The 57,671-nt window shown below is 44.3% G+C and carries 54 protein-coding genes, 1 tRNA gene and 1 rRNA gene (1 of these 56 cut by a window edge); 6 read left to right on the top strand and 50 right to left on the bottom strand.

Features of this window, described 5'->3' with window-relative positions; all coding sequences use genetic code 11:
* Positions 1–38: 38 nt before the first annotated feature.
* The 6 genes from NQ536_RS11905 to NQ536_RS11930 all read right to left on the bottom strand — a co-directional run bounded on the left by NQ536_RS11905 (position 39) and on the right by NQ536_RS11930 (position 8,719).
* Complete coding sequence (locus NQ536_RS11905) at positions 39–686, bottom strand: TM2 domain-containing protein (protein ID WP_004850409.1); 648 nt, start codon at positions 684–686, stop codon at positions 39–41.
* Between the two features lie 80 nt (positions 687–766).
* Complete coding sequence (locus NQ536_RS11910) at positions 767–1,774, bottom strand: hypothetical protein (RefSeq protein ID WP_004850408.1); 1,008 nt, start codon at positions 1,772–1,774, stop codon at positions 767–769.
* 170 nt (positions 1,775–1,944) lie between these two features.
* The gene (locus NQ536_RS11915) at positions 1,945–2,574 is read right to left on the bottom strand and encodes a DNA-binding response regulator (RefSeq protein ID WP_004850407.1); all 630 of its coding nucleotides are present in this window, start codon (positions 2,572–2,574) and stop codon (positions 1,945–1,947) included.
* A 76-nt stretch (positions 2,575–2,650) separates the two neighbouring features.
* Complete coding sequence (locus tag NQ536_RS11920) at positions 2,651–3,904, bottom strand: sensor histidine kinase (protein WP_004850406.1); 1,254 nt, start codon at positions 3,902–3,904, stop codon at positions 2,651–2,653.
* The gene (locus NQ536_RS11925; protein WP_004850404.1) at positions 3,901–5,610 is read right to left on the bottom strand and encodes a histidine kinase N-terminal 7TM domain-containing protein; all 1,710 of its coding nucleotides are present in this window, start codon (positions 5,608–5,610) and stop codon (positions 3,901–3,903) included. The genes NQ536_RS11920 and NQ536_RS11925 overlap by 4 nt, the downstream gene beginning before the upstream one ends.
* Positions 5,600–8,719 (bottom strand): diguanylate cyclase domain-containing protein, encoded by a 3,120-nt coding sequence (locus tag NQ536_RS11930; protein ID WP_004850402.1) that lies wholly within the window; start codon positions 8,717–8,719, stop codon positions 5,600–5,602. The genes NQ536_RS11925 and NQ536_RS11930 overlap by 11 nt, the downstream gene beginning before the upstream one ends.
* Positions 8,720–8,911: 192 nt before the next feature.
* Between NQ536_RS11930 and NQ536_RS11935 the strand changes: the two genes are divergently transcribed.
* The 3 genes from NQ536_RS11935 (at position 8,912) to NQ536_RS11945 (ending at position 11,419) form a co-directional block, all read left to right on the top strand.
* Complete coding sequence (locus tag NQ536_RS11935) at positions 8,912–9,739, top strand: pyridoxamine kinase (protein WP_004850400.1); 828 nt, start codon at positions 8,912–8,914, stop codon at positions 9,737–9,739.
* Positions 9,740–9,842: 103 nt separating this feature from the next.
* Entirely contained in the window at positions 9,843–10,502 is a 660-nt protein-coding gene (locus NQ536_RS11940; RefSeq protein WP_022058356.1) for a TatD family nuclease-associated radical SAM protein, read from the top strand.
* A gap of 38 nt (positions 10,503–10,540) precedes the next feature.
* Positions 10,541–11,419, top strand: a complete 879-nt coding sequence (locus NQ536_RS11945; RefSeq protein WP_004850397.1) for a YitT family protein — start codon at positions 10,541–10,543, stop codon at positions 11,417–11,419.
* 92 nt (positions 11,420–11,511) lie between these two features.
* On the opposite strand, the gene NQ536_RS11950 is transcribed toward NQ536_RS11945, so the two are convergent.
* From NQ536_RS11950 to NQ536_RS12035, 18 genes are all read right to left on the bottom strand, one after another.
* Positions 11,512–12,864 (bottom strand): MATE family efflux transporter, encoded by a 1,353-nt coding sequence (locus NQ536_RS11950; protein WP_004850394.1) that lies wholly within the window; start codon positions 12,862–12,864, stop codon positions 11,512–11,514.
* Positions 12,865–12,969: 105 nt separating this feature from the next.
* Positions 12,970–13,449 carry a cyanase gene (gene cynS, locus NQ536_RS11955; RefSeq protein WP_049937706.1) on the bottom strand — a complete coding sequence of 160 codons (480 nt, stop codon included), beginning with the start codon at positions 13,447–13,449 and terminating at the stop codon, positions 12,970–12,972.
* Positions 13,450–13,659: 210 nt separating this feature from the next.
* Positions 13,660–14,814, bottom strand: a complete 1,155-nt coding sequence (locus NQ536_RS11960) for an SGNH/GDSL hydrolase family protein (RefSeq protein WP_004850389.1) — start codon at positions 14,812–14,814, stop codon at positions 13,660–13,662.
* Between the two features lie 68 nt (positions 14,815–14,882).
* On the bottom strand, positions 14,883–15,929 hold the full coding sequence (locus NQ536_RS11965; RefSeq protein ID WP_044997908.1) for an SGNH/GDSL hydrolase family protein: 1,047 nt from the start codon (positions 15,927–15,929) through the stop codon (positions 14,883–14,885).
* Positions 15,930–16,243: 314 nt separating this feature from the next.
* A complete protein-coding gene (locus tag NQ536_RS11970) occupies positions 16,244–16,390 on the bottom strand; it encodes a hypothetical protein (RefSeq protein WP_004850387.1) in 147 nt (48 codons plus the stop codon).
* Positions 16,391–16,548: 158 nt separating this feature from the next.
* Positions 16,549–16,983, bottom strand: coding sequence for a hypothetical protein (locus NQ536_RS11975; RefSeq protein WP_004850386.1), 435 nt, complete (start codon positions 16,981–16,983; stop codon positions 16,549–16,551).
* A 205-nt stretch (positions 16,984–17,188) separates the two neighbouring features.
* Complete coding sequence (locus NQ536_RS11980; protein ID WP_004850385.1) at positions 17,189–17,485, bottom strand: TIGR04076 family protein; 297 nt, start codon at positions 17,483–17,485, stop codon at positions 17,189–17,191.
* Positions 17,482–18,300, bottom strand: coding sequence for a pyridoxamine kinase (locus NQ536_RS11985; protein WP_004850384.1), 819 nt, complete (start codon positions 18,298–18,300; stop codon positions 17,482–17,484). The genes NQ536_RS11980 and NQ536_RS11985 overlap by 4 nt, the downstream gene beginning before the upstream one ends.
* Before the next feature lie 103 nt (positions 18,301–18,403).
* Entirely contained in the window at positions 18,404–20,458 is a 2,055-nt protein-coding gene (locus tag NQ536_RS11990; RefSeq protein ID WP_004850382.1) for a TaqI-like C-terminal specificity domain-containing protein, read from the bottom strand.
* Between the two features lie 90 nt (positions 20,459–20,548).
* Positions 20,549–21,052 (bottom strand): hypothetical protein, encoded by a 504-nt coding sequence (locus NQ536_RS11995; RefSeq protein WP_022057994.1) that lies wholly within the window; start codon positions 21,050–21,052, stop codon positions 20,549–20,551.
* A gap of 486 nt (positions 21,053–21,538) precedes the next feature.
* Positions 21,539–23,485 (bottom strand): ABC transporter ATP-binding protein, encoded by a 1,947-nt coding sequence (locus NQ536_RS12000; RefSeq protein WP_004850379.1) that lies wholly within the window; start codon positions 23,483–23,485, stop codon positions 21,539–21,541.
* A 29-nt stretch (positions 23,486–23,514) separates the two neighbouring features.
* Positions 23,515–25,266, bottom strand: coding sequence for an ABC transporter ATP-binding protein (locus NQ536_RS12005; protein WP_044997855.1), 1,752 nt, complete (start codon positions 25,264–25,266; stop codon positions 23,515–23,517).
* Between the two features lie 312 nt (positions 25,267–25,578).
* Positions 25,579–27,102, bottom strand: coding sequence for a hemoblobin-interacting domain-containing protein (locus NQ536_RS12010; protein WP_044997854.1), 1,524 nt, complete (start codon positions 27,100–27,102; stop codon positions 25,579–25,581).
* A gap of 117 nt (positions 27,103–27,219) precedes the next feature.
* Positions 27,220–28,221, bottom strand: coding sequence for a helix-turn-helix transcriptional regulator (locus NQ536_RS12015; RefSeq protein ID WP_022059193.1), 1,002 nt, complete (start codon positions 28,219–28,221; stop codon positions 27,220–27,222).
* Between the two features lie 74 nt (positions 28,222–28,295).
* The gene (locus NQ536_RS12020) at positions 28,296–28,850 is read right to left on the bottom strand and encodes a phosphatase PAP2 family protein (protein WP_004850372.1); all 555 of its coding nucleotides are present in this window, start codon (positions 28,848–28,850) and stop codon (positions 28,296–28,298) included.
* Positions 28,850–29,191, bottom strand: coding sequence for a phenylpyruvate tautomerase MIF-related protein (locus tag NQ536_RS12025; protein WP_004850370.1), 342 nt, complete (start codon positions 29,189–29,191; stop codon positions 28,850–28,852). Before NQ536_RS12025 ends, NQ536_RS12020 begins: the two co-directional genes overlap by 1 nt.
* Positions 29,192–29,434: 243 nt before the next feature.
* The gene (locus NQ536_RS12030) at positions 29,435–31,426 is read right to left on the bottom strand and encodes an NAD(+) synthase (protein ID WP_044997851.1); all 1,992 of its coding nucleotides are present in this window, start codon (positions 31,424–31,426) and stop codon (positions 29,435–29,437) included.
* Between the two features lie 179 nt (positions 31,427–31,605).
* The gene (locus tag NQ536_RS12035; RefSeq protein WP_004850368.1) at positions 31,606–32,481 is read right to left on the bottom strand and encodes a phosphoribosylaminoimidazolesuccinocarboxamide synthase; all 876 of its coding nucleotides are present in this window, start codon (positions 32,479–32,481) and stop codon (positions 31,606–31,608) included.
* A gap of 531 nt (positions 32,482–33,012) precedes the next feature.
* Here NQ536_RS12035 and nrdD point away from each other — a divergent pair.
* Positions 33,013–35,208: an anaerobic ribonucleoside-triphosphate reductase gene (gene nrdD / locus NQ536_RS12040; protein WP_004850365.1), complete on the top strand. Its 2,196-nt coding sequence runs from the start codon at positions 33,013–33,015 to the stop codon at positions 35,206–35,208.
* Positions 35,209–35,309: 101 nt separating this feature from the next.
* Here the strand turns inward: nrdD and NQ536_RS12045 are convergent, their stop codons facing one another.
* From NQ536_RS12045 to NQ536_RS12110, 14 genes are all read right to left on the bottom strand, one after another.
* Positions 35,310–36,755: a DUF6034 family protein gene (locus NQ536_RS12045; protein WP_155803795.1), complete on the bottom strand. Its 1,446-nt coding sequence runs from the start codon at positions 36,753–36,755 to the stop codon at positions 35,310–35,312.
* 161 nt (positions 36,756–36,916) lie between these two features.
* Positions 36,917–38,395, bottom strand: coding sequence for a DUF6034 family protein (locus tag NQ536_RS12050; RefSeq protein WP_004850361.1), 1,479 nt, complete (start codon positions 38,393–38,395; stop codon positions 36,917–36,919).
* A gap of 221 nt (positions 38,396–38,616) precedes the next feature.
* Positions 38,617–38,889: a hypothetical protein gene (locus NQ536_RS12055; RefSeq protein WP_004850360.1), complete on the bottom strand. Its 273-nt coding sequence runs from the start codon at positions 38,887–38,889 to the stop codon at positions 38,617–38,619.
* A complete protein-coding gene (locus tag NQ536_RS12060; RefSeq protein WP_044997850.1) occupies positions 38,879–39,346 on the bottom strand; it encodes a threonine/serine exporter family protein in 468 nt (155 codons plus the stop codon). The genes NQ536_RS12055 and NQ536_RS12060 overlap by 11 nt, the downstream gene beginning before the upstream one ends.
* 1 nt (position 39,347) lies before the next feature.
* Positions 39,348–40,142, bottom strand: a complete 795-nt coding sequence (locus tag NQ536_RS12065) for a threonine/serine exporter family protein (protein WP_049937686.1) — start codon at positions 40,140–40,142, stop codon at positions 39,348–39,350.
* The gene (locus NQ536_RS12070; RefSeq protein WP_004850354.1) at positions 40,099–40,746 is read right to left on the bottom strand and encodes a DUF6709 family protein; all 648 of its coding nucleotides are present in this window, start codon (positions 40,744–40,746) and stop codon (positions 40,099–40,101) included. The genes NQ536_RS12065 and NQ536_RS12070 overlap by 44 nt, the downstream gene beginning before the upstream one ends.
* 76 nt (positions 40,747–40,822) lie before the next feature.
* Positions 40,823–41,638 carry a tRNA pseudouridine(38-40) synthase TruA gene (truA, locus tag NQ536_RS12075; protein ID WP_004850352.1) on the bottom strand — a complete coding sequence of 272 codons (816 nt, stop codon included), beginning with the start codon at positions 41,636–41,638 and terminating at the stop codon, positions 40,823–40,825.
* Between the two features lie 103 nt (positions 41,639–41,741).
* Complete coding sequence (locus tag NQ536_RS12080) at positions 41,742–42,371, bottom strand: sugar O-acetyltransferase (RefSeq protein WP_004850350.1); 630 nt, start codon at positions 42,369–42,371, stop codon at positions 41,742–41,744.
* Positions 42,372–42,686: 315 nt separating this feature from the next.
* The gene (trhA, locus tag NQ536_RS12085; RefSeq protein WP_004850348.1) at positions 42,687–43,439 is read right to left on the bottom strand and encodes a PAQR family membrane homeostasis protein TrhA; all 753 of its coding nucleotides are present in this window, start codon (positions 43,437–43,439) and stop codon (positions 42,687–42,689) included.
* Between the two features lie 134 nt (positions 43,440–43,573).
* Positions 43,574–45,172 (bottom strand): putative ABC transporter permease subunit, encoded by a 1,599-nt coding sequence (locus tag NQ536_RS12090; RefSeq protein ID WP_004850346.1) that lies wholly within the window; start codon positions 45,170–45,172, stop codon positions 43,574–43,576.
* A complete protein-coding gene (locus NQ536_RS12095; RefSeq protein ID WP_022059208.1) occupies positions 45,169–45,879 on the bottom strand; it encodes an ABC transporter ATP-binding protein in 711 nt (236 codons plus the stop codon). The genes NQ536_RS12090 and NQ536_RS12095 overlap by 4 nt, the downstream gene beginning before the upstream one ends.
* A 60-nt stretch (positions 45,880–45,939) precedes the next feature.
* Positions 45,940–47,382, bottom strand: coding sequence for an MATE family efflux transporter (locus NQ536_RS12100; protein WP_044997849.1), 1,443 nt, complete (start codon positions 47,380–47,382; stop codon positions 45,940–45,942).
* A 206-nt stretch (positions 47,383–47,588) separates the two neighbouring features.
* Positions 47,589–48,134 (bottom strand): hypothetical protein, encoded by a 546-nt coding sequence (locus NQ536_RS12105; protein ID WP_004850341.1) that lies wholly within the window; start codon positions 48,132–48,134, stop codon positions 47,589–47,591.
* Positions 48,135–48,168: 34 nt separating this feature from the next.
* Complete coding sequence (locus tag NQ536_RS12110) at positions 48,169–49,008, bottom strand: ATP-binding protein (protein WP_044997848.1); 840 nt, start codon at positions 49,006–49,008, stop codon at positions 48,169–48,171.
* 199 nt (positions 49,009–49,207) lie between these two features.
* Between NQ536_RS12110 and NQ536_RS12115 the strand changes: the two genes are divergently transcribed.
* Both NQ536_RS12115 and NQ536_RS12120 read left to right on the top strand, forming a co-directional pair.
* Complete coding sequence (locus tag NQ536_RS12115; RefSeq protein ID WP_004850337.1) at positions 49,208–49,894, top strand: Crp/Fnr family transcriptional regulator; 687 nt, start codon at positions 49,208–49,210, stop codon at positions 49,892–49,894.
* 103 nt (positions 49,895–49,997) lie between these two features.
* Positions 49,998–50,234: a hypothetical protein gene (locus NQ536_RS12120; RefSeq protein WP_004850335.1), complete on the top strand. Its 237-nt coding sequence runs from the start codon at positions 49,998–50,000 to the stop codon at positions 50,232–50,234.
* A 91-nt stretch (positions 50,235–50,325) separates the two neighbouring features.
* Here the strand turns inward: NQ536_RS12120 and NQ536_RS12125 are convergent, their stop codons facing one another.
* The 12 genes from NQ536_RS12125 to NQ536_RS12180 all read right to left on the bottom strand — a co-directional run.
* The gene (locus NQ536_RS12125) at positions 50,326–50,469 is read right to left on the bottom strand and encodes a hypothetical protein (protein ID WP_004850333.1); all 144 of its coding nucleotides are present in this window, start codon (positions 50,467–50,469) and stop codon (positions 50,326–50,328) included.
* Positions 50,470–50,629: 160 nt separating this feature from the next.
* On the bottom strand, positions 50,630–50,809 hold the full coding sequence (locus NQ536_RS12130) for a hypothetical protein (protein WP_044997847.1): 180 nt from the start codon (positions 50,807–50,809) through the stop codon (positions 50,630–50,632).
* A gap of 75 nt (positions 50,810–50,884) precedes the next feature.
* Positions 50,885–51,244 (bottom strand): hypothetical protein, encoded by a 360-nt coding sequence (locus NQ536_RS12135; protein ID WP_004850329.1) that lies wholly within the window; start codon positions 51,242–51,244, stop codon positions 50,885–50,887.
* Positions 51,245–51,380: 136 nt separating this feature from the next.
* Entirely contained in the window at positions 51,381–52,277 is an 897-nt protein-coding gene (locus NQ536_RS12140) for a DNA/RNA non-specific endonuclease (protein ID WP_408639982.1), read from the bottom strand.
* Between the two features lie 506 nt (positions 52,278–52,783).
* Positions 52,784–53,242 (bottom strand): ferritin-like domain-containing protein, encoded by a 459-nt coding sequence (locus NQ536_RS12145; RefSeq protein WP_004850326.1) that lies wholly within the window; start codon positions 53,240–53,242, stop codon positions 52,784–52,786.
* A 276-nt stretch (positions 53,243–53,518) separates the two neighbouring features.
* Entirely contained in the window at positions 53,519–54,298 is a 780-nt protein-coding gene (locus NQ536_RS12150; RefSeq protein WP_155803803.1) for a DUF3169 family protein, read from the bottom strand.
* Between the two features lie 55 nt (positions 54,299–54,353).
* Positions 54,354–54,563, bottom strand: a complete 210-nt coding sequence (locus NQ536_RS12155) for a helix-turn-helix transcriptional regulator (protein ID WP_004850322.1) — start codon at positions 54,561–54,563, stop codon at positions 54,354–54,356.
* Positions 54,564–54,579: 16 nt separating this feature from the next.
* Positions 54,580–55,323 (bottom strand): hypothetical protein, encoded by a 744-nt coding sequence (locus NQ536_RS12160; protein ID WP_155803793.1) that lies wholly within the window; start codon positions 55,321–55,323, stop codon positions 54,580–54,582.
* Between the two features lie 70 nt (positions 55,324–55,393).
* Positions 55,394–55,978 (bottom strand): glycoside hydrolase family 32 protein, encoded by a 585-nt coding sequence (locus NQ536_RS12165; RefSeq protein WP_243135063.1) that lies wholly within the window; start codon positions 55,976–55,978, stop codon positions 55,394–55,396.
* Positions 55,979–56,151: 173 nt separating this feature from the next.
* Positions 56,152–57,057, bottom strand: coding sequence for a cysteine synthase A (cysK, locus tag NQ536_RS12170; protein WP_004850316.1), 906 nt, complete (start codon positions 57,055–57,057; stop codon positions 56,152–56,154).
* Positions 57,058–57,200: 143 nt separating this feature from the next.
* A tRNA-Trp gene (locus tag NQ536_RS12175) sits at positions 57,201–57,271 on the bottom strand.
* Between the two features lie 190 nt (positions 57,272–57,461).
* Positions 57,462–57,671, bottom strand: a 23S ribosomal RNA gene (locus NQ536_RS12180); it runs 2,670 nt beyond the window's last position.

A 57,671-nucleotide genomic window follows, 5' to 3' on the forward strand; every position in this document is an offset into this window, starting at 1 on the left:
TTAAGCATATTTGTCTAAAGGCTGTCAAGAAGTCCTGTCTATTTTTTTTGAATAGGATTTCCGTCTTTGTCAGTGAATTTGCCGGTAATGATCTTTATCAGATCAACAAGTACACCGATTCCAAAAACGCCGGCGGTAAAAAGATAGAGAATGCCTGTTCCTACTTTACCCGCATAGAAACGGTGGCCACCAACTCCGCCGAGGAAAAGGCAGAGAAGAAGGGCTACAAGCCAATCCTTTTCCGTCTGCCCGCTGCCACTTACACCAACGGGTGCTACATAATCTTCAACCTGCTCGCCGTTGAGTATCTTTTTAACATTTTCGGTCACCTCATCAAGATACTCACCTCTTTGAATAGGAAGATTAGCTACTCCGCTTACTCCTTTCTGAATTACGCTGTTTTTGTCAACTCGCATACCGTTGACGGTTGTTGTATTCTCCTGGATGTTTGCCATGACTTTAATTTTGTTGCCGTCCTTGACAAATACCCAGACCGTAACGTCAAGGTTCGGTTCTTTCTCAAAGGAAATGCGCTTTCCAGGGATACCCCCTTTGATTTTGAAAGGCATTTTAAAAGCCGAAGCATGTGTGTTAAGCTTTTCGTATACGTCTTCAATTGTAGTTGTATAAGAGAGTTCAAACTCCCTCGGAGCTGTTGCAGCTGCCATTGATTTAATATCTACCATATTTTTTCCCTCCTTTTTCTTTTTTCCTTTTTTATTTTATTATTCCGTGCTTTAACTCACACGGTAAGTTATGTGGATGTTTATCCTTTTCCGAGCATCTCCCATTTGTCGTTCAAGGAATCATAATAATATATGAGGTTGTCGCATACTCCGTAATAACGTTCTCTGACGAATTGATCGTCTCTGTCTGTGCCGAGTGCAAAAATCCAACACGACCGTCCCTCAATTTCTTCAATCTGCCCCGTATACTGTACACTCATGCCAATGCTTATGTAGTATTGCACCTCCTGAGATTCCAAAAGGATTTCCCTTGCTATTGCTACATTCTTATCCTCGGACTCACCGCTGCCGCAATAATCGGTATACATTGAAAAATCATAGTATTTTCCGTCGACAAGCTGCCCGTCCATTCCTGACAGCATCGGGAATACCGAAAAAGAATCGTTTCCTTTTTTAAAGCTCAGAGATACATTTGAATGTATTTCACTTTCATTGCAGCGCAGTAAAAAATAATCAATTCCATTTCCGTTGTAATTATAGAGTGTATTGTCGGTATTTACAGAATATTCACCATTATCAGTTATTTCCGCCCGATAAACAGACACACTGTATTTTGTATCGGCAATAACTACCGCATAAAGCTCCGCACCGCCCACATTTACAAGGGGCGCACCGCAGAGAAAATCATATTTATCCGCATACTGACTGTCTTTTACGAAATTTAGGATTCCTTCCTCATCAGCCTCGTAACCAACATAACCGATATAGGCAATCCCAACCGATTCTTTATTGTCAAGAATTGTATTTTTAAGTTTTGATAAATCGGTATCTTTTTGCACAGTTGCCTCTGTGGTTGCCTCTGTAGTTGTCTCTGTAGTTGCTTTTGTAGTCGCCTCTGTGATCGCCTCTGTGGTTGCTTCTGTAGCCGCCTCTGTGGTTGCTTCTGTGGTCGCCTCTGTGGTTGTGGCGGTTGTTTTATCTTCGGTCAGATTAGAATCCTCTGACGGTTTTGCCGCACATCCAGAAACCAAGACTGGCATAATTAAAACCATCAGCAGGGTCATAATGTATTTGTTATATTTCAACATTCATTGCTCCCCCCTTTCTACTACAACTATAGTCTTACACATTCTATTGTACGGATTTTTTGAGGTCTGTCACTGGCACAAGTGCCAGTAACAGAAATACTATTTTCAAACTTTTTTGACTTTGGGACATAAAAACCCCTTGACCGTGTCAGTCAAGGGGTTCATTTACTCTATTCGTCTTTTAAAGTGGTCACCATGAGCTTGTTCTCAATAGCTGTCACAACCAACGCTTCTCGATTCTCAAAGCCACCTTTTTCAACCATGTCGTCTAAGTTCCAGCGCACACCGTTTTTGGAGATGCCCAGTTTATCGGCAATCTCCTGGTATGTAAAGCCCTTTATGTATAAGCGGAGAATATCAAGCTGTCGGGGCGAGAATGTATCGGACATTGTGCCTTCCATTTCAATTGCAGGAGAGGTGTCAGGAAATACTTTTTCGCCTGCAAGGGTACGCCTTATCACACTTATCAGCTCCTCTGTGCCGTGGTCTTTATACCACAGGCTGTCTGCTGCACCTGTCTTTGCTCGTTCCAATACCTGCGGGTCGACAAGCGAGGTTACAATTACTATTTTGATATTCGGAAAAGCCTTTTTTATACGTTTTGCGGCGGCAAGACCAGAGTGCTTGTGCTGTGTTTGCACATCCATAAGAATAAGCTGTATTGAGCTATTGCAGTTTCTCTCTGCATCAAAAGCGTCACGATATACGCCGACAAGGCGAAAAATTTCGTTTGATTTCAGTCGCTCGGCAAAATGCTTTTGAATATATAAATCATCTTCAACCAGTATTGTATTTATCATATGTCGTTCTCCTTTTATTGAACATCAGCTCATTAATAATCGTATTGGGAGAGAGCTGGTGCTGCATGTCAGGTTTTCATATAAAACTTGACGCATCCTCTGGAATGATAAGCAGCAATTCAAATCGTGGTTTATATACAGTGTGCATTTCTCCACCGGCAGATTCTATGCTGTGGCGAATCGATGAGAGTCCGCTGCCCTCCTTAATTGGGCCCGACGGTGCAGCGCCATTGTTCGTTATCGTAATATCAAACACATCCTTTCGCCCATTTACGCTGATATATACCTCATTGCCTCCGGCATGCCTGATACAATTTGTTACACATTCTTTTGCAGCGACAACGGTAAGCTCTTCGGCAAGCGAATCGGCCGGAAGGCATCCATCCATCATCACCGTTACACCGAGGATTTCCGCTGTCTGAACAACCTCTTCCATCGTTCCGCTAGCTGTCACTCGATCACTTGTAAGCACTGCGGTTGCTTCCTGTAAAGCCTCAAGCTTTTTGTCGGTGTTTTCATCACTTTCCATTATATCACGAATTGTCAGCAAGCTTCTTCCGATTGTGTCATGTATATGTATTTTCAGGTCAAGAATTTCTTTTTCTTTTATATCATCGGCCATTCGTTCATACATTTTTTGGAGCTTTCGGTTGACCTCTTTCAGCTCATCGTTAATAGCAGTTTGACGAACGTTGCCATTATAAAGTTCAGTGACATTATGCGCTGTCATTTGAAGCCAGTTTTCATCATTGTCAACGGTTATATTCTGCTTGCGGAATTGCCAAACTGTCTTATCGGGCAGTATGTAACAATCTCCGTTAGCAATAATACTTTTATCGGGGTGCTCCAACGCTTTTTCAAGATCGTCGGTAATCTGAAACTCATGCCCGCTCAGTGCAAACGACAGACGGCGCATACGGTCATTGCAAAGGACAATACGCCCGTTCGGATCGGCAAAGCACAAACCCATAGGCAGCTTGTCTGTGGCATCTTTAATGGAAAATGGGGAGAGCATGTTCTTTCGGCGGCGATACTCTCTCGTCATAGCAAAGGCAAAATGAACAACAACAACGAAAATTACTGTAATGAAAATCAGCCAGGGCGCATCTAATAAAAACGCATCCTTGCCATTGAACGGATCCCCCTGTGTTACCGAGAACAAAAGCGTAAGCAAAAACGCAAAAATCACAAGACTCGGTAAATTATCATGCAATTTTGAACGATGCGAAAGTTGATATATAAAAAGTCCCAATTCAAGCACAGCTTCCACAAACAGCAGAAGTGGTATTAAGGTTTGCAAAAAGACCGGAAGTGAAGAAAAGGCACTCATACGGCGGCACCTCCTTCAATAATAAATACAAGATGCTGGTATCCTGCGTCACCGTCCATTTCATAAAGAACGTTACCTTTATTTGAAAAAATCGACAGGTCAGCTTCGCAACAGACATTCAGCGACAGTCGCAGTCCGTTTATATTTGCGAGGCTTATCTGCACACTTGTTAAATTTTCAAGATCTGCTTCAATTACTTCTTCATAAAAATCTAATATCGCAGCAGCATTTTTGCCCGAAAGCGCGGAAAGTTCACTGTCCACATACAGAGTATTGCGTACATTTAAAAGCTTTAATGTCTGTAACGATTCGGAAAAAGCTCTCTCAAGCTCGCTGACTGCAACCTTACAATCTCGGTCGGCAAGCAGTGTCAGATGCTTACGGCGTTTGATATAACTGCATAAAACGGCAATCTCGGCAAGTAGCATTTTAACTCTGTCTGTATCAGATTTTGAGATTCGGCGGTATTCCTGTGTCAATGCCGAAATGCGGTTGATCTGTTTCTGTGTTGCCGACTGCAATAGATCGAACAGTCGGTTTTGCTCCTCCACCTTGCGGCGTTTCGACTCCCGCCTGTATTCATAACGAAGAATCTCATTTCTTTCGGCAAGCTCTTCTGCGAGACATTCTGATTCTTCCTTAATGGCAAGCAACGCCGACACATCCTCTGTCCATACCGCATAACCGCCGCCGATGGGCATAGTATGTACGGTCAGCCCACCGTCTACTGTGACAGGAGCTTTCTCGGCTTTTCTCATTGTTTCCTTTGATATAGGTTCAATATTCAACGCTGCATAGCGAATGTTGAAGTCTCTGTCAGTAATTTCTGCCGATGTGCCGACAGATGAGGCAAAAAGATCTGCGTAACGGCTGTTTGAATGAATATATCCGCAGGCAATGCAAGCCTCGAAACCGAGCATATACATAAGACTTTGAAATGCCGTAACGTCACCGAATAAATGTTTCAGCCATGGCGTACCAACATAGTTCAATGCAAGATAAGCCAGTGATATCGCAAATGGAATTACGGGCAAATAACGATGCTTACCGTTCTTTAACCTGCATTTAAAGAGCATAAAAATAAGCGCTGCTACGGCACAAAGCACCTGCCATGCGATCACGGCAAAATAGCACACACCGTAGCCATGATCTGCATCAGACCAGACATCTGCATCTTTAGGAAATGTGAAAACTAATTGATGTAGATCATTCGTAAGCACAAGAATAAGCAAAGCTCCCGAAACGGCAGACAATAGCCAGACAGATTTCGGCAGTTTATATTCATCGGGCTTGCCCAGAGACATTGCGATCAACAGTGCAAGCATGGGTACAAACAGCATTGGCAGATAGAATAGATACCACTGGTATCTTATTGCAACCGGCTGCCAGAATATAAAGTATTTTGCTGAGCGAAAGGTAAACCACAAAATCAAAAGCACCGAAACGCCTACCAGATATTGTCCGACCTGTTTCTGCACGATACGTTGGCGGATTGAAATTCCCCAGGCGGCATAAAGCCCGATATAAATGAAACTACGCAGATAAGAAAACAGAGTAGGATAGAAGCTTCCTCTTCCAATAAGTCGAAAAGAATATGCCAAAATTACGGCAAACAAGATCAGACTCATAGGAAGCAAAGGTTCTTTGTGGAGTTTTTTGTGAAGATCTTTATGAAGTATGTTGAAGGTATACGATCTACTCCCCATGCCTCTTCACCTCAATCCTGCCTCTTCCACTCTCCTTAACATCATAGAGGGCGTTATCCGCCTCCTCATACATCTCATTGAATGTCAGTTCAGTTCTTGCGATCACCGCACCCATGGAGATTCCTGTTCCGCCCTCAGTGGCCTTCACAGTCAGGTTCACCTTGTCAAATATCTGCTGGGCACGTTCCCTTATCACGTCATCAGACACACTCTTGTTGAAGAACAGCATGGCTGCAAATTCATCACCGCCCATACGGCATGCATGGTCATCACCACGGAGTGCCGCCTGCAGTGCCTGTGCCACAAGGACAAGATATTTGTCGCCATTGTGATGTCCGTAGGTGTCGTTGTACTGCTTGAATCTGTCTACATCCATCATGATCATCACCGCTGTGTGCGTACACTCAAGAAGTCTCTGCTCCATGTCACTTCTAAATGCCGCATGGTTCAAAAGTCCTGTGAGGGGATCTGTACGATAGGTATTCTCCCAGTTTCTGAGTCTCACATCCGCCTTATTCTGCTCCGCATCTGTCAGCATCTTCAAAGCATATGTACTTGATACATCCACTATTACTATTTCTCCTCTGTCTTTCTGAAGTGCCGAATCATAAAACATTCTTCCAGTGCATAATACATATATATCCCTGCCATCCTTCCTATGTATCTTGTGTTCCTGAAATACAAATGTGCTCTTTGCCAGATTCGCATTTACCTGACAGAGATATTCTGTTTTATCCTCGTCCGGTATAAGGTCGATCTGGGTTATGATATTATTCTCTATGTCCTCCTTGCTGTAACCCGTAAGTTCCTCAAAATTATCGTCTACAGATATGATCCTCCAGCTTTCATCCACCAGATATCTGCTATATTTGACTGCATGTACACGAAACGCATCCTTGCCATATTCAGTAGAATCCACCATCTGTCTGCGCGCCATAATCCGGATCTCTGTCTGTTCGTCGTCTGTGCTGGTGCCATCACCATCAGAGTCCGCCAGACCATCTCCTGGAGCAGTTCGATCACCAACATTCTCTCCATTACCATCTGCACCGACACCACCATCAGCAGCCCTCTGCTTTGATTCATTTTCCAGTGAATTCGCATACTTCTCTGAGACAAGCCTGATAAACTCAGAAACTATATATGGATCAAACTGGCTGCCCGCGCAGCTCTTTAATTCTTCTATCGCTTTTGATATCGGCATACCCTTTCTGTAAGGTCTGTCATTGATCATTGCGTCAAATGCATCGACCACCGCGATCACACGTGACAGAACCGGTATGCTTTCACGGCTCAGTCCATCCGGATATCCATTTCCATCCCATCTCTCATGATGATGCCTTATCTCCTCCGCGATCTGTCTGAGTTCTGTGTTGCTCATGGCGATCTCATAACCCTTCTCAACGTGGGAACGCATGATCTTCCATTCCTCATCCGTGAGTTTTCCCGGCTTGTTGAGTATCTCCATAGGAACTCCTACCTTCCCTATGTCATGGAGCAGACAAAGCAGCGCCAGCTTGCTCTGCTGGATATCTGACAGCTCTATTCGTCTGCCAAGCTCAGCCCCCATCTCCTGTGTACGACGCACATGCTGTTCCGTATCGCTGTCACACTCCTCAAGAGCCCTTATGAGTGATGTCAGCATATCTGAGTGCGATGATTCACTGTCCACAAGCTTTTTTGTCTTCATGGCTGTTGCCGCATCAATGATTGCAGCGACGATGCTCTGTCCCTCATCCGCAGCCACCCCCACTGCATACTGTATACTTCCATCATACTGTTCTTTGACCTTTTCGACACATGCCGCCATCTCTTCCTCACTGCTGTGACTGCAAAGTGCTATCAGGTGCGCATCAATACCCCTGACATAATATGTTCTCTCCGGAAAGTTCTTTCTCATGATGCCCGCAAGTGCATTTATCCTCTGGTCACCCGCCTGATTACCGCGCGTGCTGTTGATCACAGACAATCCGTTGATATCGCATATTGCCACTCCAACCGGAAACGTAAAATGGTCCACCTCTTCCATGGCAAGTCTCTGAAAGCTATCCCATTTCTGAAATCCTGTAAGCATATCCGTCTCCAGAGATATATCAGAAAATACAAACATCTGACCAAGTCTGCGTCCTTCCTTGTTGTCAAGCCTTCTGATATCGCACCTTAAAGGTCTGTCTCCATCATCACCTTTTATATAGCACTGCAGAGAAAAACTGTCGTCATCAGCTGCAAGATCAACGGACAGATCATACGTCTCAAGAAACTGCTGCAGATTCTCGCATTTGCAGAGGAGTTCCTTTCCAAGGAAATCATCCGCCCTGTCATTGTGCAGGATCAAATGATTGTCATAATCAAACAAAACTATTCCCTGACCTATATTCTCGAATATGTTTGTCTTTAGTTTGTTGAGCATTCCATGGGTTGAATAATTAAAGCAGCTCCAATACAGAATATATGATGTAAGACTGTAGCCACAGATGGAATAATCCAGAAGTTTGTACACCTCCGCTCCCGGAACGTAGAGAAATATTGCATTTATCCCGACAAGCGCAAGAAGTCCCAGGATGACACTGCTGTACTGCAAACGATATTCATGTGGGATCTTGCAAAGCTTCTTTAAAAGGAGTATGAGTACCACTCCCACCAGCGCATATGAAAAAACCAGATGCATATCATACAGCGGTTTCATATCATAGCTGTATTTTGCTATCACGGTGTCTCTTCTGACATACCCTATCGCTATATTTTTGAATGGATTTATGGCAAATATTACAAGCTCATACAGGCAGTAAAAAAAGCATACGCCTATCGCTGCTCTTCCATACTTTGAAAAACGTCCTTTTGTAAAATAAACAATAAATATGAGCAGACATACCAGCATATAATCAATGCTTACGAAATATATACTCGACATGACGGACATGGCCATATACGAATCACTTATAATGCTGATAAGATAACTGATATCGACTATAGCTGCTCCTATGCAGGCAAGTCCCAGAAACCTTCCCGTCGTCTTATTCTTTTTTATGGATTTCATCGCCAGTATAATATCCATGACGGCTATTATAATTGACGAAAAGACATATATCTTTAAAACGACTTCATTCATACTCATTCCTCCTGAATCGCAGCAAAATATGGTTATATTTTACTACGTATCAAGATATGGGGCAATGCGGAAATTTTACCTATTCTCTCCCTTTTGCACATAAATTTCACTTGATCTGACGGAATTCAAATATTGAACACACCTGCATTTGATGATAAAATTTACTATATTTATTGAATTTGGAGAACTAAGATGCAGAAAAAAATCGCTCTAATAAATGATGTTACAGGATTCGGAAGATGTTCCATCGCTGTCATGGCACCGATAGTGTCCGCCATGAAGATCCAGGCAGTCACTGTGCCGACGGCAATACTATCTACACATACACAGTTTCCTATATTTTACTTTGATGACTACACACCAAAAATGCGGGATTACATCCAGACCTACAAAGATCTGGAGCTGCAGTTTGATGCCATATCCACAGGATTTCTCGGCTCTGAGGAACAGGTTGATATAGTTATCGACTTTATCAAATACTTTAAAAACGAGAAGAATTTTGTTATCGTCGATCCAGTCATGGGTGACTACGGCAAGCTGTACCCAACCTATACCGCGTCTATGTGCAGCAAGATGAAGGAGCTTGTAAAATATGCCGACATTATCACTCCTAATCTGACGGAGCTTTGCACCCTCCTTGATCTTCCATATCCGGAGCACACTGTGACCGTGAACGAGCTAAGGCAGATGTGCATGACCCTGGCGGAGCAGGGACCGGAACATATCGTTGTGACAGGAATACATTTCAATAAGACTCAGATAGCCAACTTCATCTACAACAAGGATGAGGATTTCCAGATGGTCATGGTTGACAGGATCGGCGGCGACAGGAGCGGCACCGGAGATGTGATCGCAGCCATCATTGCGGGTATGTATCTGAACGGACACAGCGTCTATGAGTCCGTGAAAAAGGCCGCTTCATATGTATCAAAGTGCATAAGCTACTGCGTTGAGAACAATGTTCCGGAGAACTGGGGACTGTGCTTTGAAATGTACATGAAAGACCTGACAGAGGCATGACATTTTTCATCCATTTTTACGCGACATACTTTTATTGTATGTATATTTGAACTGTGTTCTATCACAGCAATATCACAATTTTAATTATATGGAGATACTAACTATGGTTTTATACACTGTAACCGGAAAAGTCGGTGAGGAAGGTTACCTCGACATTGCAAAGAGCGGGGATCTCACAGGCAAAAATATATATGTAAACATGACAAACAAATGTCCATGCAGCTGTGTGTTCTGCCTGAGGCAGACAAAAAAGCAGCAGGAGAACAATACTCTCTGGCTGAAGGATGGCGAGCCTTCTATAGAGGAGGTTCTGGAACTTTTCTCAAAGTATGACCTGAATATCATAAATGAACTTGTATTTTGTGGATTTGGCGAGCCTCTTGAGAGACTTGAAGATGTGTGCGCGGTGATCGATTCACTGAAAAACACATATCCCAATCTCAAAGTCCGTCTCAACACCATCGGGCTTGCCAATCTTATATATGGGAGAGATGTCACACCAGAGCTTGAGGGTCGATTCGACACTGTATCAATATCCCTGAACGCCCCTGATGAAAATGAATTTCTTGAGCTGACCAGATCACGCTATGGGATCCAGTCCTACGCGGCCATCAAGGATTTTGCCGTTCTTGCCAAAAGGTACGTGCCACACGTTGTCATGACAGTTGTTGACAAGGTCATGCCCGAGGATAAGATCGAGCTATGCCGCCAGATATGCAAGGATTTAGGCGTGACTTTGAGGGTTCGCCCATTTGAAAATTAACCGCATTTTACAGTGACACTTACAAAGGAGGTACCGCTATGTTTCAATCTCTAGAGTTAAAACACCCAAGATTTTATCAGGCATTCCGCCTGTTCATCGTCGTATTTGCATCTATACTATACGCATGGAATCTCCGATGCTTTGCCAAGACCGCAGGACTGTTTCCAAGCGGGTTCTCCGGAGCATCCCTGCTTCTCCAGAACATTGGAATAAAATTTCTGCACATAAGCGTGCCTTTTGCTGTGTTCAACATTGGACTGAATCTGTTTCCCACATACATATCATACAAATATATCGGCAAAAGATTTACCCTCTATTCGATCATAGTCATTCTTCTGTCGAGTATATTTGTGGATATTCTGCCATCATATGTATTCACTGACGACATAATGCTTGTAAGCCTGTTCGGCGGTCTCATCAATGGACTCGCCATCAGCCTGTGCCTGAACGTTGGAACCAGCACCGGGGGAACTGATTTCATCAGCATATTCCTGTCCCACCAGAAGGGTATAGATGCGTGGAACTACATACTGCTCGGAAACATCGTGATGCTGATCGCAGCCGGAGCGCTGTTCGGCTGGTCAAAGGCTCTGTACTCCATCATCTACCAGTTCTGCAGCACACAGGTGATCCAGCTTCTATATAAGAGATATAAGAAAGAAACGTTGTTCATCATCTCCGACAAATCAAATGAGATATATCATGCCATCAAAGATCTGACAAATCACGACGCCACATTATTCACCGGAATTGGCTGCTATGAGGAGAAGGAGAAAACCCTTATCTATTCTGTCATCAACGCTGAGGCAAAGCGTGAGCTCATCCCGATGATCCGTGGAATAGATGAGCACGCATTCATCAACGTGGTGAAGACCGAAGAGCTGGACGGAAGATTCCATGATATTCCGCACGACTGATGATCAATGAACTGCCACTTGTATCCGAACGATCAAATACCTTTACGAAATGAATGCACAATAAACATTCCTATCACCAATATACATATCTCTTATAAGTTGGCCTTATACAGCGTACCGCGCCTCTCCATCCACACAAATGCTCCCACGCATATCACTATGGATATAAATGATCCCGCCGGCGCCGCAAATCCCATCGGGAACAGAGTGTCAGGATATTTGACAGATGCCAGATATGATCCCGGGATTCTTGCACATACTATGGCTATCAGGTTGTGAATAAACCCTATATAGGATTTGCCATAGGCACAGAAATATCCGGTGAAGCTGAAGTGGATTCCTGCTAATACACAGTCCACGATATAGCTGCTTATATACTGGACACCCATGGTCACAACCACCTTGTTCTTGCTGAAAAGTCCCACGAGCTCAGGTGCAAACAGTTCAACAACAGCTATTGCAATGACTCCATAAGCCACTATGATCCCCAGTGCATACCTTAGTATCTGTTCTGCCCGGTCATGCTTTCCTGCGCCGATATTCTGGGCGGCAAGCGCGGACACGGTCGCCAGCATGGAGGATGGCACTATGAATATAAAGCTTATCATCTTCTCCACAACTCCAACTGCGGCGGCATCATTTACACCACGGTTGTTGGCTATGACTGTTATCACGATGAAAGCGATCTGTATGCATCCGTCCTGTACTGCCACCGGGAGACCTATCTTTACGATCTCTCCGAGCACAGATCTTCTCGGAACGAAATCATTTTTCGCAATTATCAGCCCTGTATTCATTCTCCTTATCGCCACAAATGATATTATAACGCTGAATGTCTGCGCCAGAGTCGTTCCTAGAGCAGCGCCAAGAGGGCCCATGCCACAGGCACCTATAAATATGTAATCAAGTGCTATATTAAGGCCACACGCAACCGCAATGAAATACATAGGACTCTTAGAATCTCCGAGTCCTCTGAATATCGAGCTTATCACGTTGTATGCTGTTATAAATGGAATTCCTATAAAGCAGACTATCAGATAATCCGTGATTCCTTTGACAGCCTCCTCTGGGGTATCCATGACCGCAACTATTGGATTTATAAAAATGAGCAGCATTACTGTAAGTACTACTGATATTATCATGAAGATGGTGACTGTATTTCCTATGGCCGCCTGGGCATCCTGAAGCTTTTTTGCCCCCACTGCTTTTCCTATGACAACAGTTGTTCCCATGGCAAGGCCAACCAAAATCACCGTGAGCATATGCATGACCTGAGATCCATTTGCAACCGCTGTGGTGGCCCCGGCATCCTTGCCACAGAACTGTCCTATGATGAACAGATCCGCCATCCCATATAATGTTTGCAGAAAATAAGATAAAAGATAAGGCAGCGCAAAATACGCCATTGTCTTTGGCACACTGCCGGTCGTAAGGTTCTTCTCCATTATATATGTCCTCGTCTTTCATGTTGATGTGGACGGAGGTACCTGTCCCCTCCGTCCACACATGATATTAAACCTTACAACAATTGTAATGTCAACACATCAACTCTACCAAGGATACTGACCCTTCTTGGCATATGGCAGGAGTTTTCCGTCAAACTTGATGATGACTCTGTGGTTGCCCTCGGCATCCTCAGTCACATCCACGTCAAGGCCAAAATCGATGGCACTCATGATGGCATTGCCGCCCTGCTCATGGATTATGTCCTTGATGGCAGGACCATATGTATCAATGACCTCATGAAGTCTGTAGAGAATAGGATCCGTGTTGCCCTTATATGGGTGCTCTGCAAGAAATGCCGTGGCTGACTTGTCTATTCCCAGTGCTTCTGCAAGCTTATCGCAATATTCTTCAGGCACATACTGCTGTCCCTCAAATGCTGATGCGAGCCATACTTTATTCACACCTATTTTCTCTGCCAGCGCCTCATATGTGAGTCCGTTTGCCTTTTTTGCTGCCTTCATAGCGTCAAGTTCATCTGCGTGCTGCAATCTGATAAGATAATCTGCATTGTTCATCGGTGTCATAATATCATCCTCCTCAAAAATCTGTACGGATATAAAATCCATCATAAAAAAATAGAGGCACTGCAAGATTATGCAGTACCTCTTTGTACATCTGAGCTAATAATAGTCCTCTATCCCCAATATTGCAATACACAATATTATTTATTTTAATTTAATTCTTCAAATATCTATGCCAATCTGAACATTATCATTCTCTTAATCGCATACTTATCATGCAACTATTATGGACATAAGATAGAATGGTGTTGTACCCACACTCTCATCATCAAGAACCGTTATCTCAAGTGTGTGTTTCTTCTTCTCACTATGATGAAGCACAGGCTCTATATGCAGACAGTCACCCCAGTCCTCATCAAAATTGCCATCCAATAAAACCGGATGCTCGACGTCCCCATCAAGCACAGCCTGAGCCCTGACAGCAGGTCTTGATATTGTCTTTCTGTACTGTATTCCTATGCAGCTACCCTCAAGTTCAAATGATATTTTGTCGCCTGCATTTGTTCCGATCCATCCATTTTTGAAATGATCAAGGTGGCCCATCTTCTCATTTGTATCCGCTCTGAAACCTGAAAGTTTTGGGCTAACCTCGCGTATCGTGAGCCTTCTTGCGCCCTCATATGCATTTGCGGTGACAAGGGTAGGAAGTACACATGAGCAGACCGATTCATCCTGTATATTTCTCTCTATGTCCGCGCCAATATCTACGGTATCCGTCTTTGAGTCATCAGACAAATTCTCAGACTGTATGAGATCACCCACAATACTCTCAAGAAACTTTGTTATCTCATCCGCTACCAGGCCATGTCCCTTGTCATTTGGATGAAGTCCATCCGGGGTTATGTCGATCCTGTTATATTCTCCCGCCTTCATCCGCCTGTATATGGTGTCATGTACACTCACATGCGGCACTCCGTAATGATCTGCAAGTCTGTTGTGAATATCCTGGGTGCTTACACCCGTGTCGTAGAAAACGTTATTGAGTACCACCACCGCCGGCCTTGATGACCAGCAAAGCAATTTTCTCAGCACACCCTCAAAGGTCTCTTCACAATATATGTTATCCACATCATTTACACTGAAATCCACAACCACAAAGTCCGGCTGATACATGAGCACATCAGTGACCGCTCTTGACACCCCATAATAGGAATCCGTACCGCCGATTCCGCCATTCACATAATTGAACTTTGCCTGTGGAAATGTATCACACCACCACTTGTATACCCTGTATGCATAAGTATTTTCATGCTCCGTCGCCAAACTTCCCTGTGTTATCGAACCGCCAAGGAAACCTATTGTCAGCTCCTGTCCACTCTGGGCGCGCTGTATAACTGACTTTATTCTTTCAAGATCATAATTTTCCATGGTTCATCCTCCATATTTGAACATCAGCTCATTAATAATCCTATATTATCCCTAGGTTATGATAGCTTTTAATTCCATCCCTCAATTTCAAGACCTTCTATATACTCTGCAAGCTCCGTTGCCATCTCGCATGCCTCAGGTATACGGAGATGTCCCGGAGTTCCAAATCCGTTTCTTCCATATACATAATGAGTTATCATTTTATCATTCATATTGCCAACCACTTCATCTATAGCCTTGTCCCATGAACAGTCATGGCAGAGAAGTGTGGTACAGCAGATTATGTGTGCATCCGGATATGTCTTCCTGAGTTTTCCCAGAAATTTCATGTAATGGTCACGCCACGTTTCCGCCTGCCTGCCGTTATAGTCATTTTTCATAAAATCATACGGATGGTTGTCATTCTGTCCTATAGCAACTATAACAACCTGAGGTGTGTACTGGGAGAAATCCCACTGTGTCACCGGACCAAATGTAGGGTTGTAGTGAACCTTATCCCACACACTTTCCATGCCAATCTGATTCGGCTCTTGGAACCATCCTATCCTGTCCATGAGAGCTATCCCTCCCTGGGCTATGTCATGAATCTGTGCTTTCAGCTTTCTTGCAGTAATCCACGCATACGAATACCAGCTATTAGAATAACCGCCATTGTGTACCGGGTCTTCCTTTCCAACAAAGTCGACAGCCTCAGATACTTCACCCGCTGACACCGAATCTCCATACACCTCTATTCGTCTGCCTGACAGCGGTTTCAAAGGAAGAAGTCTCTCCCCATCTCCAATCTCATACTCAAGTATTGTTACCTCATGACATGCATCCTGTCTCTTGAAGAACAGCACACAATGTTCATTTGTATCGTTATCCGGAACAACTATATCAAGTTCCGTAATTCCCTCTTTATTTAAAAGATAACTTCTCTGCGACTGATCGATTATACATCCAAGATAATTGTCCCAATAGTTATTCCTGTTGGACACCTTTATCTTAAGAGTATTGCCCGTAAATTTCATCTCCGCAGACGTACACGGATATACCCACACCGGCTTTTCCTCATCTGTCCAGTCGATACGCCCTGTGTACCTAATCATAACATCATTCGGTTTAATCTTCATAACATTGTCCTCTGTCATTATAAATTTTCTTATTATTTTTTCCGCAAATGTATAGACCCTATGATGTCTCCATTGTTCAGTCTTTTCACTTTATTCCATTTACATTTCTATTTTATATTAGTTATTTTTTGCTTTGCAGTCAAACTTAATTTAGCTAATTATTAATTGTTTTTAATTGCAGATAAAGTTTTAAAAACTACGAGAAGAACGCTCCTCATAAATAAAAAGATCCAACGGGTAAATCCTATAATGTGATATATCCGTTGGATCTTTATTTACACAATTACACTATTGTGTAATTGATCTGATTTTATCTATGCTACCTTTTTATCCTGAGTCATATCCTGTGCATCCTCTGATTTTCTATGCATCTTCTCGCCCCAGTTCTCATCAACAAAACATTTGATTGCTGCTGCAAGTGCTATGATTCCGAACGCATAAGCTAAAATATCCATTGCCATAATTATCTCTCCTTCACTGGTGAACGCATTTCGCGTCGATTCTCAACAACATAGTCTCAAACTGCCAATGAAGACTCAGATGACATACGCAAACGCCTTTATCTGCATTTGCCCAATCCTATTTTACAATTCTCTATGACTTTCTATGATGCAAATTCTCATCTGAGATACCCTTCACCGGCATATTCCAGACGTTTTTTTCCATCTTTTTTGTGTATATATTTGAGGAGCAGCCTGCTGTGGCTGTACACCAACTCCACATATCTGCCAGTAAGTGTACATGCACAGACTATCAAACTTAGCAGCACTGCGGCAAGAACCGCAGCAAGCATCCATGTATCTTCCAGAGATTCTCCCATGTTTCCAGTCTTGATATTTCTCGTTTGAACTGTCAGACCGGCTGTGTTATCTACCATCAGCATATCATTATTTCCTGCTTCTATCCCCCTGCTCTCGCCGAGAGATGCGACAGAATGTGCGGAATAATTTTTAACATTCGGATTGTAGAGTCCGTATATTCCCAGATAGGAGACGCACATTGCAAGCACAATTAGCCATGCAAATATATCGTATTTTTCTCTGCGTACCAACATATGCGTCACCTCCTGAATATAATAAGTGTTCCTGCGATCACACCCACGACTGTCACTATCTGACAAATACTTATGTCGTCTGTGTTCTGTAAAGTATTATATTATATCAAGACGTTTTTTTCTTCCAATGTCACTCTTCTTTAGCTGTATCTTTGCCATATATTTAAATACAAATTTTTTAATTCGTCAGATACGATTATATACCCTAACTTTTTAATCCTTCATTCCCTTCATTCTCATCCGGCTGAATAACCTCTATCCTGAATACATTTATCGTATCAACATCAGGGCAGCAAAACACCGCTGTACCCGGCTCATTTCCCGGAATACTTCCGCCATATCTGAGGATATCAACATACGGGAATGCCACATGCATAGCCATAGGACAGAGCTCGCCTCTCTCCGTATCAAAGTCATAGGAATCACCAATCTTGTGGCCTCTATGACAGCCATGTGGTCCCTTTTGATCTATGAGTGTAATCCTTATCTTTGGTCTGGTCATTTTGTTATCACCTCTATGTACTGCTCAAGCGGGATTCCCTTATACTTATCGACATTGTCCTTGTTCAGATCTATGAGCTTTTCGACAACTTTCATGGCCGACTGAACACTGTCCTCTATGCTGTTGCCGCCCCTGTACTTTCCAATGAGTACGGCAGAGAATATATCTCCGGTTCCCGGAAACCTCACAGGAATCTCCGTGTAGGGGAACACATTCATCTTGTCAGTGTCACCGTCCAGCATAAGGGTGCTTGTCTGTCCGTCTATATTTACACTGGTTATAACCACTGTCTTTGCTCCATATCCGTGAAGTGTGTGCGCAAGCTCCTCTGCCTCTGTCATAGTCAATATCTTCTTGTCTGTGTATTTGCCCGCAAGAAATGCCGCCTCAGTACAGTTTGGAACTATCAGATCCGCAACCTTACACATCTGCCTCATATATCCCACAGTATTTTCTGTGACACCATTGTACAGTACGCCATCGTCACCCATGATCGGATCGACAAATATAAACGCTCCCTGAGATTTCTTCTTCTCACAGTACTCAGCCACCAGCTTCGTCTGGTCCTCGGATACAAGAAATCCTGTTGCTATAGTGTCAAATGCAAATCCAAGTTCATCCCACACTCTCATGCTATTCTTCATGTAGCCGGTGGTCTCAAGAATATCGAATTTACCGTAGTCCAGTGTGTTTGACACGAGGGCTGTCGGCAGGTTATACACCTGAAATTTCATGTTGGACATGATCGGTATCATGGCTGACAGTGCCACTTTTCCGTAGCCTGCCATATCATTTATAAGAAGTATATTGTTCATAGTCTCTTCCTCTTTTCATCTTACACTAACATCAGCACAATTAGCCGTGCCTTGACTCACATGCATTTATCTGCAGATGTCATATCACATATGTCTTCATCTCTTATAACATATATTTGCTGCCGGATAAAGTCTGCTTTATAAACTCATATTCCTCATCCGTGACGGAGTACAGATTCCTCACTATATCATCTATCTCATCATACACTTTATACTGCTCAATTTGGTCTGTCCCATGCATACTTGTTCCCGCCAGGATCAGTTCATCGACCTTTGAGATTATATCCCGTTGTGTATTTTCATCTGTTTCCGGAATAGGCAGTGACTCTATATGTGATCTGAGCACCTTCACCGCATTGTAGCGTTTTTCATATATATACTGCGCCACACGAGAGTTCAGCACCGCCATAATGTACTTCATGTCAAGTCCCGCCACACGCGGTATCACCACATTACAGCTGTTTAATGTGAGATGTCGTCTGTCATCGTAGGCAAATACAAGCTGGCGGTTGATAAATCTGTATATCAGTTTCTCCGGCGCGCGGTAAATTCGTTCAGGAGCCGCCTGCTGATAAAGTGAAATATCCGATGCTATGAACCTCTCCGGCTCACCATATCTGTATCTGTACACGTCTGCACCGGTAATAACGCCTTCCATACCATCTGCACACTCTTCCGACAGGTATCTATCATTATCTCCGGTCACTATACCAAGCGCAAAATCTGCCTGTCCGCGCAAAAATATACAATCAGTTACTTTATCAAGCTTATCAAGCAGCCTGTATTCATCATCATTAAGTCTCAGCAAGAATCTGTCGATATCAAGTGGTCTGTCTGTACCAATAACAAATTCTTCACCGGCTCTGGATATTCTTGCCCCTATGCTATGTCCCGGATCCGCACTCTTTTTGAGATGCATCGCAACCGCCGGGCACTGTACTCCGTGAAACACATTGTCGAGGAATCTCACACGTCTTACATTTGTTGTGTTCGCTATAATCTGCCGCGCAGCGCTGTGATTTCTGACATCCAACACCGCCTCTGGCAATACAAATGCCAGCATTCCGTCATCTCCGAGCAGCCCCAGCGCACGCTCCACAAATATATCATACGACTCCGCACCTCTTCCGGCCGCAGTTTTATAGTTTTCTCTTAAAGCCTTTTGTGCTGCACTGTCAAATTTATATCCCCAGGGCGGATTACCTATGATTACATCATAATTCACAGTATTCGATATACGATCCTCTGATTTCGCAAGGAAATCCCTGCACTCTACGTTTTCACATATAGTCCGTATATCACCCTCTGCTTTCACGTTCTCCCTTCCAGCAAGCCTTGTAAGTGCCAAATTGAACCGTGCAAGCTGCACACTGAGCATATCTGTATCAAATGCATGTATATTGCATATATCCACATCTTCTGAAAACTGTATTAGAAAATTGCCAGTTCCACAGCACGGGTCAAGAACTTTCTTTCCTTTTAGTCCGCCCCCCAGATCCTGACTGATATCCATTATCATATTCCTGACGATTTCTGTTGGCGTAAAATATGATCCTGCAGCTTTCCGTACACCGATATCCCGGACAGACATGTATAGCAGACCGAGAACATCCTCTCCCTTTTGAAACTTATAGCTGATATCCAGCATATCATCATGCTCACTTATCCATGTCTCTATTTCTTTCTTGTCCTGAATTATATCGTCAAGCAGAATGCTCCACACACCTACGTCAAGTCTGCCGTCTATATACTCTCTAAGTATCTCATTTGTCTCCGGGATGTCTACCAGAAGTTTAAGCGCGCAATCCGAAAGCAACGCCCTCATGGCTGTTTCTGTCACACAAATATTTTGTTCCGCAAGCATTCCGGCAAGCTTTTTCACGACATCCGTGCTCTCACAGTCCTCTGATACATACCTGTCGTAAAAGCCTTTTCCGGATACATATCCCTTGTTCCGCCTGCTGCGAAGTGCATTCCGCTTACCAGTTTTAAGCGACCGCTGCAACTCTATGACATAATCTTCAGTAAAATACACCTTTCCATCCGTCATGGCTCTCTGTGATTCAATTTTCCCAAGCCTGAGCCAGTTGCGCCCTGTCGCCTTCGATATTGAAAGCATTTGGCATACCTCATCCAATGTTATGTATTTCTCGCCCATATACAGCCTCTCTACCTATGCTTTGAACGGATTTTAACACCTCACCCATAACTTGTCTACACTTTGAGCAAAACTTGCCAAATCGGATTGTCATGCCTCCGTCTGAGGCTCATTTGATGTCTCAGCGCATCCTGCTCCCGAAAGCTGTTTCTTAAATATAGTTCTAAATATCAATCTCACAAGTGGTCCGCAATAGCAGAGCTGCCAGAGCAGTGCAACAGGGAGATTCATTCCCCATGTCTGGATAAATGTACCAACACTTGGTGAATCCTTGAACAAAACAGTTGCTATAAGGCTCATGATTGGACACATCATTATGCAGATGTAGAATGATATCATGAAGGTTATCACCTGTGGTCTGTCAGTCGGTCTCACGATCTTGAACGCAAGCATTGGTGCAAGCTTTCCAACCACGAAAAGCTCAAGCACAATAGCTATCGGCCACATGATCGGCATCTCATGAAGTGCCATGACAAATGTCTGATTGGTGAAACCTCCTGTGCTTAATGCTACATTGTAGCAGATCATTCCATAGACCATGAACATGGCCATGATCGTTGTGAATACGAATTCCTGTAATTTGTTTTGTGGCATAATAATTTCCTCCTTACGAAAATAATTGAACATGCGCATTCAAAGGCGCTTCGCGCAGGCGCATGCGTACTTCGCAACATGTCGTCAAGCGTAGCTTGATGACATGCGCGCACATCAGTGCGCTTCCTCGGCAAGGAATCTCCCGCCTTGACGGCGGGTACCCCTTACGAAAATAATTGAGCATGCGCATTCATAAGCGCTTCGCGCGGGCGCATGCGTGCTTCGCAAGGATTCCTCCCGCTTACGCGGGCCCCTCCTTACGAAAATAAAAAGCCCAACGAAACTTTCATCTCGTTGAGCTTAACTGCGACTACCATTAATTGCCCTTATGGTAGCACATACATTTTTAAATTGCAAGTAATTTTCTGTTTTTTATATACAATTTCTATTCATCTGGGGACGGAGGTACCTGTCCCTCTGGGGCGGCTTGTGGGGACGGAGGTACCTGTCCCCCGATACATGTCCCCCGATACAAAGTGGAGAGGATTATTCAGCCACGGCCTTCTTGCCAGTGTACAGCTGATAATATCTGCCCTTCATGTCAATGAGCTGATCGTGGGTGCCTCGCTCTATGATGCGTCCCTGCTCCATGACCATGATGCAGTCCGCGTCCTTGACCGTGGAAAGTCGGTGAGCTATGACAAATGACGTTCTTCCCGCCATGAGGGCATCCATTCCCTTTGAAACCATAGCCTCGGTTCTCGTATCAATGGATGATGTAGCCTCATCGAGGATCAGAGCCGGTGGATCTGCAACCGCCGCCCTCGCGATAGCCAGCAGCTGTCTCTGTCCCTGACTGAGATTTGCCCCGTCTCCGGTGAGCACTGTGTTGTAGCCGTCAGGAAGACGCTTTATGAAATCGTGGGCATTTGCCAGCTTTGCAGCCTTGATGCACTCCTCATCCGTGGCATCTAGTTTGCCGTATCTTATGTTGTCCATGACTGTTCCTGTGAACAGATGTGTATCCTGAAGAACTATACCAAGGCTTCGCCTGAGATCCGGCTTTTTGATCTTGCCTATGTTGATATTGTCGTACCTTATCTTGCCGTCCTGTATATCGTAAAACCTGTTTATCAGATTGGTTATAGTCGTCTTGCCCGCACCTGTACTTCCGACAAATGCAATCTTCTGACCAGGCTTTGCATACATATTTATGTCGTGCAGAACTATCTTATCCGGGTTGTAACCGAAATCAACATTCTCAAATTCAACCTCACCTGTGAGTTCCCTGTATGTCACTTCACCTGTCTCATGCCTATGTCTCCATGCCCAGAGTCCGGTTCTCTCCTTGGTCTCCGTGAGATTGCCATTTGCATCCTTCTTTGCATTTACCAGCTCAACATAGCCCTCGTCCTCCTCAGGCATCTCGTCTGTCATGGTAAATACCCTGTCAGCTCCAGCCGCCGCCATAACTATTGCATTGATCTGCTGACTTATCTGTGTAACCGGCATCGTAAAGCCCTTGTTAAGCGTCAGGAATGCCACAAGTGTTCCTATGGTAAGCCCTGACCAGCCATTTACTGCAAGTACACCTCCAAGTACAGCACAGAGAACGTAGCTTATGTTTCCAAGGTTCGCATTCACCGGCATGGTAATGTTGGCTATCATATTTGCCTTGTAGGCGCTGTCCTGAAGAGATCTGTTCAACTTGCAGAAATCATCATATGCCTTTTCTTCGTGGCAGAACACCTTGACAACCTTCTGGCCGCTCATCATTTCCTCTATATAGCCGTTGACCTTTCCAAGATCCTGCTGCTGCTTCATGAAGTATCTTCCCGACTTCGCGCCCAAGCTCGACGTCGCCTTTATCATGATAAGCACCATGACGACTGACAGCACCGTGAGCGGTATATCAAGAACTATCATAGCAATGAGTGTTGAGATAAATGTGATGCTTGAGTTGATAAGCTGCGGCATACTCTGACTTATTACCTGACGGAGTGTGTCAACATCATTGGTGTACACCGACATGATATCTCCATGTGCATGTGTGTCAAAGAAAGATATCGGAAGAGATTCCATTCGCTCAAAGAGCTGAACTCTGAGCCTCTTCATGGTTCCCTGAGTCACATTTACCATGATCCTGTTGTACGCGTATGCGCAAATGATTCCCAGCACAAGTATAAGACCAAGCCCCAGCATCCTGTGGGCGAGAGGTCCATAATCAGGCGTGCTCTGTTTCATCATCGGTTCAATATATACATCAATAAGTTTCTGCATGAACATCGATATACTCAGTATTGCAAGTGCCGATATAAGTATGCTGACCACAACTGTAACGCATGCCAGCTTGTATTCCTTGAAGACATATCGGAGCAATCTTCCAAGTGCCTTCATGGGATTTTTCCCTTGATTCTTTCCCGTTTTCTTCATGTCTATATCCATATTTTCTTCCGCCTTACTTCTACTGTGTTTCTGTGAATTTTCAGCCATTTTACTTCCTCCTTTCACTCCATTATTTTTTAATTCATCTTCTCATCGAAATCTCCGCCGCCAGACATTTGGACGTCGTAGATTTCCTTATATATCGTGTTATTCTTCAGCAGATTCTCATGTGTGTCAAATCCACTCACCATTCCGTTATCCAGAACTATGATCCTGTCGGCATCCTGCACACTTGATATTCTCTGGGATATGATGATCTTGGTGGTGTTCGGTATCTTGGTTGCAAATGCCTGCCTGATCTTCGCATCCGTAGCAGTGTCAACTGCGCTCGTGGAATCATCTAGAATGAGTACCTTCGGACTCTTGAGCAGCGCTCTGGCAATACAGAGTCTCTGCTTCTGACCACCGGACACGTTGCTTCCGCCCTGCTCGATCCAGGTGTTGTATCCATCCGGCATCCTGTCTATGAATTCATCCGCACAGGCAAGCCCGCACACCTCACGGCACTCATCCTCCGTGGCGTCCGCCTTGCCCCATCTCAGGTTGTCAAGTATCGTACCCGAAAACAGCACATTCTTCTGGAGCACAACCGCCACTTCATTTCGGATGACCTCCATATCGTAATCACGCACGTCATGTCCTCCGACACAGACAGAACCACCATCCGGCTTCACATCGTAAAGTCTGCTTATCAGATTGACAAATGTGGACTTACCACAGCCGGTTCCACCTATCACACCAACTGTTTCTCCAGACTTTATGTGAATGTCGATATCCTTCAGCGTGTCCTCTGCACTGCCAGCCTTATACACGAAATCCACATGGTTGAAATCTATTCTTCCATCAGGCACCTCCATGATAGGCTCATCAGGATTGGTCATGGTCGGGGCCTCCTCAAGAACCTCAGATATACGTCTCATACTTGCCATACTCATGGATATCATGACAAATACCATGGACAGCATCATCAGCGACATCATCATGCTCATGACATAGCTGAAAAGTGAGGTGAGATTACCAGTCGTCATACTTCCGCCGACTATGAAATGTGCTCCGATCCATGAGAGGAGCATCATGCATGTGAAGATGACGAACATCATGATAGGATTGTTGAAGGCCAGCAGGCTCTCAGCCTTTATGGACAATTCCGCAAGGACCTCTGCTGCCTTTCCAAACTTCTTATCCTCGTATTCTTCCCTGACAAAAGCCTTTACGACTCTTATCGCTGATACATTTTCCTGAACGCTGGCATTCAGGTTATCGTAGTTTCTAAACACCTCGTCAAATATAGGTGTTACCTTGAATATGATGAAGAACAGACCAAATGCAAGAACCACAAGTGCCGCCACAAATATAAGTGACAGCTCCACGTTGATGGTAAAGCACATTATCATGCTGCATATGAGCATGAGCGGTGCCCTTACCGCTATTCGTATGAGCATCTGATATGCATTCTGTACATTTGTCACATCAGTTGTCATTCGTGTTATAAGACTTGCGGTGCTGAATTTGTCAATGTTGGTAAATGAAAACTCCTGCACATTCCTGTACATGCCCTCCCTCAGGTTGCATGCAAATCCTGTCGATGCGCTGGCAGCGAATTTTCCCGCCATCACTCCAAAGAAAAGACTCAGGAAAGCCAACACAAGCATAAGTCCGCCATACATATATACCTTGCTCATGTCCTGTCCGTTGATTCCCTCGTCGATTATCTTGGCGGTCACAAATGGAATGAGGATCTCCATGAAGACCTCTGCCGCCGTAAATACAGGTGTGAGTATCGAGTCCTTCTTGTACTCGCCCACCTGACCAAGCAATGTTTTGATCATTCTATTTCCTCCTTGTTTCATTTTGAAATGCTGACAGAATCCCCAGATGTACAAATCAGGAATTTGATTTATGATATGCGATATCTGATCGTCAGCTATATATGATTTGACGCAAGTTGCATAAATATTAATACTTCTATTTTTTAATGTCAATAGTGTACAGAGGCGTTTCATTTGTGAAATTTCTGTGTATTTAAAGTATTTAAAGACATATTAAAATAAGGCATATGAACATCTTTTTAGTCCATATGCCTTATTTTATAGAGATCTAATATCTAATTTCCGCTCTAACAGCCATTTCATTCAAAGCCATCAATGGGTCTTGAATCTTTTCTTAACACAAATTCCTGCAACACCCACTATTGAAACAATCATAAGAATCACATACAACTGCAAGTCTGTACTGTCACCAGTTTTTGGAGATGATTGTGTTGCTTTATCCATTGTACTTGTCTCCTGTGTTATACTGGTTGTGTCTTCCGAAGGCTCCTGTGTTGTACTGGTTGTGTCGTCTTCCGAAGGCTCCTGTGTTGTACCGGTTGTGTCTTCCGAAGGCTCCTGTGTCCCCGTTGTCTTCTCGTTTACTGTAAAATGAGCTGTCGCTGTTCCGCTCTCAGAGACAATGCCAAGTGTATGCTCACCCTTCGAAAAACCGGCAACATAATCCTCTTTCAATGTTACGATTATACTTCCAGATTCCACCGTATAATTACTCTCATCTATGGTCTTTCCGTCAACCTCAACACGAATAAAATCCCTGTATGCAGCATCAGATGTGAATGATAGTGCATTCTTCGCACCTGCTGTTACTGTTGCTCCATCTCCCTTGATAATAACAGGGGCGAGTTTCGCAAGCACTGTGTCTTCCTTTTTAATTTCATTTTCTGCTTCTTCATCACTAAAATACTTATTACATTTATCACAGAACCAATATGTGCTGTTTCCTTCTTTTGCAGCAGTAGCAGCTTGCTTTTCTACTTTTTCCATATCGTGACCGGCGTTTTCTGCTGTCCGTACATTTTCCTTTGTTTGAGATTCAAAAGCAGAATTTTCAAATGTCACACTGTATGTAGTTAATTCTGGCAATACGCAGTTCTTTTCCTGTATTACTGTTGCTGTTGTATCTGCTGTCTCACTTTCTACGCCATCACATGCTGTACATTTTCTTTCTGCTGTACAGTGTTGATTGTCTGTGCTCCATGTGTATGTTACATCTCCATAACTATGACCTGCTGCCGGAATCTCCGTATAGGTGGTGTAATCACAGTTACTGCAGGTATCGTAAGCTTCCCAACCGTTTGCGGTACAAGTCGCCGCCTGTGCATCGTGATGTACGAGGTCGTGACCCGTAGCTTGGATCGTCTCTGTTTTTATTCTGCCGCATCCAATGCAAGTATACTTTCTCTCCCCCTCTGTTGTGCAGGTTGGAGAAATAGTTATAGTGCCATTATCCCAAATATGTACTCCAACATCGCCCTTTTCTGCGCAGACATTACACTCATGCCAATGATTGTTTTCATCCGAAATCCAGTTTGAGTTCCAATCATGTCCGGGAGGGGTGGATGTTCCTCCGCAGATCGTACAAGTCTGTCCGCTTGTGCAGGTTGCCGTTCCGCTCCACACATGCGCAGAACGCGGATTGCTGATATTAGTGCCACATTCTGTGCAATAAACATGATTCCAATGATATCCAGCGTCTTTATATTCATAAGTTCCGGTTGTACTTACCCATTTACCACAGATGTCGCAATAGGCTCTGCCCGCATATGCCGGTATCCGCAGCAGCATCAGCACCATGCACATAGTGAGCAGGGTAGTCAAAATTCTTCTCTTCATATAGTTTCCTCCCTTAAAAATAAATCTGAGTTTGGTTAGTGATTTCTGTATATAAAGATTTTATCATTTTGACTTCTTCCATGTAATCTCCGTTTCGATACGAAAATGTATATTTTCCTATTTCAGCATATAATTTTTCAGCTCATCCCTCTTATTTATATTCATTTTTTCATAAATCCTGCTCAGATAAGTTTTAACCGTATTGGGTGAAAATCCCAGATAATCTGCAATTTCCTGATTATTCCAATCTCGGCTTGCCAGCATTGCAATCGAGAATTCCACTGTGGATAATGCATCCGTCACTGAATTTCCTGACATAGGATTGTGGATTGACATCCATCCCCTGCTAAAGGCAATGACTTTATCAGATAATTTGTTATATAGTTTTGAATCCTCCTTGCGGATACATGACTCCAGAAGTCCCTGCAGCAAACCATGATGTTCAATGAAAGGTTCCAGAAATTCGTCTTCTTTCGCCACGTTCCACGCCAGCATCAATGAATCTTTTGCTTTCTGCTGATTTTTCAGATTCATCTGACACATTGCAATCATACAATACAGATAGATCATACTAATAGGATATACATCATCCCTGAACATCAATGCTGCCTCGCAAATTCCAAGTGCCCTGCCATACTCGCCTTTTAAATATGCCATGTGAGCTATTACATAGGCAGAAAACAGCTTAATTCCAGGCGGCAATGTTACTGCATAAAGCTCCACATCCGGAAGTTCATCCACCGAAAGATGCAAAAGCACAGAGGACATATATCCCGCAAATACACTGACAGCCCTGTCCTCAGCGGATGAAGGATTTTTCGTCTCTTTTTCAAGACATTCCTGAATCTCCCTCAGTCCTTTTCTTGATGCAGCTTCTCTGCCAAGTGTCAGATTAGAATATACATATAACAGGCAGGATGACATCTTCAATTTTATATTATGGCTCATCAGATAACGTTCTGCTATATGATTGCACTCCTCCGCCTGCCCGGTAAAATAATAGTATTCAGCACGTGCTATCTCCTGAAAATCCCTATCTTCAAAACTGTCTACCATCTTTTTCGCTTCACCCGGCTGAAATGCTGCATTGATCAACGGCAGTATGGTATATTCACTCATAATCATATTCCTCCAAACCAACGATCCGCCAGATCATGTTGCTCCTGGAAATCTTTATCATCACAATCTGGTTTTCAATGATTCTCTATATCTGTGCCTGCCGCCTTGGCTGCAAGTTTCTTATCAATCGCTCTAAGTATAAATCCTGCTGCCACTCCTGCTGCCACTCCTACCACTATTCCGCCAATGATATCTGTCGGGAAATGCACATACAGATACATTCTTGAGAACGCTATAAGGATCGCTATCACGCAGGATATTGCGCCCAACAATTTCTTTCTGCTCATAAACAACGCCGTAACAGCCGCAAATGATGCCGCCGTGTGTCCCGATGGGAAGGAATAATCCTTTGGTTTCTTCACTATCAGATCTGTAAAGTTCGCCACATCATACGGTCTTGTCCTTGCGACCAGATTCTTGAGCAGACAATTGGTTATGAGAAGATCAAGGATAAGTGCGATGACCATGCAAAGCCCTGCCTTCCTCGTCTTTGGAATGATCAGCAGCACCGCTGCCAGCACTATCCACAATATTCCCGCATTTCCAAGGGATGTGATCGCCACCATGATCTTGTCAAGCCATGGAGTATGTATATTCTGGAGAGCGTCAAGTATCTCTATTTCCCACATCAGAAGTTACCGCCATTCCAGCCCCAGTCATGTACGCCGTGGTAAGTCACGTACACCGCATTTCCCGGGATTCCAAGCACATCCGCAAATATATCGCAGATTTTTCCTGTCATGGCATCACACGCTTTAGAAGTCACATCACCGAATACGCTGACTTCCACATATGCACCCTTATCAAGTTTCTTTCCGCCCATGAACAGGTCGTATCCATCGTTGATGCCGACCATAAGGTAGCTCTCCGTCTTGTTCATCGTTGTTATCGCCTGACCGAGACTGCTCTTAAGAGTCTCCTTCTGGTCATCGCTCATCTTCACTGTAACCTTTGAATCTATAAATGGCATATTTTTCTCCTCCTTTGATGTTGGATTTTGCCAATATCTAAGTTAATATTACATGAATGTCAATCATACCCATCAGGGGTCGCTCCCGCTTAACTCAGCCTGCAACGGTACTAAGGTGCCGCCTGCTGCGCCACCTAAGGACCGGCGGCATCGTATTCCCCTGATTGGGTTATGTTTGAACATTCATGTAAAAATATAATTATTATATATGGCAAAATCCTATAATTCCGCTATAAAATATGTCTACAAAAAATCCTCAAATTCTATCTCAGACGGCAGTCTCAGATCACCTCTCGGGCTGACCGACACGGTTCCGACCTTCACACCGTCCGGCATGCAGTTTCTCTTGAACTGCTGGCGGAAGAATCTCGTGTAGAATACCTTCTGCCATTTGTCGATCTCGCTGTCTGAGAAATTGTACTCGTCACTCTGTCTTACAGCCTCCTTGCACAGCTCATTTACCTCCTCAGGTGACATTCCATATCGCAGTGTATAATATAAGAAGAAATCGTGCAGGATGTATGATCCCACGGTGTCCTCCGTCTTCTGCGCGATGGTTCCGTCCGGGTTCGGTGGAAGCAGCTCCGGGCTGACCGGTGTGTCTATGATATCGTCTATGATCGGCGCGATGCCCGCAAATCCATCAACCTCCATGAAGTGTCCGACTTCGTTCACAAGTGAGCGCACCAGCGTCTTTGGTATACTTGTATTCACCGCATACATGCTCATATGGTCGCCGTTGTAGGTGCACCAGCCAAGTGCCAGCTCCGAGAGATCTCCGGTTCCAACCACGAATCCGCCCTCCTTGTTGGCGACATCCATGAGTATCTGTGTTCTCTCCCTCGCCTGACAGTTCTCATAAGTGACGTCATGCACGCTCTCGTCCTGTCCGATATCGGCAAAATGCTGTCTCACCGATGCAGCTATGCTTATCTCTCTGCTGTCACAGCCGAGCAGTCTCATGAGTTCCGTGGAGTTGTTCTTCGTCCTGTTTGTCGTTCCAAATCCCGGCATGGTGATTCCCACGACAGTTGTGGATGGAAGTCCCGCATTCTTCACCGCCTGTGCCGAAACCAGCAGAGCCAGTGTGGAATCAAGTCCACCTGACACTCCCACGACCACACATTTGCAGTGGGTCGCCTCTATCCTTCTCTGAAGTCCGGCAACCTGCATCTTGAATATCGCCATGCACCTCTCAAGCTTATTTCCCGATGGGACAAATGGTGTCATCTTCACCTTCATGAGCACATTCCCTTTGTCCATGAGTGGGGTATCGCACACCACCGTCTCATACTTTCTGAATGCGAAATCACGCTTACAGTCGGCAAATGACTTGTTTGCTATCCTGTCGTGTCTGATCTTGGTAAGACTTATATCCCTGATCAATACTCCGTCCTCAAATGGCTTTACCTCGCCGAGGAGTTTGCCGTTCTCGTACATCAGATTGTGTCCTGAAAATACCAGATCCGATGTGGACTCGTACATTCCAGCGGACACATACACATATCCGCACAGGCAGTCCGATGACACACTTCCTATCAGCTTGTGCCTGTATGCAGCCTTTCCGATGACCTCATTTGACGCGGAAAGGTTGAGTATGACCTCTGCTCCCGCCATGGCGAGAAGTCTTCCCGGCGAAACCGGAGTCCAGGCATCCTCACATATCTCTATGCCAAGCTTGACTCTCTGGTCTCCGCTGCCCATCTCTATCATCACATTGTTGCCAAACAGCACTTCACTGCCAACACCCCTGCCCCCGGCTTTCTTTGAACCGGCATTGTATTCAAGCTCATCTCCATCATCTTCCGGATCCATGAGATTGACCATCACCGCATCATACTTTCTGGCTGAGAACCATCTCTTCTCGTAGAACTCGCCATAGTTTGGAAGATAAGTCTTCGGCACGATGGCCATGACTCTTCCGCCCTGCAGGAACGCCGCACAGTTGAACAGCTCCCCGTCCACCTCAAATGGCAGACCGACCACCAGTGCCGACTGACCGGTACAAGTCGCCATGGCAAGCTGAAGAAGACCTCTTCTCGCACCATCTATGAGCTTTCTGTTCTCAAACAGATCCGCACAGGTATATCCCGTGATAGACAACTCTGGCGTCACTATGATATCCGCAGCATCCTTATACTCTTCATATATATCCATTATCTCTCTGACATTTCCGCTGACACTTCCGATGTGAACCTTCGGCGTAACGGCTGCCACACGCAGCATATTCTTCATTGTTACCTCCTTGTAAAATCTCACTTGATTTTGCCTTTTCATAACATTTACACTTTACCACCCGGCGCCATTTATTTCAACGAAGTTCACAAAACAAAAACAGCTTCCCCACAAGATAAAAAAGGAGAAACAGCTTAAACGCTATTTCTCCTGAAAATTCGTATAATTCGATATTGTAATTACTTTCCAAGTGGCTTGCCTGTGAGCTTCTCGTAACCCTCAAGATAGATGTCGATGGTCTTCTGTGCGACATCTTCTGGAAGCTTCCAGCCCTTGTCCGGGTTAGCCTTCAGCCAATCACGGGCGAACTGCTTGTCAAATGATGGCTGGCCATGACCTGGCTCATATACATCTGCTGGCCAGAATCTTGAGCTGTCTGGTGTGAGCATCTCATCGCCGAGAACGATGTTGCCGTTCTCATCAAGGCCAAACTCAAACTTTGTATCTGCAATGATGATTCCTCTTGTAAGTGCATACTCTGCACACTTCTTGTAAAGTGTTATAGTATACTCCTTGAGCTTTGAAGCGTACTCCTCGCCCTTTCCTGGGAAGTACTTCTCGAGGTGAGCAATGCTCTGCTCATATGATATATTCTCATCGTGATCGCCAATCTCCGCCTTTGTTGATGGTGTGTAGATAGGCTCAGGAAGCTTATCTGACTCCTTAAGTCCCTCTGGAAGCTTGATTCCACATACTGTGCCATTCTCCTTGTAGCTTGCCCAGCCACTACCTGTGATATATCCACGTACAATACACTCGATTGGAAGCATCTCAAGCTTTCTGCACATCATGCTATTGCCATCAAACTTCTCCTGCTGGAAGAACTCAGGCATATCCTTTACATCAACTGATATCATGTGGTTAGGAAGTATGTCCTGTGTCATGTCAAACCAGAACTTTGACATCTGTGTCAGAACTGTTCCCTTCTTGGAAATTACATTGTCGAGGATGACATCGAAGCAGCTTATACGGTCTGTAGCTACCATGATCAGGCTGTCTCCATTGTCATAAATCTCACGTACCTTACCTTCTTTGATTGGCTTTAATTCCTGCATTTTTTTATCTCCTTGATATTTGTATTATGTCATCAGGCATCGGTCTGACAACCCTCGCACATATAAATGTACGGATTTTGAAAATACCCATTAGAAATTGTATTCATATAAGTGTGTATCACTTTTTATGGTGGCTTGTCAAGACTTTGACTGCCCACAAAATTATTTTATCAAGATTTATCAATGTTTCTGCGCTCCTGCCGGTTCTATTATTCTAAAAGATGTTTTTTCATCTTTACAATGTCATTTGTGATGGCTATAATAACAGAGCACAATATCTAGTGGGTGTTTCACATTATCCCCACCAAATATATTGTGTTTACATTAATTGTCGCAAGCGCAAGCCTGATGACCTACGCATGCATCAGCGTGCTGCATATTTATTTTCTTTACAAATAATTCCATGCGGAATGGGCAGCCGCATCTAGTATATTATTTCAAACCAGACCTTAACGGCCTGATTTCAATTAATTTAATGATTGGATTATTATTATAGAACTTTTATCGAATTGGAAGAGGGAGGCTATTGCTGTGTCAGAAGAAGCAAAAAAACATGTACATGTAATTAAAAGAAATGGAGAAGAGGTTACATTTGATCTGTCAAAGATAGAGAATGCCATCCTTGCAGCCAACAACGAAGTTGACAATCTCCATCAGTTAAATGAATATCAGGTTCACGCCATCGCGGACAATCTGGAGAAGCAGATTGAATCCATGTCCCACGCAGTCCACGTTGAGGATATACAGGATATGGTAGAGACCGGAATCATGGAGATGCGAGGATACGAGGTTGCACAGAAATATGTGCGTTACCGTTATAAGAGAGAGCTTGCACGTAAGTCCAACACCACGGACAACGGAATACTCGCACTCATCGATCATATGAATGAAGAGGTCAATCAGGAGAACTCCAACAAGAACCCTGTGATCAACTCAACCCAGCGTGACTATATGGCCGGTGAGGTTTCCAAGGATCTCACAAAGAGAATGCTGCTGCCGGAGGATATCGTGGAAGCACACGAGGCCGGAATCATACATTTCCACGATTCAGATTACTATGCACAGAAGGAGCATAACTGTGACCTCATCAATCTCGAGGACATGCTGCAGAATGGAACCGTCATCAGCGAGACTATGATCGAGAAGCCACATAGCTTTTTCACCGCCTGCAACGTAACTACCCAGATCGTGGCTCAGGTGGCCAGCAATCAGTACGGCGGACAGACATTTACCCTGTCTCATCTCGCCCCATTTGTGGATGTCAGCAGGAAGAAACTCCGCGCACAGGTCATCGAGGAGCGCACTGAATGCGGTGAATCACTTGACGAGGATATCATCAACAAGATAACAGAAAAAAGGCTTCTGAACGAGGTCAAGAGCGGAATACAGACGATACAGTACCAGCTCATCACACTGATGACTTGTAACGGTCAGGCACCCTTTGTCACAATGTTCATGTATCTGGATGAGGTTCCAGAGGGACAGACAAGGGAAGATCTGGCACTCATCATAGAGGAAGTCCTGAACCAGAGGATCAAGGGTGTCAAGAACGAGAAGGGAATCTGGATCACACCGGCATTTCCAAAGCTTATATACGTGCTTGATGAAGACAACATCACACCCGACTCAAAATACTGGTACCTCACCGAGCTCTCAGCCAAATGTACTGCCAAGCGCATGGTTCCGGATTATATTTCAGCAAAGGTCATGAGAGAGATGAAGGACGGTGACGTATATCCTTGCATGGGATGCAGATCATTTCCAACCAAGGAAGACGGCATAAGAAATCCGGATGGAACTCGCAAATATTATGGCAGATTCAATCAGGGCGTTGTCACCATCAATCTTGTGGATGTAGCGTGCTCAGCCGGCGGTGATATGGACAAATTCTGGGAGATCCTGGAGGAGCGTCTTGAGCTTTGCCACAAGGCTCTGAGGTGCAGACATGAGCGTCTGCTCGGAACCATATCAGATGTCGCTCCTATACTGTGGCAGCACGGCGCACTGGCAAGGCTTAAGAAAGGCGAGAAGATTGACAAACTGCTCTTCGGCGGCTACTCAACTATTTCCCTTGGCTATGCCGGTCTTTGCGAAATGTGTGTCCGTATGATCGGCAAAACACATACATCCGAGGAAGGCAAGAAATTCGCGCTCGCTGTAATGCAGAAGCTCAACGACAAATGCGCCGAGTGGAAAGCCGCAGAGAATATAAGCTACTCTGTATACGGAACTCCAATGGAATCAACCACATACAAGTTCGCCAAGAACCTGCAGAAACGTTTCGGCATAATTCCAGGTGTAACCGACAAAAATTATATAACCAACAGCTATCACGTTCATGTAACCGAGCATATTGACGCTTTCAGCAAACTGAAATTTGAATCTGAATTCCAGAAACTTTCACCGGGCGGTGCCATAAGCTACGTTGAGGTGCCTAACCTTCAGAACAATATTGATGCAGTTCTGGAAGTTATGCGATTCATATATGACAACATTCTCTACGCCGAGCTTAACACCAAGAGCGACTATTGTGAAAAGTGCGGCTACGACGGAGAGATCAAGATAGTTACAGACAACTACGGCAAATTGGTCTGGGAATGTCCTAACTGTGGCAACCGTGACCAGAACACCCTCTTTGTTGCAAGGCGTACCTGCGGATATATCGGAACACAGTTTTGGAATCAGGGACGTACCCAGGAGATCAAGGACAGAGTCCTTCACCTGTAAAATCGGCTATTATAAAAACAACGGGCAGTCAAGTTATGAAAACAACTTACTGCCCGTTATTTAGGAATCCCGGGGACGGAGGTACCTGTCCCCTCCGTCCCTTAGTTATAGTCATCCCACAATTTCATCTGCTTGGCATCCTCTATAAGATCTATATAACTTCCATCTATCGCATTTATGCAGACGATCTGGGAAATCTCTCCCGATATGTCTCCGCCGCGAAGCTCCTCGCTCTCTGTAAATACCCATGCCGGGATATAACACATCTTACCGGATTCGTCCACAGATGACACATATCTGAGTGCCACATTATTGAACTCTATCTTGCCATACCTTGTCTGGTATTTCTCGTAATATGCTGCAATGCTCTCATTTGCCTTAGATATCATGTCGTCCCAGCCCAGTATATCCACGTCCTCATCCTTAAATGATGCCGAATCCGAATAGAGAGTTGAATACATGTATACGACTCCTTCGTCATTTACACTTATATGCGCCATATCATCTATATCGTACATATATCCCTTCTGGGTCTGTAAGTTGTCAACATTATAAAGCTCTCCGTTTCTGATCGGAACACCATTTATTGTGCGGTTTAGTTCCACATAATATCCATCTACCTTTGCCTGCTTTACATCGCCGTTTTCACCTGCCCATACTCTCACAAGCGGCTCCACTTTTGAGTATTCCATGCCGTCTATCCCTACGCTTGAAAGGAAATTCATAGCCTGAGATATGGCATCGCTCTCCGTAATACGGCACTCATTTTCCATGTTCGAGACATCCACATCTGTGACACTGCTCTCTCCGGTGACATATGTATACGTGGCTCCGGCAACTCCATCCAGAAGTGCGTTCTCCTCAGTCTCAGCCAAACTGAATGCCATATACATTCCGGAGTCTACTTTCTCATTGCTGCTGTAGCCTGAAATAGCTACCGTATAATCCTTGTCTCCATGCTTTCCTGTGTATGCTGCATACGGATCATCATAATTTTCAAGCAACGGCAGACTTTCAGGTGCCTCCGCCATCTGGCTCTTGTACGTCTCGATCTGTGCATCATACCATGAATCAGATGTGTCATCGCCCTGACTGGCAGCCTCCTCCTTGAACTTCTTTGTCATCTCTATCATGTTCTTCAGCTCATCTTTGGTGGACACACCCTCCTTTCGCACGTATATCCCCTGGGATCTGTCCAGAAGTCCTTCCACTATGGTCTGTCTCTGCTTGGCATCAAGCTTTGTCGTGGTGTAATACACCTTTTTCAGCTTGTCCGTATCCGGCACATCCACCTTGTCAGCCGTACACCTTATCTCTGAAAGTCCTGATTTTCCCACGTCAAATGTCTCATCGCATTTGTCAGGTATACCAAGTGACTTTGCAAGGCCGCTCCGTCCTCCGTCATCGCTCTCACTGTATCCTCCGGATGTCCCGTCACCGTCCAATGTATAATCCACCTTTTTACTGCCACAGCCTGCAAGCTGAACAGCCATAACTCCAGCCAGCACACATGCTGCTATTCTTACCACTCGTTTACTCTTGCTCATATTATTTTCCTCCTTTTTTGACACCCCAGTACCGGGATTTAAATCATGCTCATTGTGGCTTAACCGCGCCCCAAATTTTTATTATTTATCTGTGATCATTTTTCTGGTGCCTTACATAAGTCACATATATAAGACATTTCACATGATGCAAATACAACAAACTATTTTGAAATTGTTTTTCCAGACTCATAACCACCCCACGTGCCAAGAGCCTTTGCTGTCTCCGCAATGTCAATATATTTGCCGTCTAACGCATTTATGTATACCACCTGTGATATATGCCCATTTGCCATCCCTGCATCTAGAACATCTCCACCTTCTGTCTGTGTAAATACCCACGCTGGCACGTACTGCATGTCTCCGGCAGAATCCACCTCTGGCACATACAACAGCTCCACGTTGTTAAACTCCACTTCAGAATATGCGGTGGGGTATCGCCTGTAATATTCAGCTATGCTCTCATCCGCAGCCGACATCATCTCATCCCAGCTCAAAAGATCAGCCTTCTTTCTGACATATGAATTCGTATCTGTACACAGTCTGGCTCTGGCATAGAACACACCATCATCATCGATAAACACGGTCATCTTATCGCCCTCCTGCATGACATATCCCTTCTCAGTATTCAGATTGTCCACAGCTGTAAGGTCCTTATAGATCACATCTATTCCGCCTATCTGGCAGCCAAATTCGATTGCATATCCGTTCTTTTCCATGTCTACAGTGTCAAATGTGCTGTTCTGCCATCTCCTTATCACAGGTTCACAGCTCTGGCTTGCAAGTCCCGACAGACCAAGCTTTGACAGAAAAACCATCGCCTCACTCTCGGCCGCATTCTCCGTCATGGTACATTTATTCTTCATATCTGCCACATCTGCCCCGACAGAACTCTCAGGAACCGTCTCCACATACACCGAGTCGTCAACTCTGGACAACTCATTCTTCTCCTGATCCCCCGCCGGACTGAACATAATGCTTATTCCACGGGATGTGCTATCGTCATCATTTGCCGATACCCACAAGCTGTATTTCTCTCCATCTGCCTTGCCTGTGTATATCATGTTCGGTCCATAATCAGACACCGGAGTGTATGTATCAGGTGCTTCTTTCTGCCTTGCCTGCATATTCTTGATATCACCGGCGTACATCTCAGCTGTTTCTGCCTGTCCATCTTCCAAAGCCTGCTTCCGATATATCTCAGCCATATCTATGTCACTCTGTATCTCATCCTTCGTCATGTACTCGTCGCCATCATTCCGGCAATATATGCCAGCTGACTTGTCAAATACCCCCTCAACCATCTTCTGTATTTCCTCAGCTTTGATCTTAAGATTGTCATAATCCACGACGTATGCTGCGTCAGTGTCCGGCACCACTATGTTTTCAGTGGATAATCTTATATCTCTCAGCTTTGACTTTCCGGTGTCGAATTCAACGTTACAAGCACCGGGAACACCAAGTCTCACAGACAGGAGAGCTCCGTCATCTCCCTCCTGTATGGAGTCGCCGTATATATATGTTGTCCTCTCCTCCTCGGCAAATGCATCGCCTTTTTTGTCACTGCATCCGCCAAGGCAGACACAGATAAGTGTTCCCAAAACTGCAATGGACACCACTACGGTCTTTGACCTCTTTCTCATATTCCAACGCCCCTTTCAGATCTTCTGTCAAATACACTGCAGTAAACCCACACACTCTGTATGCGTTGTCCCGTTCTTGTATCAATTCTATTGGAAACACGCATTAAGAAACAACCTGCCGATTCCTTAAGACTTTATTAAGGTCTATTATCAAGAGAGCAAAAAGCTCCGTGCAGCAAATCCACTGCACGGAGCTTTTTGTACCTCATATATTCTTGTCACTATATCAATACCAGGAGAAGCACAATTCCAATCAAAGTAAGAATAATACCCGAAAGAAAAGCAACCTTGAACCACTGCTCTTCCCCTGTTATATGTCTAAACGTATCATCCTCTCCCTCAATGAAGCTGAGGGCTGTCAACGTCAGAAGTCCCAGTCCTGTAAACACAACCGCAAGTGCCGGTATCTTTATTGCAGGTATGACCCAGAGAATAAAGTACACCACATCACAGCCTAAAAATATAAATAGCTTTTTCCCATATTTATCTATCATTTTCCTGACTCCTTTTATCTGTTTTTTTAGAAAGCTTCTTGATTATATCATCACACCCACACACTGCACTTATACCAACTGCAATACCGAGAACAAACATCATCGTGTCATTTCCCCAGCTTCTAGCTGCCACCCAGTCGGAATCAAATGCAGAACTTAATGTATAATATAGTGGCGCGCCCGGAAGAAGCGGTATGAGTCCAACGATCAGATATTGATTCGCCGGAGCCTTCATAACCCTGGCTGCCACCTCCGCAAATACCGCCGCCCATAGACTGGCAGCAAGTGACGGTACGAATACATCATCTATGACATTTCGAACAAGAATATATACGATCCATGTGCACATACCATTTATCGCCGCAGGTATCACGTTCCGCTTTCCGAGATTAAACATAAGCGCAAATCCAAGAGACCCAAACAGCGCCGTTACTATCTGTACTATAACCTGCTGCAATCTACACACCTCCCACAACGTACACCGCCAATGCAAATCCACACGCAATCGCCACCGCCCAGAGCAACGACTCCACCAGTCTCAGGCTGCCCGTTATGGTATCGCCAACGAACATATCCTTAACTGCATTTGTGAGGGCAAGTCCCGGAATCAACAGCATGATGTCACCTATCATAACCTTGTCCCCGTGTATCGGGAAAATGTGCCCCGCCACTCCAATGAGAACTCCCGTGACAAATGAACACACAAAATTAAAAAGAATATTATTCGTACACACCGGAGCAAAATACACCTGCATCAGCCATATAGCTAATGCGAAAACCGCTGCAAATACTCCGTCAAGGATATTTCCACCGAAAAATACCGCCAGCGTTCCAGCTGCCAGCACGCTTCCGAGGCAGACTCTGAATCTCGGGGCAGAGCTATGCTCTATGTCCTCAATACAAATCTTCAGCTTGTCCGTATCAATCTTTTTCCTGCAATATTCCCTGCTGAGAGCGTTTATACGCTCCAGTTTCCAGAAATCTGTCTTTGTTCCATCCCTGGTGCCTCTGGTCATGGAGCACACCGTTCCATCCGGCATGTTCATAGTGCACACGAGTGTTGAGGTTATGGCAAACACATCCATGCGCTCTGCGCCATATGCCTTTCCCATTCTTCGAAGGGTATCCTCCACTCTCTTAACTTCGGAACCATTTCTGATCATCATAGCGCCAATGTCCATGAACAATCTGAGCGTATTCACATCTTCATTATCGCACTGGCACCTGCTCAAAGTACTGATGTCTTCTCTCATCTACTATTCTCTCCAGTTCCTGTGGATTTTTGTTATATAGGCTATTCACTTCATCATTATATCCCAATATTATGTACGGAACCATCTTTTCTATGTATGCAATGACATCATCGCACATCTTCTCATTCTTCATCGTCAGGGCCATTCCACTTCCGTCATTCAGCTTCACTTCAATCTGATATGACTTTCCGGCCTTAATTCCGTAAAATCTGTTCTGGGTAACAATCTTAAATACCCACATCAGTTCCCTTGTCTCTGCAAAGTTTACTGTGTCACCCTTTATATACAGAAAGAACTCATTGTTAAGTCTGAGTCCACATACAGAAGCTCCCGCCTTGTAGAACTGCTCAATACGCTCCATCTCATATTCCGGGTGTGGCTTTTTCTTACAATAGTCCAGAACATCTCTTATATTGCTCTGTCTGACTGCAAGTGATATGAACCATACTGCAAATCCCCAGAAAAGTGCTGCTCCCAGTCCAATCCACACCTGTCCTTCATCTATGCCCATCGCGACTCCAAATATAACCGCACCTATCACGCCAAATATAACCGCACCTATACTGCAGCTTATCCTGTATCTTACTCCAAGCTTCTTTATCATCTGTATGACCCCTTTTACCCTTTATTCAAATATTTATATTTCTCCCAGCCTATGCTTTAACAGCCCTGTTGCCGTCTCAATCATACTCAACCTTAAGCAGACATAGTCCATGTGGCGGAGCCGTAGGCCCGGCAAGCTGCCTGTCCATCCCCACTATGATCTCCGGCATATGCTCCGCATCCATATGTCCATATCCTATCTCCACCAGAGTTCCAGTGAGTATCCTCACCATATTTTGCAGGAATCCATTTCCATGAAATCTCATGCGGACATAGTCTCCCTCCTTGACTATCTCCACATCATATATGGTTCTCACCGTTGACTTCTTCATTTTATTGTTGCCACAGAAAGATCTGAAATCATGCTTTCCGACAAGATACGATGCAGCCTTTTTCATCGCATCCACATCAAGCACACTTCCCTGAGGTACACACCACACATAATTTCTGTCAAACACAGGTTTCTCTAATCCTACATACAGTGTATATTCGTAGATTTTGCCGGTCGCATTCAGCCTTGCGTGAAACCTGTCTCCAGCCACAGTAACATCAAGCGCACATATATCTGCAGGCAGATATCTGTTCAGATAATCCTTTATCTCATCCGGTGTCCTATTGGTATTCAGCCTTCCGCTTGCGACCATGGCTCTGGCATGCACTCCCGCATCAGTCCTACCTGCGCCATGGATATCCACCTTTGCTGGTGTCTTCGTATCCCGGATATCTGCGGACATATTCTCCCTACATACATCCGCTGTCTTACCGTTATCTCCATCCACCATTTTCGACAACACCGCCTCTATACGGCCTTCAACCGTATCTGCATTTGTCTTGCTCTCCCAGCCATGATAGCGGGTGCCATCGTAGCTGAAAGTAAATCTGTAATTTGTCAAATGTATATCCTCTCTAGGGACGCTTCTTTTGTCACAAGGAGTGTCCCTCTGTCATATAAAACCAATCCAGGGGACACTCCTTGTGACAAAAGAAACGTCCCCACTACAGCACCTGCTCGCCTGTGTCTGCCTCAAATTCCTTTACCTGTTCAAGCCAATATTGCCTATCTTTTTCTGTTATCTGTCTTATGACTTTACATGGATTTCCGGCAGCTATCACACCATCCGGAATATTCTTTGTGACAACCGACCCTGAGCCTATGACAACATTTGAACCTATGGTAACGCCCGGATTGATGACCGTATTACCGCCGATCCATACATTATCGCCTATTGTGACCGGCTTGCCAAGCTCAACACCAGCATTTCTGATCATCGCATCTATCGGATGACATGCGCAGTATATATTGACCCTTGGTCCCAGAAATGCATGATCTCCAATGATGACGTCACACTGATCTAGAACTATCAGCCCTGTATTTGCATAGAAATAATCTCCCACATGTATATTTGTTCCATAGTCGCAATAAAAAGGCGGCTCTATGTAACACTCCTTTCCCATGTGTGCGAATAATTTTCCAAGATACTCACCGGTTCTTGTCATAGTCTCAGACCTCGGAGCACTGTTGAACTTATCTACCAGATCCTTCGCCTTACCCTCCGGATCCCAGTCCACACATCTGTATAATTTACCTGCTTTCATTCTGCCAAGCATTTTCTCTACTCTATCCATAGAATTTTCTCCTCGTATTTATAATATTTACTCATCATGTTTATATCTGACTAAAAGATACCATTGTTTAAAGTTTCAATCAACCGCAAATAGAGTTACTCTCCAGATATTATAATAAGCCGCGTGCCTGTATTCTGAATCGATAGCGTAATCGACTGAACTTCAGCGCTTATTGCCGGAGCGGCACGCACAAACGCCCTTATCGTGCGCAGAGCGCAGTGCAAATATAAGCAAGCTGAAGTGACGGAAGATTAGTGTGATTCAGAATACAGGCACACGGCTTATTATGTCTGGAGAGCAGTTTTTCGTCCGTCCTCAATACACATAAAGGTACATCCCAAACCAATGCAGCGCAGCCCCCAGCATCACAAAGATATGCCAGATAAAGTGCGCCCCCTTGGTGTCCTTCACAAATGGAATCATGCCAAGCGTATAGACAATGCCACCGCCCACGATCCATCCCAAAAGCGGCTTGTCATTTCTGAACCAGCCCGGAATGAACATGATGGCACTCCATCCGATGACGAAGTACAGCGTATAGTGTATCGGTCTGAACCTGCCCGGTCCGAACACACATATGATGGTGATTCCCGCTATGATAAGTGCCCACTGCACACAGAACAACACTATTCCAAGCACATTTCCCCAGTACACAAGGTACAGTGGCGCAAATGTTCCGCCTATCAGCAGATATATCGAGGAATAGTCAAATCTTCTCCAGAGCCGCTTGACTGCCAGCCCGGATTTGTATGAGTGATACAGACAGCTCATGAGAAACATCAATATCAGTGATATTCCATAAAAACACGATGCCATCACTTTGAGCCCTGTGTCCGACTTCAGGAGAAGAAGGACAAAGCCGGCTATGGCAAGTCCTGCTCCTATTCCATGGGTAACAGCATTTCCCACCTCCTCAAGGACGGTGAGCTTTGGCGGCTCATTTAATTCCTTGTAGTGCTGCCTTTTTACTCTTTTTGCCTCTTTCTTCTCTTCTTTTCTTTTCTCTTTGTCCAGTTCAGCTTTCTGCTGACTGCTCATATCTAATTCCGAGTTCTTTATTTCTGCCATATTTAATCCTGAAACTTCTTTCTATCTATATTTCTATCTATAATTTATTCTGCCATCTATAATCTACGCTGTATTACAACCACAGTCTCCAGCTCCCGTGCAGAGCACAGCCCTGAATTCATCATCGCAGACAACTAGAGTGCCTCAAACACCTGCACCCCGCGTCTCTTCAGCCATATCCTGAACAACGCGGCAATGACAGATGTCAACACTGCGCTTATTATAAGATATAATGTCGATCCAGTCAGGCTTCCGAGGGCTACGTATCCTGCTACAAGTACTATAATATACACAAAATTAGATAAAAGAGCAACAAGTACTCCCATGCTCTGTTTCACCACCGCTGCCTCCGATGTCCAGTCAAGTTTTGGCATCTTGAGATTCACCGCGAGCCCGATATAGGCAGTCAGACATACATAAAGGCATGGTATCAAAAGCATCATCACTCCATTTGTCAGGGAAGGTTTCACCACAGCCATCAAAGCCACATCGAGCACCATCGCCGGAACCATCGTGAGTATAACATGCATTCTTATTTTGGCTCTGAGTATCTGCCATGATGTGACTGGAAGCGATCTTACTATCCACAGCGTTTTTCCTTCCAGGGATACGGACGGTGCGGTCAGATCATTCATGGAGGCTGCCGCGCACACCGCTATACATGCCCCAAATACAAGTATACCATCAGGAAGTCCTGGCATTTTCGAGATCATATCCGTTACAGAGTGTCCCTTCACAAGACATATCACCGCCAGAATGAGCATGAGCAACGTTCCAAGCGAACAGTTCAGCATATATATCGCCGATGATGCCAATCTTCTAAACTCTCTGATAAGCAAAGCCATCTCCTGATTCTTTGCCCTGCTTCGCTTCGCCACAAGTTTCTTTGCCGCATGACCTGTCTTTGTCGTAACTATACCGATAAAACTTCGTTCCAGAACTATCCACACAGCCAGTGATACCACCAGCGTTCCGACTGCGGCAAACGCAAGCTGCATTATGTTACCCGTGGCTGCGCATCCTATGGAATAGAGAGGATACACTGCCCCCTTTATCTTTGCGCTGTACATTTCACTATTTGCCAGAATATTTGTAAGCATCTTATTTGCATTCATGTATACTGCGTAATAACCCACTATAAATGCCAGTGAGAGTATAACCGTGACATAGCTCTTATTCTTCGTCTTATTGCCTATCTTCCCCACTACCCAGCCAAGTATGCACGAAAGTACCAGAACGACAAATGTCAGGAGGATCATAACTATGACCGCTGAAATCACAGCACCTATCCCCGGATGCACCACTATCCCATACACTATTATTCCCGGAACCATGGCTGTTGCCGAAAATATCGCGCCCATGACATACACACCTGCCAGTCTGGAAAACAGTATAGCTCTGACCGGTATTGGAAGTGACAGCATCAGATCATTGTCTTTTGCCTGATAAAGGCTTGCATATGTATTGAACACGCTTCCAAATATACCTATGGCAAGGGACATCATAGCCATCATAGCCATATACATCCAGTCTAGTCCCACGGCGCAGAGCTGAGCACACATTGAGTATGCCACGCTGCCAAACATGCTGCCCATGCAGCCGAGTATGAGCGCGATATATATGACTATTCCAAATACCGCAGCGCCTTTGGATTTAGATTTTCCAGTTTTCCGGTCAACAAAAAATCCACTAAAAAGCTGCTTGAGCTGTTTTTTCATCAGTATCTTTATCATGACTCGCCCTCCAGCTCAAGAAACACAGACTCCAGAGATTCGTCACCCTTAACCTGCTCCATTATGCCTGCCTTTATAAGCCGTCCGCCTTTGATAATCGCCACTTTATCGCACAGTTTCTCAGCGACTTCCAATACATGTGTGGAGAAGAATATCGCCCCTCCGTCATCACACATTTTTCTCATCATCTGCTTGAGTATATGGGAAGCCTTTGGATCAAGTCCGACAAATGGTTCATCCATGATTACAAGTTTCGGCTCATGTATCCATGCAGATATGATTGCCAGTTTCTGCTTCATACCATGAGAATACTCGGATACCAGCTGTCCTAGGTTATCTTTTATCTCAAATGCGTCAGCATATTTGTCTATGAGCTCGTCCCTGACTTCCTCCGGCACGCCAAATATATCGGCTATAAAATTCAAATATCCGATTCCGGTCATGAAATCATACATATCTGGATTGTCAGGAATATATGCCATCTGTTTCTTGCATTCCAGCGGTTTTTCCTTTATGGACACGCCATCTATAAGGATATCTCCCTCCTCAAAATTCAGGATCCCTGTACACGCCTTTATGGTTGTTGTCTTTCCTGCTCCGTTATGTCCTATGAAACCATATATCTCCCCCGGCATTATATGTAGGCTTAGATTGTCCACCGCCAACTTATCTCCGTATCTCTTTGTGAGATTTTTTATTTGCAGCATATTATTTTCTCCTTTTTCAAAACAGTGGATGGAGGTACCTGACCCTTCCGCCCCCATAGATTATCGCGCTCTATGCTTATTTCGCTTCATCCTGCCCCTAAACTCATCAAGTGCCGCGCGTCCAGGTCCTGTCATAGGTTTGATCCATCTTCCCTTCAGTAGATACGGCGTGAGTATGACAAATCTCAGAAGTTCATCCGTGTAAACAAATGAGAACACTGCGAGGAATGGCAGCTTGAGCACCATTCCTGCTACCCATGTAGCCGGGACCGAAAACAACATCAGTCCACTGATCTCCATAACTGTTCCAACGATGGCCTCACCGCCTGCACGGAAGCACTCGTTCTGTATATAGCAGCATGTTCTGACTGCTCCGAAGAACAGATATATTATAAGCATATACTTTGTGTACATCATCGCCTCAGCCCCGAGTCCAAACAATCCGAACAGCGGATTGTGCAGCAGCATCGTGATGAGCACAATTGTGAATGTGATGGCAGGACATACCAGTGCAGCTCTCTTGGCATAGGAAAGTCCCCTGTCCAGATTACCCGCGCCAACTTCATTTCCCACTGCAACGCTTGACGCATTTGCCAGACCTCCAAAGAACGCATATACAAATCCCTCGCACACACGGAACGCTGCCATGGCTGCTATGGCCGAATCGCTCTGATGTCCCATGACGACATTGATTATCATCTGTCCCACACCGTAGAGTATTTCGTTACACACGATTGGAAATGCCTTTGACGCATAGGACTTCACAAATCCCATATCAATATCAAATGCCTTTCGCGCGCTGAACTTTATCTCGTGACTGCTCTTTGCAAGATACAGAATGAGCAATGCTATATTCACGATTCCTGACACCAGTGTACCTATAGCCGCACCGGCAACTCCCATCTTTGGAGCGCCAAATCTACCGTAGATCAACACAAAATTTATACAAAAGTTGAGTAAAAGTGAGATGATGGAGCATACCAGTGGCACCTTCACCCTCTCCGTTGACTTAAGAAGTGCTGTAATTATTGCGGCAAATACCTGAAGCGGATAAGACCATCCAACTATTCTCATATATGGCTTCGCAAGTGCTATGATCTCTACTTTATCTGTATATATTCCAAGTATCCACCCCGGTGCAACCACAGTCACCACCGCAAATGCTATTCCAAATATTCCCGCACATATGATCGCCAGACCAAATGCCTTGTTCATTCCCTCTGGATCCTTGGCTCCCCAGTATTGAGACATGAACAGAAGGGAGCAGCTGACAAATCCCCAATATGTTGAAAACAAAAGTGATCCTATTTGTGCACACACGCCAACCGCCGCAACGGCGATCTCGCCCTCACTTCCTATCATGATGGTGTCAACCATACTAGCGGTGGTCGCCAGCAGATTCTGCATCGCAATAGGCACAGCAAGCACAGCCAGCATTCTGGCAAATTCTTTCCATGTCACCTTTTTATTATTTTTTACAAAGCCTGTAGCAGCACTTCCCATATCGTTACCTCTTATTCCATAGTATACCATTATCCATATTTTTTGATGCGTCCGACTATTGTACTCCCGAATAACTGTATTTGCAATGGCTTTATACTGTAGTGTAAGGTATTTTCTTATTAATTTTAATAAGCGCACCACATTCATTCCATCTGTGATGCGCCAAGCCTTGTTATTTTCAAGTATTATATTTTTGTGTGCCATTGTTACATACTGTTGGTTGACAAATCTTCGAGTTCACGCTCTACTCTCTCAAGCTCGCCGTCACTCCAGTTCTCCCCCAGTGCAAATACTGCCCTGCACACACTGAAGTTCACCTCGTCATCTGCGTTGATCTCCCCGGAGATCACTCTGTGGGATATCTTCTGAAGTATGGAAAGTATGTCTATCCGCACGTCCGATATGACAGAAGACTCTGCCACATTGCCATCACTATTGCCTTCCTCGTGCTCTGTCCGCTCTTCTCTGTACACGCTCTCCCAGTCATAATCTGCAGTCCTGCCACATGGTGCACCGCACACACTGCAGTCAGGGACAATTGTATGCTTATCAGCATGCGCCCTTGCGATCATCGCCTCCATGTCTGCATCAGAGATGCCAAGAGCAATATCAGACATGTGCAAACCTTCTATTATTATGTTATTTGTATCATCAGTCACATGCATCATCCCATCAGTGGCTCTCACCAGCCCTATCAGAGCACCGACCAGACGACTGCCTGTCTCAGTTGTAATTCTTATTTTATCTTCCATTGTCTTTACCTTTCATGGTGCCGTGAAGAGAATGTCAGTCAAGGATTCTTCCATCTATTGATATTGTTGCAACCTGCCATGGGATAAACTTGCCGCTGTCCTGAAGTGCCTTCTTCGCAGCCATCTCCAGTCCTCCACAACAAGGAACCTCCATACGGACTATTGTAACACTTTGTATATCATTTCGCCTGATAATCTCTGTAAGTTTCTCTGAATAATCGACACTGTCAAGTTTCGGACAGCCGATCAGAGTCACATGTCCCTTTATGAATTTCTCGTGGAACGATGCATAGGCATAGGCTGTACAGTCCGCCGCTATAAGCAACTTTGCACCATCAAAGTATGGCGCATTTACCGGGGCAAGTTTAATCTGCACCGGCCACTGTGTGAGCTGACTCGGGCGCTCATAATTATATATGTCACCCGCCTGCTGGTTGACTGTTTTATCAGTTGTATTCTGTACGCATTCTACTGCTGCCTGTTCATATGAGCTTGCCTGTACTGCTTCACCCGAAGCTGCTGCCGGTCTCCTGAATATGCTTCTCGCCATAGAACCAGGGCAACCAGAGTGTGCCGGACTTTTTTCATGCATCACTCCTGAGCCAACCATATTTATGGATTTTTCTGCATCGAGTCTTGCCTGTTTGTTTGCCATGACTGCCGCCTCATCATACGCAGCCGCCTCTCTCTCCACAAATGTTATGGCTCCTGTAGGACACGACGGCAGGCAGTCGCCAAGTCCATCACAATAATCGTCTCTGAGCAGCTTTGCTTTGCCGTTTACCATGCCTATAGCACCCTCATGGCACGCATTTGCACAGGCTCCACATCCATTACACTTGTCCTCGTCTATCTGTATAACTCTTCTTATCATATATATTTCCTCCAATCTTTTTCCTGCTTTTAACGTCATTATATTCAGTCAGAGCATTTGTGTATGTTGAATTTTCAACATTAGGAATGTTATACTCTCCAGGGACGCTCCTTTTGTCACAAGGGTGTCCCTCTGTCATACAAATCTAATACAGGGGACACTCCTTGTGACAAAAGAAGCGTCCCCACTAAGAGGTAATATGAACAAATACATGGACACATTATTGAAATCCAGTCTTTTTTCTGGTATTATCGCCGACGACGTTGACTCCATACTGGACTGTCTGGGTGCAATCATCAAAAAATACCAAAAAAATGAGTGTATTCTCATGGCTGGCAACACAACAGAATATATAGGATTGCTGCTTACAGGCAAAGCAATAGTCATCCAGGAGGATTACTGGGGGGGTCAAAGCGTCATGTCTGCCATCCTGCCCGGACACACGTTTGCGGAATCATATGCCTGTACCCCTGGCTCCGTACTCGACGTCAGCGTATATGCTGAAGCTGCAAGTTCTGTATTGTTTCTGAATGTTCAAAAAATGCTTACCACCTGCCCGGTAACATGTGGCAGACATAATCAGATGATAAGAAATCTCCTGTGCGATCTCGCCGGCAAGAACCTGAGACTCGGCGAAAAATCAAAGCACATGAGCCAGAAAACAACCAGGGATAAGTTGCTCTCCTACCTGTCATCGGAGATGCACAGACATGGCAGCAACGAATTTGACATACCATTTTCCAGACAGCAGCTCGCTGACTTTCTGTCCGTGGACCGCAGTGGACTGTCTACTGAACTTGGCAGGATGAAAGACGAAGGTATGATCGACTTTCACAAATCTCATTTTATTCTTAAGTCGCCTGCCCAGGGGTGGACTGATGTATGATGTTGATGTATCATATAATTAACTGTTCAGGGAGATTCATTAAAGATGGGGGATTTTCCCTGATTCAGGATTTATCAATATAATATGATCAGGAGGGATTTCAATGAAACCAATGAAAACTATCAAAGACGGATGGAACAAATTCACTGTTGTCGTAAAGGATAAAGACTACTCAACAAGAGAGGCCGTGCTTTTCGCTATCTGCACATTCCTCACAGGGCTTGTGCTCGGAATGCTCTGCTCTCCTAGAAAGAGCCAGACATTTGGCTCATACAACGGAAACTGCAGCGATGGCGGCTGTGGCTGTGACTGCGACTATGGCGAGGACGATTTTGAGTAGGCTGTGAGCTGATATCCAGTTATTTATAGCAAACAAGGGCAAAAAGGGGCTGCGAAAAAACTCAATCGAGTTTTTCACAGCCCCTTCTGTTCTACACGAAATTATTTGTATACCACTTTGGTACATTATTCGACAATTCAACAATACGTCCTTTTTCATATACAGCAAATCTGTTGAATACATTCGTATTATCATACATTATTGCCATATCACACTTGCCTATTACTTTCTTCAAGTTAATAAAGCTTTCTGTATAACGTCTCTCTACATCCTTGTCCGGGATTCCATGACCTCCATGTTCTACCCTGTATGCAATTCTCTGCTTTGCTATATCAACAGAATCTACTCCAACATAATGAAGTTCAAACTCCAGCTATAAGAATATATTTTTTCACTTAAAACAAATTCCCCTCTATAACTTCCTTTTGCTTTTTCTGCAACAAATAATTACCTATCAATTCAAAGAATTCTTTTTCATCCTTTGTCTTTGACTCTAATACCAATTGCAAAGTGTCTTCAGGCTGTAAATTCTTTATATCTTTATACATCTTAGAGTATTTAGCTACATCACACATATAACCACCTCCCAATATTGATATCAGTATAACAAATCGCAGCCAATCCTGCCACAATTTTATTAGATACGCTTATCATTGAAACTTCTTCACAAGCTCGTCGAAAGTGTCATCGGCGATCTTCACTTCTGCAGCTTCAAGCTCATCGCTGATCTTGTCGATTATCCTTTTCTTCATGTCCTCCTCACGCCAATCGGACATCCCAAGGTCCTGAATATCATCGGCGCTGATGCAAGTGAACTCAAAAGTCTTGCTATCTACCAGATTGTGTATCATATCTCCGTACTTTCCATTGTCGCTGCACCGCAACAGTAGTTTGAAATTGTCATAATGGTCATATACATAATTCACCATTTGATCCATTCCGTCACCAAATGCGCTTGCCATGTTCTCAGTCTGCTTCTCCGGTGGCAGACTCTGGAACTTCTCAAGCACGCTGTCATATATAATATTTTGATAAAATATGTGCTTTACCTCTATAACAAAACAACCACCTGATATAGTCTGTTATATCAAGTGGTTGTTGTATAACCTCTGTAGCGCATTTAAAAGCCTTAACAATCAAATCCAACTACGGATTACAGTTCTTACAAGGCTCATATCCCTCAGATATAAGTTCATCCCTTGTGGTCGTCCTCTCAGACTTGTTGGATTCCTTCATCTGTTTCACACTCCTGCATGACGGCTTATGAAACTTGCCTGTATTGGTGTTTACTATATATGTATCTTCATTTGCTGCTTCCGTCTGAGCTTCCGATGTATCATCAGCCTCTGACCCTGTGTTTTGAGTTTCCTCGCTTGTTCCAGCCTCTGCTGCCTGGTCTCCATCTTCACCGGATATCTCCGAACTCGTATTTTTCCCCGGCACCACATATCCCGGATCCGCCTCACTACCACCGGTTGCATAGTCAATCAGCACTCCAGGCTGCACATTGTACACATACACGTTAAAGCTAACCCCAGCGCCTTTGTCCTCCACGGACTCAGCCTCCATCTGCACTCCCGATGCGACTAGGTTATCACCATCGTACACAGGCGTCACCCTGTACAGCACATGGTTTCCGGTGCTCTCCACATAATCAGCCACTTCATTTTCAAATGGAAGCATGCCTGTCACGTTAAGATATCTGGTTCCCGTTATCAGATTCTTCTCATTTGCATTTTCTCCAGCCAGCTGATATCCGATCAAATGACATCGATTGTATAGGTAATTACCATCTATACGATCATTATACTTCACCGTATGCCAGCCCGAAGGCTTGACCATACCTATCACTCCCCGCTCCTCCGTCGGCATGATCTCTTTACAAATGTTGGCATAAGCAACTCCGCACCTTCCAAGTGAGTCCAGATCACTATAATTCTCAAATGCATCCGTCACCAGCTCATCATCGTCAAATGCCGGCACATTGCCATTTATCTCACAATATGCACTTCCAGAATATGCTGGAATATCAGCAAGCTCCATATTTGAAGCTGCCTTTCCTTCGATGCTTGCGTCTGCTGCCCCACCAGAATCCGAAACTGTCGTATCCTCAGTGGTTTCTAAGCTTTCTGATGAAATATCGCTTTGGGTTTCCGTAATCTCCTCTGTTGTCGTAGTCTCCGCAGAAGTTACCTGTTCAAATACAGTAGTTCCCCCATCAGAAGCAAGATTACCATTAACCGCCGATTTACTGCCATCTGCAATTCCTGACAGACTGCAGCCTGACAGCACCAACGCAAATACTACCACATATAGCGCACTATAGAATTTTCTTTTCACTTTACCTTTCTCCTCTTCGTTGTAAACATTCCAAATGTGCCTTACTAATATTTTGCTCATCATGAACTGTATAACAGTATACTACATTTTTAATCCGTTTTGTCAAAAGGGGGACGGGTACCTCCGTCCCCTTTTGCCCTTTTTTTCGCCTATTTACGGTCAAATTTGCCCCAAGGGGTCAGGTACCTCCGTCCCCATCAGTAAGCTGCCTACACCATTCCATTTGCAACCTTGTACTTGTAGAGCATCTCGGCGTGATTCTGTTCCTCGATCTGTATGTCTGCAAGCAGCTTTCTGACCGCACTCTCGCCAAATGCAAATATCTCGCCATTGTACTCGCCTGACACAAGTTTCTCCGTTCCGATACAGTCTGTTGCAAGGAACTTGTCATTCTTCTTATCCTCTGAATCGTCCATCATCTTGTATGTCTGCTTTGGCTCATAATCTTTTCCATTGCTGTCGTTGCAATCACACTGAGGGACCTGTCCATCGAGCACCTGTGTAAGTGAATCATAATGCTTCTGCTCTTCCTTCTGAATAGTCTGGAACAGATTCTTGAGCTCCGGATCTTTCGCCTGCTCGGCATATCGTCCATACTTCTCCACACAGGACTTCTCCTGTGTCTGAAGATCCTGGATAACTGTTTTCTCTTTTTCCTTTAATATCATAGCAATACCCCTTTCCTGTGAAAAACTTTTCTAACATTTCATATTGCATAGATATTATTGACCCAATATCATCATTTCTATTCTTATATCTAAAAAAAACTCAACTGACCTCATAGCCACTCAAAAATTGGCATTGCTTTTCTGGTATTGAGTATCACATCATCCCGAACACAGTCATTATATTGATTACGCGCAAGATATTAATCATAAGTTTAATGCAACAAAAAGGATGGCCGTAATTTTCACGGTCATCCCAAATCAAATTTCTAATCGTATTTACTTCTGCAGTTTCCTGAACTCTCTTCCATACGCCACATACATGACAAGCAGAATCACTCCCACTGCCAACACCGGCATCACCCCTGTTCCAAATGCGAACATACTCATAAACATGAGTATCCACATGACAAATCCCACCTTGATTCCAGACATAAATCCCTTCTTAGAGGATTTTGCTATCATGGTAAGCTCTGCCTCGTCCGATGTACTCTCCCAGTCACGGCGAAAATGCATATCGAATATATTGCCGCATTTCTCCGGGTTAAGCTTCTTCTCTTCATCGATAACAAGCTTTTCTGCTACACAGTACAACGCCAACGATATCACGAATACCAGCTCAGACACAATGGCCATAACCATACCACCATCATCCCCATAAGCTCTGTCTATGGCATATATACATACCGGGAACAATACAAATCCCATAAACACAGCTACACATGGGAGATATGAGGCAGTTGATATCTTTCTCTCTATATCCGCTATTACATCCTCATCTTCTCCGTCCCAGCCACTGATCGCCCTCTTTATCTTCCCATACATGACAAATGACACCACGAACACCGTCAACATGAGCACTCCATATGCTATAGGCAGCGTATCAGCCACTATACTCCATATATTATCCCAGTTGATTCCATCCAGTGTATCCTTGTTCACCGCTGCAAGCCTTCCAGCCAGGAACCCTCCAAGCAAACTTACCAGGATCATTATCGCAAATATTATATATATCTTCAGATTACTTTTCTTGTTCACTTTTTTATCAGTATCATTCATCTCATATCCTCTTTTCATTCTATGAATTAACACGACCTTATCCATATGTCAGAAGTCACTCCTCATCTTCCTCATATTGGAAGATATCCTCTACTCTGACACCACACACCTTCGCGATCTTGAGTGCCAAAGTCACCGACGGACTATAGTCGCCCCTCTCTATCTGGCTTATCGTCTGCCTCGATGTCTGAACCAATGCCCCCATCTCCTGCTGGTTCACCCCCAGCTTTGCCCTGTATTCCTTTAGCTTGTTGTACAGCGGCATCTATATCACCTCCAGCTTATTCATCCGTATCGTCATCATCTACCATTCCATGCTCCACATAACTGTGGGTGGATGTCCCCCATATCATGCCAAAGCTTATTCCAAAACAAAACCCGAGAGAGATTCCAAGTGCCAGATTGTCAAATAACATTCCATAGATAACGCCTAGTGCTATCCCAATCACCAATCCATACGGTATACCTGTCGACTTCTCTCTCTTACACACGTATACCCTGTCTTTCCACATAAAACCATCAATTTTCCCATCACCCAAAACATCAAGCACACTCTGGTACACATTGCTGTGGGCCACCTCCGCCATATCTTCGTGTACGTTCTCCGCATCGGGGTGAACATATGACTTTCTTAGCTTATATATAGCCAGCGTATCGTTTCCACTTTCAGGTTCAGGTGACAATTCATTTCTTAAAATATTAACCTTGTCAAATAAAAAACAACTCCACATCTTCTTTTCGCGAAAGAATCCATACACCGGCAGCCCCAATTTCAAATTTTCCCGAATCTCTTCCTCGAGCTCTTTCTTGCTGCACACCGCAGTCATGACATCTCCAAGCTTGTTCTTTTTTAACGTTCTCTCTGTGATGGCTGTCACAGAATATCCTTTAACCTGAGTTTTTAATTTATTTACAGAATTTCCATCGTCTTTGATCTCAAACATTGACCTTATCGCTTCACTGACAGATTTCTTATTACCTTTATCAACATCTTTATCTCTAGCCTTGTCATTTCTTTTTCCCATATCTTCACTACCCCATTTAATTTTCATATACTGAAATTTCCAATACAATATATATTTAAAATTACATATGTCAAATGACAACTATAGTTGTCATTTTTCTGTATAATGGAGTATAACAAATGACAAGGAAAGTTGTCAATACTTTTTGACAACTTTCCTTGTCATCATTCTCTATAGGAGATACAAGAAGCACCTTATGACCATCGATCGCGAAGAAATCCGGGCACTCCCATACCCCGCCATAATCCTTATCGTTTCTTGCCAGAACACTCTCAAAATTCCAATTCACAAGATCTTGACTGGAAAGTAGTACGACTTGCCCTTTCTTATCTTCATCGACAGTTCTGGCAACCATATAGTATATTCCGTCTTCATGCCAAACCTTAGGATCCCTGAAATCCTCTCTGCTCAGACCATAAGGAAGCATATCTCCGTTTACCACCGGATTGCAGCCTATCTTGGTATACTCTGTTCTGTCTCCGACAGCTATACTCTGATTCTGCAGGACGCCTTCACCATCAGGATTCTTCATAACGCTCGTATATATGAGTATATGTCTCCCCTTATCTTCTATGGCCGTACCAGAGAAGCAGCCATCCTCATCATATTCCGTGTCCGGAGCCAAAGCCGCTGGAAGCTGTTCCCATTTTATCATATCTTTAGTCACTTGATGCCCCCAGTGCATAGGTCCCCATTCTGAAGTCTAACATCACATTATCCTTATCTCCGAAAATAAAAACAGAGACACTTTCAATGTACCATACACATAACCTATTGAAAATGTCTCTTTTTAATTTATATACAATTTTTATCTCTATAAGCAGAATACTATAACAGACCTACACTGAAGTATCTCTCAGCCCTGTCCGCCATAACTGTAGCTATGACCTTATCCTTCCCATACTTCTCCGCCATCTGCATGGCTGCCCACACATTTGCACCTGATGAGGTTCCAACAAGAAGTCCCTGCTTTCTAGCAAGATTTCTTGCAGTTTGTATTGCATCCTCATCTGATACCTCCACAACATCAGTTATCATATCCGTATCAAGCACATCCGGCACAAATCCATCTCCAATGCCCTGTATCTGATGGATTCCCGGGCCATCTCCATGTAGCGCTGACACTCCCTTAGGCTCAACGGCAACAATCTTCGTATCTGGATTTTTCTCCAACAGATATTTAGCTATACCTTGGAGAGTACCCCCACTTCCAACACCAGACACATATATGTCTATCTTCTGACCAAGCTGTTCGCACATCTCGACCGCAGTCGTGTGATAATGCGCATCTGGATTCGCCTGATTGACAAACTGCTGCGGCATAAAATACTTCTCCGGATCAGATTCCGCTATCTCATTTGCCTTATCAACAGCTCCGCCGATACTGAGAACCGGATCTGTAAGTACCAGATCCGCACCAAATGCCCTGATAACCTTCTTGCGCTCCTCACTCATATTCTTCGGCATCACAATTATCACTTTATAGCCTTTCTGAACACCACAGAGTGCAAGACCTATTCCTGTATTGCCGCTAGTAGGCTCTATAATAGTCATTCCCGGCTTGAGTTTTCCCTCAGTCTCTGCTACCTCTAACATGTTTTTTGCAATCCTGTCCTTAATACTTCCGCCAGGATTAAGAAACTCTGCCTTTGCAAATATATTGTAACCTGTAGACTTCCTCAGACACATAAGTGGAGTATTTCCTATCAGATCAAGCACATCATTGTAATACATATTAATCCCTTCTTTTCCTTGCTTTATAATATACTATTTTACATATTTTTTTACTAAAGTCACCATAAAATATATATGGCAGCACTACAGATACAAAAAAACTCAGAAAACTTGTAAAGCCAAGCTTTCTGAGTATTAATCAGCAGGGGATGAGAGAATCGAACTCCCACCAAAGGTTTTGGAGACCCCTATCATACCATTTGACCAATCCCCTATATACAGAAAAAATTTAACACCTGTTGCAGCGTTAAATTTTCCTGGTACTCTTTACTTTTGTACCTTCAGAATTTCACACAGAAAGTTGTTAAGACTTCTATCTTTTGTCTATCTTTTTGTCCATTTCCAAGTAAACTTTTTTCTTCCGCTTTTTGCGTATCTCCAAAGCTTATCTCTTAGAAACCTCTAAGGATAAGTCCTCGACCTATTAGTACTTCTCAGCTCAGTGCGTTACCACACTTACACTCAAAGCCTATCAACCTTGTAGTCTTCAAGGGGTCTTACTCCGAAGATGGGATATCTTATCTTGAGGGGGGCTTCACGCTTAGATGCCTTCAGCGTTTATCCCTGCCAAACTTGGCTACTCTGCCATGCCTTTGGTAAAACAACAGATACAC

The sequence above is a fragment of the Coprococcus eutactus genome, assembly GCF_025149915.1.
Classification (GTDB): domain Bacteria; phylum Bacillota; class Clostridia; order Lachnospirales; family Lachnospiraceae; genus Coprococcus; species Coprococcus eutactus.

Excerpts from the sequence above, each read along its gene's own strand:
- NQ536_RS12035 (WP_004850368.1), bottom strand. The coding sequence starts at position 32,481 with ATGCAGGAATTAAAGCCAATCAAAGAAGGTAAGGTACGTGAGATTTAT.
- NQ536_RS11995 (WP_022057994.1), bottom strand. The coding sequence starts at position 21,052 with ATGCCACAAAACAAATTACAGGAATTCGTATTCACAACGATCATGGCC.
- NQ536_RS11985 (WP_004850384.1), bottom strand. The coding sequence starts at position 18,300 with ATGAACAATATACTTCTTATAAATGATATGGCAGGCTACGGAAAAGTG.
- trhA (WP_004850348.1), bottom strand. The coding sequence starts at position 43,439 with ATGGCAGAAATAAAGAACTCGGAATTAGATATGAGCAGTCAGCAGAAA.
- NQ536_RS12150 (WP_155803803.1), bottom strand. The coding sequence starts at position 54,298 with ATGAATGATACTGATAAAAAAGTGAACAAGAAAAGTAATCTGAAGATA.
- NQ536_RS12105 (WP_004850341.1), bottom strand. The coding sequence starts at position 48,134 with ATGGAAGATAAAATAAGAATTACAACTGAGACAGGCAGTCGTCTGGTC.
- NQ536_RS12155 (WP_004850322.1), bottom strand. The coding sequence starts at position 54,563 with ATGCCGCTGTACAACAAGCTAAAGGAATACAGGGCAAAGCTGGGGGTG.
- NQ536_RS12070 (WP_004850354.1), bottom strand. The coding sequence starts at position 40,746 with ATGATAAAGAAGCTTGGAGTAAGATACAGGATAAGCTGCAGTATAGGT.
- NQ536_RS12115 (WP_004850337.1), top strand. The coding sequence starts at position 49,208 with ATGAACAAATACATGGACACATTATTGAAATCCAGTCTTTTTTCTGGT.
- NQ536_RS12050 (WP_004850361.1), bottom strand. The coding sequence starts at position 38,395 with ATGAGAAAGAGGTCAAAGACCGTAGTGGTGTCCATTGCAGTTTTGGGA.
- NQ536_RS11935 (WP_004850400.1), top strand. The coding sequence starts at position 8,912 with ATGCAGAAAAAAATCGCTCTAATAAATGATGTTACAGGATTCGGAAGA.
- NQ536_RS12015 (WP_022059193.1), bottom strand. The coding sequence starts at position 28,221 with ATGAGTGAATATACCATACTGCCGTTGATCAATGCAGCATTTCAGCCG.
- NQ536_RS11960 (WP_004850389.1), bottom strand. The coding sequence starts at position 14,814 with ATGGAAAATTATGATCTTGAAAGAATAAAGTCAGTTATACAGCGCGCC.
- NQ536_RS12045 (WP_155803795.1), bottom strand. The coding sequence starts at position 36,755 with ATGAGCAAGAGTAAACGAGTGGTAAGAATAGCAGCATGTGTGCTGGCT.
- NQ536_RS11910 (WP_004850408.1), bottom strand. The coding sequence starts at position 1,774 with ATGTTGAAATATAACAAATACATTATGACCCTGCTGATGGTTTTAATT.
- NQ536_RS12020 (WP_004850372.1), bottom strand. The coding sequence starts at position 28,850 with ATGTGGGAAATAGAGATACTTGACGCTCTCCAGAATATACATACTCCA.
- cynS (WP_049937706.1), bottom strand. The coding sequence starts at position 13,449 with ATGACACCGATGAACAATGCAGATTATCTTATCAGATTGCAGCACGCA.
- NQ536_RS12055 (WP_004850360.1), bottom strand. The coding sequence starts at position 38,889 with ATGATAGATAAATATGGGAAAAAGCTATTTATATTTTTAGGCTGTGAT.
- NQ536_RS11980 (WP_004850385.1), bottom strand. The coding sequence starts at position 17,485 with ATGACCAGACCAAAGATAAGGATTACACTCATAGATCAAAAGGGACCA.
- NQ536_RS11905 (WP_004850409.1), bottom strand. The coding sequence starts at position 686 with ATGGTAGATATTAAATCAATGGCAGCTGCAACAGCTCCGAGGGAGTTT.
- NQ536_RS11965 (WP_044997908.1), bottom strand. The coding sequence starts at position 15,929 with ATGAAGATTAAACCGAATGATGTTATGATTAGGTACACAGGGCGTATC.
- NQ536_RS12090 (WP_004850346.1), bottom strand. The coding sequence starts at position 45,172 with ATGATAAAGATACTGATGAAAAAACAGCTCAAGCAGCTTTTTAGTGGA.
- NQ536_RS12145 (WP_004850326.1), bottom strand. The coding sequence starts at position 53,242 with ATGATATTAAAGGAAAAAGAGAAAACAGTTATCCAGGATCTTCAGACA.
- NQ536_RS12110 (WP_044997848.1), bottom strand. The coding sequence starts at position 49,008 with ATGATAAGAAGAGTTATACAGATAGACGAGGACAAGTGTAATGGATGT.
- cysK (WP_004850316.1), bottom strand. The coding sequence starts at position 57,057 with ATGTATTACAATGATGTGCTTGATCTGATAGGAAATACTCCACTTATG.
- NQ536_RS11950 (WP_004850394.1), bottom strand. The coding sequence starts at position 12,864 with ATGGAGAAGAACCTTACGACCGGCAGTGTGCCAAAGACAATGGCGTAT.
- NQ536_RS12025 (WP_004850370.1), bottom strand. The coding sequence starts at position 29,191 with ATGCCATTTATAGATTCAAAGGTTACAGTGAAGATGAGCGATGACCAG.
- NQ536_RS12080 (WP_004850350.1), bottom strand. The coding sequence starts at position 42,371 with ATGGATAGAGTAGAGAAAATGCTTGGCAGAATGAAAGCAGGTAAATTA.
- NQ536_RS11975 (WP_004850386.1), bottom strand. The coding sequence starts at position 16,983 with ATGTTGGTACGCAGAGAAAAATACGATATATTTGCATGGCTAATTGTG.
- NQ536_RS12000 (WP_004850379.1), bottom strand. The coding sequence starts at position 23,485 with ATGGCTGAAAATTCACAGAAACACAGTAGAAGTAAGGCGGAAGAAAAT.
- NQ536_RS12005 (WP_044997855.1), bottom strand. The coding sequence starts at position 25,266 with ATGATCAAAACATTGCTTGGTCAGGTGGGCGAGTACAAGAAGGACTCG.
- NQ536_RS12100 (WP_044997849.1), bottom strand. The coding sequence starts at position 47,382 with ATGGGAAGTGCTGCTACAGGCTTTGTAAAAAATAATAAAAAGGTGACA.
- NQ536_RS11970 (WP_004850387.1), bottom strand. The coding sequence starts at position 16,390 with ATGGCAATGGATATTTTAGCTTATGCGTTCGGAATCATAGCACTTGCA.
- NQ536_RS12095 (WP_022059208.1), bottom strand. The coding sequence starts at position 45,879 with ATGCTGCAAATAAAAAATCTCACAAAGAGATACGGAGATAAGTTGGCG.
- NQ536_RS11925 (WP_004850404.1), bottom strand. The coding sequence starts at position 5,610 with ATGGGGAGTAGATCGTATACCTTCAACATACTTCATAAAGATCTTCAC.
- NQ536_RS11945 (WP_004850397.1), top strand. The coding sequence starts at position 10,541 with ATGTTTCAATCTCTAGAGTTAAAACACCCAAGATTTTATCAGGCATTC.
- NQ536_RS12165 (WP_243135063.1), bottom strand. The coding sequence starts at position 55,978 with ATGATAAAATGGGAACAGCTTCCAGCGGCTTTGGCTCCGGACACGGAA.
- NQ536_RS12030 (WP_044997851.1), bottom strand. The coding sequence starts at position 31,426 with ATGAAGAATATGCTGCGTGTGGCAGCCGTTACGCCGAAGGTTCACATC.
- NQ536_RS12120 (WP_004850335.1), top strand. The coding sequence starts at position 49,998 with ATGAAACCAATGAAAACTATCAAAGACGGATGGAACAAATTCACTGTT.
- NQ536_RS12140 (WP_408639982.1), bottom strand. The coding sequence starts at position 52,277 with ATGGAGCTTGCTGATATTCCAGCATATTCTGGAAGTGCATATTGTGAG.
- NQ536_RS12130 (WP_044997847.1), bottom strand. The coding sequence starts at position 50,809 with ATGTGTGATGTAGCTAAATACTCTAAGATGTATAAAGATATAAAGAAT.
- NQ536_RS11915 (WP_004850407.1), bottom strand. The coding sequence starts at position 2,574 with ATGATAAATACAATACTGGTTGAAGATGATTTATATATTCAAAAGCAT.
- NQ536_RS11990 (WP_004850382.1), bottom strand. The coding sequence starts at position 20,458 with ATGGGCGAGAAATACATAACATTGGATGAGGTATGCCAAATGCTTTCA.
- NQ536_RS11920 (WP_004850406.1), bottom strand. The coding sequence starts at position 3,904 with ATGAGTGCCTTTTCTTCACTTCCGGTCTTTTTGCAAACCTTAATACCA.
- NQ536_RS11940 (WP_022058356.1), top strand. The coding sequence starts at position 9,843 with ATGGTTTTATACACTGTAACCGGAAAAGTCGGTGAGGAAGGTTACCTC.
- NQ536_RS12065 (WP_049937686.1), bottom strand. The coding sequence starts at position 40,142 with ATGAGAGAAGACATCAGTACTTTGAGCAGGTGCCAGTGCGATAATGAA.
- NQ536_RS12010 (WP_044997854.1), bottom strand. The coding sequence starts at position 27,102 with ATGAAGAGAAGAATTTTGACTACCCTGCTCACTATGTGCATGGTGCTG.
- NQ536_RS12160 (WP_155803793.1), bottom strand. The coding sequence starts at position 55,323 with ATGGGAAAAAGAAATGACAAGGCTAGAGATAAAGATGTTGATAAAGGT.
- NQ536_RS11930 (WP_004850402.1), bottom strand. The coding sequence starts at position 8,719 with ATGAATGAAGTCGTTTTAAAGATATATGTCTTTTCGTCAATTATAATA.